Here is a 57181-nt window from a genome sequence, read left to right on the forward strand (position 1 = left end):
TGTTAAGTTCGAACCTATTATGCTAGTGTCTGATGAGAGCAACTTTTCTTACTTCGCGAATACTTTGTGGCTGGGGAGTTCTATTGTGATTAACTTATCGTGGCTTGTCTCTCTAATTTCTCTAATCTGCCCTCTAATTCTTCATGATCTTCTATGGTTGGCGCGTCATCTTCCAGTTTAGCTAATTGCAATCCAATCTTATCTATTCTCTCACCATTTTCAGAAATCATTACTTTTACTTCATCAAAACCCCTGTCCATTTTTTTCTCCGTTGAATCAACTCTATTGTCTATTGAATTTACTCTTTCGTCAATTGAATTTACTTTCTCTAATATTGCTTGGATTATTTTAGTATCTGACACAGCAATATTATTACACTTCTTGATTAAATAATAAAGTGTGTTCAGGTATAAAAAAAGGTAACTTACTTTAATAGCCCTTATTAAGGGTCTAACATAATCCATGGGGTGGCTGAGGAGTTCCAATTAGAACCAGTTATAGCTTCAGTCGGAGAGCTTTATGAGAGGTTTTGTGAGTATAGGTACTTATTTGGTTAGTTAGATATGTAGCCTTAGTACCTGACTTGGAGCTTAAGACAGTCCTTGGTATAATTCTGCAACTTATGGCTATAGAAGTACTTGGCTTTAAAGAATGCGCTGATATTGGATGTCCGCTTATAAATACCTGCGCTGTTGTAAATGGTGAATTTCCTGTGGGTACATCGACTGGGGGGGTAGATGAAATGGATAGCATGGTGAATGTATGGGCAGAAGCTTCTGAACCTGATTGCACAAGTAATCCCAAAGGCAAATTTGATGATGGTTTTAAAAGAGTATCTGTTTGGAGAAAAGGTGGTAGCTACACTTGGAAATAGTATTCAGAAATTTACAGGGACAGGGTCAAACCCTGTAATGATATATGCTTACCCCCAAGAGACACTACAGAGTATCTACATGGATGCCAATTGTCTATTGTAGGTTTTCCAGATAGATTATGTTCCAATATTCGCTAACTACTATGCAGTTCGACAAAGTATTATTGATACTAAAACAGAAGTGCGTTGGATAGCTACAACAAGTCCAGCTGATAATGCATTAAACACTAGTAGTTACCTCCATAGTTTTCTTGATGAATCGGGCGTAACAAGTCTGGGATATCATGATCTTACTGCTCCACTTCGGTTTCATATGGAAATGCTGGAGTATATATAAGATTATTTGACAAATTTAGCAGGGCTGTAATTGATGAGACGTTATGATTGGAATTTATAGGGTTACAGGGTTTAACCCTGTAAATAGCCCTTATTAAAGGTCTAATCCAACTCATGGGTAGCCTACCGAACGATGTCCGCACCTATTATAGCAATCTTCCATTGCAAGAGTTGGTATTTTTCAGGACAGCATTTTCGAGTTTATAGTCTTATTGCGCAGTCGGTATAGACTCTATCCATAATTTTGATTTATCTTGGGGATTTCCATAGTTATAATTCACGCTAATTTCCTCATCTTTTTCAATATTCTTTATCACAAAAAACTCAATTGTACCATCATCTTTTCGCTTTTGATACAAAGCATTAGGCGCGTAGGAATGATTATAAAGTGAACCAAAACCCAAGCAAATTGCCGCCTTGTGATTTTTCTTGTCATCTCCCCACATGAAGTAATAATTATGAAGTTCGGTTTTTCGTAAGTCTGAGACTTCTTTTTCATCAATTAGGATAATTGGACATAGTTCAATTACCTCGTCTTTACTAATGTTTTGACTAGCAAAAACACCTCTTCCTGCGTTCTTAATCTTTGAATTACCAATATATATTTTTGTTGGAGGCTAAATTTTTATGGGTGGCTGAGGGGATTCGAACCCCCGACCCCTGGTACCACAAACCAGTGCTCTAACCAGCTGAGCTACAGCCACCATATATAAACTATTATATTTTCTTGCTAATAAAACCCTCAGCAATAATTCGCTCTATCAATTTTCTATCCTTTTGTCTCTTTACCCAATATTCAATCATTCTAGCTACTCTGATAGTATTATATTGTTGCACAAATGTACACTTTAATGGTAATAAGTTTTTTGTAGCAAAAACTCTTCCCTTATTATGTCTTTCAAGTCTTTTCTCTACATTAACTGTGCTTCCAATATAGTAACTTCCATTTTTCAAACTTTTCAAGATGTATACATAACCAATCTTACAATTTGAACCCGACCCCTCCGGTGTACACCGGAGTGCTCTAACCAGCTGCCTGTCCCGATTTAACATCGGGGAGCTACAGCCACCATATATAAACTATTATACTAAGAGTAACCAGAAAATTACAGGGATAATTGTAACTATAATTGTGGATGTTATTGTTACATTTGGATATTTATAAAATGCTCATCCAAAGGTTAAGCCTTTCACTTTGTAAAGGGCTTAACCTTGATTCGCTTTGTTTTGCCTTGTCTGGGATTATTTGGCTAACTTGTAGTAGGAGGCTTTGGTTTTGCCTTTCTTTTCAAGGATCTGCTTTTCTACTAGTGAGTCAAGGAGGCGAAAGGCTTGTTGGCGGGTCACTTCAAAACGTTTGGAAATGTCTGAGGAACGTACAGTTTTAAGCTCCATCACAATTCGCAAGACGTCTTCCTCTCGTTTGGTAACAAGAGCTCTATTATCTCCTTTGACATGCTCTAATTTAGCCTCTTTATACTCAGTAATTTTTGCCATTGCTGCTTGAAGAGAGTAGACAAGACCATCTGTAAAATACTCCAACCATTCGGTATGATTTCCCTCGTCGGCTGAATGGAGCATGTCAGAGTAAAGTAGGCGATCAATGTCATAGTAGTCGTCAAGAATGAAGTAGCGAGACACTTCGTATCCACTAAGCATTAATAAGTAAGATGTAACTAGACGCGTAACTCTTCCATTGCCATCAAAAAAAGGATGAATATAGACAAACCAGTGATGGAATATACCTGCCTTTAGGATTGCAGGGGTTTCTTTGTCAGTTTCAAACCATAAAATGAGCTCATTAATCAGCTTGTCAATATCACCTTCGGTGTGGGCGGGCGGGTCGTGTTTGACCTTTATAGTAGCAGAGCCATCAACAATCTCTGTGTGACCGACGACAACTTTTGAGTTCCTGTACTCACCGATTCTCATATCCTTTGCGTGTCGCATTGCTAATCCATGTAACTCAAGAATTAGACTAGAGTCTAGTTTATGCTTATCTTGCTTGTAACTATCTAAGTGAACTAATGCTTCGAAATAATCTCTAACCTCTTTTTCGGCTTTTGTTGTGGGAATTCTGTCTCCTAGAATAACATTGGTAACCTCCACAGGTGTCAAAGGATTGCCCTCAATAGAAGTTGAATGGTGAGTCGCCAGGGCAATATTTGAATTTTGGAGACGTAGAGCAACTGATGGAATAAGGTTTTCTGACTCAATTTGTCCGTAAAAACGCTCAATTTGAGTAAGATTGGTAAGCAACTTGGGTGAAATTACGTAATTGGGCTTGAACATGTGTTTATTATATCATAAATCTGTTATTTGTCAACATATTTGTAGCTATTATTGTAACCTTTGTTGCATATATCCTAGGATGGAGTATAATATCCCATAGTAAGATATTTTCGTTCTCTCACTCGCCTTGTTTCGCTTTATACAAAGATATACAATAGATAAATGGCAGTAAGTAAAAATATACCTTTAATTGAAAAAGATAGATTGCTTTTAGCTCTAAGACGTCTAAATATGATCATCCCTAATAGACTACCTATTATTAGCATGTATCTAACCATCAATGGTAGTGGAGGAAAAAATATTGAAGCAATTGAGTTTGTAGACTCAGAATGGGAAAAGTTAAAAACTGAGCTCACAAAATTAAATATTAACCCGGAACCTATGGCTGAGGAAATTGTAAGAGTCAAGGAGTTTATAGAATTTAGCAGTGGAGATGGTGCAAAAGGACTTGCGGTGTATATCTCGGGGTATCGAGATATTTTTTTGACCTACCCTATAGACTACTCATTTACCAACAAAATAAGTATGGACCTGGACTTTGATCGAGCTCCATTAATTCAGTTATTTGCCGAACAACCAAAAGAGATCTTTATAACCCTATATCCCGGACGGTCAAGGTTGTATAGCTACTCAGATAGCAAGTTGGTAGAAATAGAGCCTCCTGTAATCCCCGAGGACCCTAAACAAGACCTGAAGGAGTATATGCGTGTAGTAAAGGACGCATATTGGCCATATTTTAGATCTAGTGATGTGAAATCTGTATTTTTACTTGGTCATACTGAATCAATGCATTTGTTCAAAGGCGTACTTGCAAAAACCGCTGTGCAGAAAGTGAAAGACATGGTTGGTTTACCGCTTCGTGCAACAATGGCAAGAATCAACAAAGAATCTCGCAGATTAATTAGTGAACACAATGTGTTACAACCTCAACAAAAAGTAGAACATGCTAAGAGCTTAGTCCTAAGGCACATGGCTGTATTTGGACCTACAGCAGTATTTAGATCCTTAAGAGAAGGAAGAGCAAGAGAGATTTTGGTTGATCCAAGCTTTCACCCAAAGGGTTATGTATGCGAGCGTTGCAAATTACTTGAAATAAGGAAACTAGATGCTTGCTCTTTGTGTTTTAACAACTTAACACCTATCGCGAAAGTAAAACCATATGTGTTAAAGTTAGCTATGGAATATGAGGCACTTGTAGACAAGGTAGCAAACCAGTACCTCAGAACAGAGGGTAAAGGTATAGCTTCTATATTGAGATTTGCATAAATGATTCAGATTCACCCATTAACTCAAGCCTTAATCTCCTCACTTCAAATCTCTCAAAGTGACAAGAAGGACGACTCTCCTAAGGTTGAAGTTTCCGAAACGGTTACTTTTTTGGGCGCTTTGTATGAAAAAATGCGCAACGCCGTAGAGTATAGAGAGGGACATCTGGTTCGCAAAGCTGCTATTGAAAGAGTAATTCGTCGAAGAATTGTGATAAATCAAGGTGGAGCAGAGTATATTGAGACTTTAGTAAAGGAAATGCTCTGGGGAAGATACTTAGCATCTGGGTCTATAACTGAAAAAACAGTTGAACAAGCTAAAAATGCTGCAACTAGGTACTTTGATCTACGTCGCAAACTTATCTCTCAATTGAATAACCAACAACAGATTAACGAAGTGTCTGATTGGATAATTAGCCAGCTATCTTGCAAACTCGAGTTTATTCTTGCTCCAAATCCTAAGATTGAGGCCATTACTAACTATGTATACCAGTGGTTACGTAACAATATTCATATAGAAAATGAAAGTGAAGCTACTAAAGATATTCTAATTTATCTAGCTATACAAGAGGGATTAAATAAAGTAGATACCCCACTTCTAAGATACCATCTAGTTGAATTATACGGTGAAGAGAAGTTATTTGCAGACTTCTGGGGAACATATAAATTTGTAAATAAACACGTAGAACACCCACTTCGCAATAAACTGGTTAACTATGTTCGTAAGCAAACGGCTCCTTTTTTAATTCTAGAGTCAATTGTGCTTACTAATAGTCCAGATCAAGTGAAAAGAATTTTGACTGATGAGAAAACGCTGGTAGAAAAGATAACCACGATCTGCACTAGTAAATATAAGCAGGTAAGTAAGCGCTTAAGACGCGCAGCAATCAGAAGTGTTATTTATCTGTTTTTAACAAAAGCGATCTTTGCCATATTACTAGAAGTACCATTTGATAGATATCTTGAAGGAGAGATAAAAATAGTTCCATTAATAATTAACACCTCAATGCCTCCCATATTAATGGGGCTTATTGCGTTACTTATCACAACTCCAGGAAAAGACAATACTAAACGAATTATTGATAGAATTAAGGAGATTATTACCACTCAAAAGCCCAATACAGATAAAAAGCAATTTGATGCTAATCCAAGTGTTAATAGGCCTTTATTAGCATTTATCTTTACAACTATTTATAGTTTGACGTTCCTTTTAATTTTTGGCTTTATTATCTGGGGACTAACAAATCTTAATTTTAACTTTGCTAGCCAACTTATCTTTATCTTCTTCTTGACAGTTGTGTCATTTTTCGCCTACAGGATTAGGCTTATACCAAGAGAATATGTATATAAAGAAAAGGGAAATGTTTTTGCTCCTATTATAGATTTCCTTATGGTGCCTATTCTTTCTGTAGGAAAAAGATTATCAAGTGATCTTTCTAAGATAAACGTAATTACATTTATCTTTGATTTCATTCTTGAAGCTCCTTTTAAAGCAATCTTTGAGGTATTTGAAGAATGGTTTGGCTTTATGAAGTCAAAAAGAGAAGAGATAGCTTAGAGATTAAATAAACTGGATGATTGTTCCATCTTTAAGCTGGTGGAAAAGTCCCACTTTTTGACCTGGATATCTAGCTGCTGGTCCCCAAACACGAGCACCTGTTGTTGTCTCTACTAGTTCTGAAGATAGTTTTATAACGGCTTCCCTAACTGTAATAGAAGAGGGGACTACCAAGGGATCTTCCATGTCCACCACGCCCTGGGGATTTCGTAGATAAATACGAATAAGGTCCAGCTTATCCCAGATTGATTGGGTAAGCTTATCTAAGCCCTTTCCCTCAAGCGCACTGATTGCAAACACGTCTGAAGATAGATTAAGTTTTTTGCCTTCCATTTTGTTAATAATCTTAATGGCGGGGACATAGACACGGTTACCAGCAAAAGCATCAATCAGTTGTTCTGGAGTAAGGTCTTCTTTAATAGAGATCTGGGCATTAACAATTCGATAACTTCTGGCGATAGTTTTTATAGTATCTTGGTCCAGCAAGGTCAGGGTTGGTGAGTTTATCTGTATACCACCTCGATCCGTCTTTTTTACTACTAATTTAGGTGGGCTTTGATTAAGTCTTACTCCTGCATTTGCAAGCTCTATCTCCATATTGGGTAGCTCTCCTTTGCGCTTAACATCAACCATAAGGATGATTAGATCTGCGATTCTAGCGACAGAAAGCACTTCTTTACCTCTACCTAATCCTTTGGCAGCCCCTGTGATAAGACCAGGAACATCAAGAATCTGAATTCTAGCTCCATTAATATTAAGCATACCTGGAATTACTTCCAGAGTTGTAAACTCATATTCAGCTACTTTGGAGTTAGCGTCGGTTAGCTGGTTTAAAAGAGTAGATTTTCCTACGGATGGGGGGCCAATTAATACAACTGTTGCATCTCCGTGCTTTGCCACAGCATAACCTCCGCCTCCTCCAGTAGCACTAAGCTTTAGTTGTCTTTCAATAATCTCACTTTTGAGCTGAGCAATACGCGCTCTAAGTTTTCCAATGTGATGTTCTGTCCCTTTGTGATAGGGTGTTTTTCTAATCTCTTCTTGGATTGCTTCAATTCTTGCTTGGTTATCCATAAGCCCAATTATAACTTGCGCATTAGTTCTTGTATAATATAATGGTAGCCTCAGTAGCTCAGTGGATTAGAGCACTGGTCTTCGGAACCAGGGGTCGGGGGTTCGAATCCCTCCTGGGGCACCACGGAGTACCGCGGGTTGCTAGCTCAATGGTAGAGCAACTGGCTCTTAACCAGTAGGTTCAGGGTTCGAGCCCCTGGCAACCCACATAAAGTTTTGGGCTTTTTCTGGCTCTAATAAAAATGGTGGCTGACCCCATTATACACTTGACACCCTCACCCCAGATATGACAGTATGAAGGGGTGAAAAAAGTGCTCATGGTGCTGGGGTTTATACCTCTTACCACAGCTACTATAGCTATAAGCTTTGTGTTACTTATTAAACTGCCTAATATCCGTGAGGTAGATGTTTTGTTACGTCAACAAGCTCATATCTTTAATGATACTTCCCCTAATTACCGAGTAGCAACATTTGTTCCACAGGTTTTAGGAAGCTTTACCGAAGCTATTGTGGCAGGGGATGCTAGACCAGTTATTATTCGTAATTATCTTGAAAGATATAATTCACCATTAGTACCCTATGCTGGTTTGTTTGTGAAAAAAGCTGATGAATATGGATTAGATAACTATTTGTTGCCAGTTGCTATCGCGCAGCAAGAATCAAATCTTGGCAAAGTGACTCCACCTAACTGTCACAACGCATGGGGATGGGGAATCCATAAGAGAGGAACGCTCTGCTTTGAATCTTGGGAAGAGGGAATAGATACATATATTAAGGATTTTAGTTCAAATTATGGTGATATAACGGAAATTGAAGATGAAAATGAGATGCTACAGGTCTTGATGGCAAAATATGCGCCCGTAAGCGTTGAGTCAGCTGGAGGTGCATGGGCAAATGGCGTGAGGCAGTTCTTACAGGATATAAGAGAGTAGTATTAGCACTTGACACCCGCAAGTGCTAGAAGTACAATATCTGGATGTTAAAACAAGTTGTTGTTTTAGTGTCTATTTTAGCTGGGTTGCTTATGAGCCCCCAGAGGGTAAACGCAGCCTACAATCAGTGTGAGCTACAGTGTAAAGTGGCTGGCTCCTCAGCAGTGCTTAATACGAGCCCTGTTTTGATTGAAAAAGCTAATATATATAATGATAGTAGAACAGTTATCTTAAGTAACTATCTAACTCAGTTTGGTTCCCCCTTATCCATGTATTCAGATATCTTTATACAGGTTGCAGATAAACATGAACTTGACTGGAGACTGATTCCAGCCATAGCTGGTGCTGAATCTACTTTTGGTAAGCGTATCGCCTCGGACTCACATAATCCGTTTGGTTATGCTGGTGGATACTTTAGCTTTGAGAGCTGGGAGAAAGCTATTGAGGTAGAAGCAGAGATGCTAGCTGTGAAGTATAGAGATAGCTGGGGATTAGTTACACCAGAGGAGGTTATGCCTATTTATGCACCGCCTTCTAAAACATGGGCAAGAAATGTCCGCTTTTTCATGAACGAAATAACTTTGTTTGAAAACAATGCCAACAAACTAGCCTTAAACCTCTAAGATCTTTCCAAACTAAGCGCATTTAAAGTATAATTTAGCTATTAGCCAGAGTGGCGGAATGGTAGACGCGCACGGTTTAGGACCGTGTGGGGTAACCCGTGGAGGTTCGAGTCCTCTCTCTGGCACATGTACAGATTTATCAAAAATCATAAGCTAACTACGCTAATCCTACTGGGGGTTGTTATTGTACTGAGTTATTACTTCTTTTTCCAGACTAAGACTAAAGGTGAAAGTGTTAAGCTGGGGGAGGTAAGTACCGAGAAACTATCTGAGGCAATAAGCGCTTCAGGAAGTGTTGATGCAGCAATTAAGGCTAAAGTTCGTTTTGCATCCTCTGGAAAACTATCATGGGTGGGGGTACAAGAAGGAGATGTAGTTAAAAAGTGGCAAGCATTAGCATCTCTGGATAAAGAGGAGCTACAAAAGAAATTAGAAAAAGAGCTTATTGATTATAAAAACGAGCGCTGGGATTTTGAACAGGGGAGAGAAGACTATGGTGTTGAGAAAGTACAAGACCAGACCTATCCAAATGTCTTGACCGATGAACTAAGGCGCATTTTGCAGAAAAATCAGTTTGACTTAGATAGTGTTGTGTTGGATGTTGAGATCCAGAATTTAGCTATAAAGTATGCAACAATTATTTCGCCAATTGATGGGTTGGTTGTAGAAATTGAGGAACCATTCGCGGGAGTAAATACTACCCCCGCTGGCGCAGAAATAACAGTTGTAGATCCAAAAAGTACCGAGTTTGTGGCTGAAGTAGATGAGGTTGATGTTAGTAAGATTAATGTAGGCCAAGGCGCTATTATTACGCTTGATGCTTATCCAGATGAAGTGATTAAAGCTACTGTAAAAAGTATAGATTTTGTAAGTACCACAACGAAAGGTGGGGGCACGGCGTATTTGGTCAAGACCACATTACCAGAGAATATTGGAGTGAAGTTTAGAATAGGTATGAACGGAGATATTGAGTTTGTAGTTGAAGACCTCAAAAGCGTATTGGTTGTGCCACAAAAATCTATCATAATTACTGATGATAATAAAACCTCTGTGTGGGTGGTAAAAGACGGTGTGGCCAAGCTAATAGAAGTAGAACTAGGAGCAGAAACAGCCGATTACGCGGAAATTATTTCTGGATTAAAAGAAGGAGAAAAGGTGGCAACAGAAGGGCAGGATGAACTAAAAGAAGGTAAGAATATCGAATGAAACCCCTATTAACGCTAAAAGATGTTTCCCGTACATACGAGCTTGGTGGAGTAGCTGTACATGCATTAAATAAGGTATCTACTGAGCTAAAAGAAGGTGAGTTTGTGGCAATTATGGGTCCGTCTGGTTCCGGTAAGTCCACTCTAATGCATATAATTGGCCTCTTGGATACTCCAAGTAGCGGAGAATTACTTTATAAAGACAAAAGCATAAAAAACTTATCTGAAAATGATCGAGCTAAGCTACGCAATAAAGTTATAGGATTTGTATTTCAGCAGTTTAATCTCATAAAAAAAGTTTCGGCACTAGACAATGTAATACTACCCATAATCTACCGTCATGAACGCATAAAAAATTCTAAAAAAATTGGAGCAAGGTTACTGACAAGGTTAGGATTGGGCAATAGACAAGATCATGCGCCTAATCAGCTATCTGGAGGACAGCAGCAGAGAGTGGCCATTGCTCGAGCATTAATCAATGATCCAGAAATTATTCTAGCAGATGAACCCACGGGTAACTTGGATACCAAAACAGGAGATCAGATTATGCAGATTTTAAAGAATCTAAATAATGAAGGTAAAACAATCGTCATGGTAACTCATGAAAGTGAAATAGCAAAATACGCTGATCGAATTATTAGAATCGTGGATGGGAAAATTATAGAAGATAAATGACATTATTAGACACATTTCAGGTGGCATTTCGCTCCTTGGCAATAAACAAGATGCGCTCAGGCTTAACTATGCTTGGAGTTATTATTGGTGTGGCATCAGTAATTCTTTTGGTATCAGTTGGCTCAGGATTACAGGCATTTGTCACAGATCAGTTTGATGAGCTGGGAACCGACTTATTAACGGTGTTTCCCGGTGAGCTAAAGTTCGGCGATACAGCAGGCAGAGAAGGTGGACCACCGGGATCAGCTAATAATAAGCTGACAAGAGAAATTGCAGAGCTTATAGAACGCAGGGCAGATTTAGTAGAAGGGGTAACTCCAGTTGCTACAACATATTCTGAAACTAAGTACTTAGGCAAAGAGAGGACGACGGGCATATTAGGTACAACCGTTAACTACATAGATATTAGAAAATCTCCAACAGACAAAGGTCGATTCTTTTCTAGACAAGAAGAGTCGGGTACTAAGCGAGTAGCAGTTCTCGGAGCAACCACAGTAAAAGAATTGTTTGGGAATAGAGATCCTATTGGAGAAGACCTTAAGATATCTGGGAAATCTTTCACTGTAATAGGTGTATTTGAGTCCAAAGGAGCAGCGTTTGGCAATGACCAAGACGATCTTGTTGCAATACCATTGACAACTTTTGAGCGTGTATTTGACCTAGATAAGGTTAGCTATATTTATACCAAAGTTGGAGACGTAGAAAGGGTAGATCAAGCAAAAAGACAGATTGAGCGAATACTACTTACCCAGATGAACAATGAAGATGTATCTGTAATTGGGACGCAAGATTTGCTAGACACGGTTACTTCAATCCTTGGAGTTATTACAGCAGGACTAGGTGGTATTGCTGCTATCTCTCTTGTAGTGGGAGGTATTGGAATTGCTAATATTATGCTAGTGTCGGTTACAGAGAGAATCCGGGAGATAGGAATCAGGAAAGCAGTGGGGGCTACCTCACGCGATATATTGCTTCAATTTCTAACTGAGGCCGCAACATTAAGTGTAATTGGAGGTGTGGTGGGGATATTAATTGGCGTAGGTGGCTCTTTAATCTTGAATAACTTTGTCCAGACTGTAGTTCCAACCTGGTCTATTATTTTAGGATTTACAATTTCAGCCTTGACTGGTATTGTTTCTGGGGTTGGTCCAGCAATAAAAGCTGCCCGCATGGATCCAATTGCTGCGCTTAGATTTGAATAGTAGATTATGATATAATTCTCTATTATGCAGACAGAGATAACTCGTCAAAAAGATGGTGCAATAGATATTTTGCTTACAATACTTTGGAAAGACGTTAAGATAAAGTATGATTCTGTAGTTGAGCAAGCAGTTAAGCACGTTGTTGTAAAAGGATTTCGAAAAGGTAAAGCACCTAAGAACTTGGCCGAACAGCAACTAGATTTAGAGCGCATGTGGCAACAAACGCTTGAAGAGTTACTACCTGTGTACTACGCTAAAATTGTCCAACAAGAAAAATTACAGCCAGTAATACAGCCACGCATTCAGCTCCAAAAAGCAGCTCCAGATAATGATTTAGTGGTAAAAATTACTACGGCTGAGAAACCGGTGCTTAAATTAGGTAAGTATAAAAAGGCAGTGACAATACTCAAAAAAGCAAGTAAGGATAAGAAAGTTAGTTTAGATGAAATACTAGGAATAATTCTTAAGGAAGTTGAGTTAACTCTCCCTGTATTTATGATTGAAGAACAGACTAATAAAGAGTTATCTTCACTGATTGATCAGGCAAAGCAGGTTGGTATGACTATTGAAAAGTATGCTCAATCAAAAGGATTATCCATTGAGCAACTTAAAGTGCAGAAAAAGCAAGAGGCAGAAAATACACTCAAACTAGAGTTTATACTTGAATCCATTGCTGACGAAGATAAAATTACAGTAGAAGATAAAGAAGTTGAGGACTTCTTTAAGGCTAGTAAAGAAAGCCTTTCAACTGAAGATCAAAACAGACAAAGATACTTCGTAACATCGCTCATTCGGCGCCGAAAGACACTCCAGCATCTTCTTGATTAAGCGTTAAGATTGTGTTAAAATTCAGTTATTGAAGCCATAGCCTATAGTATGTAGATTTATTCTATGATTAGTAGTAACACGATTTTTGATAACAGTAAGAAAAAAAAGAACAACGCAGCAGCCGAGAGACTGCAAGCTCTTCGTGTTCGCATGGCTCAACAAAATAATCCAGAGTATATAGATAGTGATAGTGCATCTAGTCGCTTGCCAAGGCCAGAGAGTGCAGAAAGCACGAAAGTTACCCAGATTCAAACTAGAACTGAGTTTACAGTGTTTAGCAAATCTGAACACCAAGATAAAATCATAATTCAGCAGGAGATTATCTCTGTTCGTCAAGAGTTGACCCTTGCTATAGCAGAAATGAAAAAGCTGGGGCAGAGAACAACTGAATATGAAAAAGCAGTTCATGAGAATATAGCTGAACCAGATGTTTATCATTTAAACTTTTTTTCAAGATTAAGTAGTATGCTGATGGTGCTCCGTCAGAATATTCAAGAGAGTAACTCTTGGATGGATATGACGTTTGCTAAGAAAAGAGCAAAGGGTTACTGGAATAAGGCAAAAAAAGGTGGAACTACTTTCACCCTCTCCCACGAGCGCAAAATGGCCACCCAAGCAGGATAATTATACATTCTGTTTGTAATATTCTTCTAGATCTAGCTTAGTTATATATGAGAGAGGCGTGGGTAGATTACCTAGGCTAAACCAGCCTATTTCATCACACTTATGTGGTTCCATAATCTTAGGCACTTGTGTCTTTTTTATCTTACCAGTATATGTAGTAGGAATCCAGTGCTGTTTTTCATCTACGAGAATCTCGTCAACAGTATGAAGAATACTATCTATTATAATATCTATATTAAACTCCTCTTTAATTTCTCTTAAAATAGCCTGTGCTCTGGTTTCACCAAACTCTATCATACCTCCCGGTACTTCCCAGTGACCCTTAGCGTTTCTGGCTAGTTGTGAGCGCTCATTAAGAAACAGTTCTCCTTTATGGTTGAATATAAGAGCACCAACTGATACTCCTATATGATCTACTCCAGGTTTCACAGGTATATTATACAGGTTTATCTCATAACTATCTAAAACCTCTGTTTAATAATATGTTATGATAAGTATCATAGGTACTATGAGAGGAAAATCGGATACTAGAATTAAATCTGAGAGATTAAGAAAAGAGCATGGACTGTCTTATAAGGAAATATCTGAAAAGACAGGTGTAAGCAAAGGGACATTGTCTAATTGGTTGAAAGGGATTGAGCTGAATATAAATCAGCAAGATCGACTAAATCAAATGCTAGTTGCTAATCGATCATCATTTGCAGCTAGAGCTTGGCCAATTAATAAAGAGAGGCATAGACTAGCAAGGGAGAATGCGTATCGGGAAGGAGTAAAAATAAACCAATCGCTTCCGAGTAATAAGTCTGTTGACGAGCTTGCATTAGCTATGCTGTATTTAGGTGAGGGCGCTAAATCATATAACAGAGTACAGCTGGCTAGTACAGACTATGGAATACTTAGATACTTTATTAGATCTCTGATTAACTTGTATGATATTGATAGAGACCGGCTTGTTCTAAATTTAAACATTGTTATAACCGCCAAAAAATATGAAGAAAAGTATATTGATTGGTGGCAAGATAAATTAGGATACTCTGACATTAGATTTGGAAAAACACAATTTGATAAGCGTTCAAAAAGAGAACATATTACACATAACTATCACGGTGTATGCACTGCTAATTATTGCGATACCTACTTGCAGCAAAGGATATTAGGTTTAGCCTATACTTACATTAAATGACGTTGCTTTTTCTGTATCATATTTGTGCTAAAATTAGCCTCAGGACCGGTTAGCTCATTTGGTTAGAGCGCTACTTTGACATAGTAGAGGTGAAAGGTTCGAATCCTTTACCGGTCACCAAAAAAGAAATCTGTGTTATTTGGTAGTGTAAATGGTGGCTGACCCTATTTCCCTAAAAGTTCGTAATGAAATATGAGTAATAAACGTCTTTTGAAATTTCTACTTGCAATATCATTGCTATGTTTGATAGCAATTGTTGTTATCAACCTCTGCACGAGCTTGAGCCAATCACTAAAAGATGGGATAACCGCCGAAATAGTTGGAGGCGGAATTGTTGGAGGGATCGTTGCAGCTGTTTTCTTTTACCTTCAGGAATCTGACGAATATCAAGCAAGCAAAATGAAAGCAAACTCATTTTTTGAGCAAAAACTTCTGTTGGATATTCAAGAGGCTATGGATCGAGGTCCAAGTCTATGGAATCTCAGTGGTGCAAACAAGTTTTATTTTGACGGATCATTGGTCAACCCACTTTATGATATTTACCAGTCAAACTTTGATCAAATAAACAACCATCATGCTTACTTTTCTAAGAATGAGTTGATAAATAAGTTTGATGAGTTTTATAAGACCACCCGAAAAGGATATGTACTTGGCGAGAAAATGGAGAATCTTGTCTATCAAAATGTCAGAAGCGACCACCACAAAAGAGGACTTATTTCAGCTAATGATCCCGCTACCAGCTCATACATCAGAGGGAAGCTCTTTGCTGACATGTCAGATGAAGAACTATGCAAGTATCTTGAATGGCAAAGCGTCCCAGAAAGAGCCATAGAATTATATAAAACATTTGAAAAAAGCAAGGACGTCATAAATCTTATTTCAGAAATAAAGGAAATCAGGGAGACTTTGATTACCCAGATAGAAGAAATCAAAGAGTTGCGAAAGAATAGTTTTAAGGCATGACATTCCAAGTCTGAAATGTCTTGCTAACTCGCTCAAAATAGCTTGTGAAGTTGTTCCTGAGGTGTTCAGAGATTTCCCTAAGAGTACTTCGGGATCTTCGACAGTCCTCCACCGGTCACACACGTAAATGGTGGCTGACCCTATTTTCTCTATTTCCTTTTTCCCATTTGCGTTTGGATCCCCTTAAATGCTACAGTTGATACATGGTTGGGACAGTGGTGGGGTCAAATTTTAGTGTGAAGAAAACATTGGCAGCAAATTTTATTGCTGGTATTGGGTGGGGAGTGGGGGCAACTATCGGACTAGCTTTTTTCTTGAGTCTTGTTACCTGGATATTTGCACAGCTTGGAGGTATTCCAGTTATAGGTCGATGGTTTGTTGAAGGAATCAATGTAACAAATAATGCGAGAGAACTAAAAGATGCTAATTCCAGGCTTGACAGATAGCAGTATAATTTTGTCATGAATTCACAAAAAAAAGGTACATTATGGGCGATGCGGCATACTGGTGAACATCTTCTGCACCAGTCGGTAAAAGAGCTATTCCCAGAGATCAAGCTGGCGATGGGGCCGGCAACCCCAGAGGGCTTCTATTTTGATTTTGATCCTGGTAAGGTAAAAATTACCCCAGAAGACTTTCCAAAGATAGAGAGTAGAATGGAAGAGCTTAAGAAACTAGATCTGCCTATGATTAGAGAAGAAATTTCCGTAAAAGAGGCACGAGAACTGTTTAAGGGCAATCCATATAAACAAGAATGGATTGATGGAATTGAGGAAAGACAAGAAAAAGTGACCACCTACCGGACTGGGAAAGAAGGAGATAAAAATTCCATGGTGGATTTGTGCGCTGGTCCTCACGCAAAGACTACTGGAGAGGTTGGACCTTTTAAACTTCTATCAATAGCCGGAGCCTATTGGAGAGGTGATGAGAAAAACAAGATGTTAACCCGAATCTATGGCACGGCTTTTCCAACACAAAAAGAGCTGGATAAATATATCTGGCGAGAGGAGGAAGCTAAAAAAAGAGATCACAGAAAAATAGGTAGGGAAATGGAGCTTTTTACAATAAGAGATGAAGTTGGGCCTGGTTTAGCCATCTGGCTTCCTAAGGGAAATATCATACGGGAAGAGCTTGAGGCCTGGGCCAAAAAAACAGAAAAAGCATGGGGATATAAGAGTGTGGCAACTCCGCATATTACAAAAGCCAACCTTTATTACACATCTGGTCATTTACCATATTATAAAGACGATATGTTTCCTCCGATGGTATTGGACGAAAGCAAAGAAGAGTACTACCTTAAGCCTATGAACTGTCCTCATCATCACATGGTGTATAGCGACAGACCAAAGAGCTATAGAGACTTACCGCTTCGAATAGCAGAGTTTGGCTATTGTTACCGCTATGAGGCTTCTGGTGAACTGTTTGGACTAATGAGAGTTAGAGGTTTTGAGCAAAATGATGCTCATATATATTGTACAAAAGACCAGGCTGTTGAGGAATTTGTAAAAGTAATGAAACTACATGAATATTATTATAAGGCTCTAGGGATAAAGGACTACTATTTGGAATTGGCGCTTCGCGACCCAGCTAATAAGACTAAGTATCATGGTAATGAAGCGATGTGGAAAGAAGCAGAAAGCCTAATGCGAGAAGCTGTAGCTCAAGTAGATATTCCTATGGTAGAGGAAGATGGGAGTGCGGCCTTTTATGGTCCAAAAATAGATTTTGTTGTTAAGTCATCTATTGGACGTGAATTTGCAACCTCAACAAACCAGATTGATCTATTTATGGGAGATAGGTTTAAATTAAAATATACTGATGATAAAGGCATTGAACAGACACCGGTTATTATTCATCGGGCTCCACTGGGCTCCCATGAGCGATTTATAGGCTTTTTAATTGAGCATTTTGCTGGAGCTTTCCCTGTCTGGCTACATCCAGTCCAGGTCATGATCATACCAATTAGTGCTAAACAACTAGATTATGCTAAGGGTGTTGAAGAGAAATTAATCTCGCTTATACCAGAACTAAGAGTGGAGCTAGATAACAGCGATGAAACCTTAGGCAACAAGATTAGAAAAGCGCAAACTCAAAAAGCACCCTACATGCTCATTGTGGGAGACAAAGAGGTCGAAAATAACAGCGTAAGTCTAAGGCTCAGAGACGGAAAAGATGGGGGAGTAATAAAAGTAGAAGAATTTGCAGATAAAGTGAGCAAGATCATATTAAATAAGGATCTTGAATTAGGATTTAATTAAGTGTGTTGCAATTGGCCTCACATCTTACTATAATTACTAGATAGCTTTAAGCTTAAATTTGAAATTGGCAAGAAATAGACAAAATTTTGTTGAGGGTAAGTATTACCAAACAAACGAAGAAATACGTGCACCACAGCTTAGGGTTGTACATCCTAGTGAAGGACAACTTGGTATTTTAAGTCTGGAAGATGCGTTGGCAAAAGCCAAAGAGCTAGAGCTTGATTTAGTTGAGGTTGCTCCAGGTGCTAACCCACCTGTAGCAAAACTTATAGACTTTGCTAAGTTTAAGTACGAGGAGTCGAAAAAGAAGAAAAATAGTAAGGCTTCGACGCCAACTACTAAGCAATTGAGAATGCGTCCTTTTATGGAGCAGCATGATTTTGATGTAAAATTAAAAAAGATTAGTAAGTTTTTGAGTTCAGGAGATAGAGTAAGAATACAGGTTCGTTTTTTTGGTAGAGAGATAACCAAAAAACAGTTTGGGTTTAATTTAATTAGTAGGGTAATGGAAGAATTGGGAGATAAAGCTAAATTAAATAGTGAACCAAAGATTAAGGGTAAAGTATTAGAGGCATTAATTTTGCCAAAATAAAATGAAAAAACAGAAAACTAAACAAAAGACAAAAAAAGCAGCAGTAAAACGTTTTAAGTTAACCAAAACTGGTAAGTTGCTGCGCCGCAGACAAAATGCTGGTCATCTGAAGACCGGCAAATCAAAGAGCCAAAAAAGAAGAGCTAAAACCTCTACTACTTTAATGGGTAGATTTAAAAGTAAGATTATAAGATTAATAACCGCCTAATATGGTAAGAATAAAAAGAGGAGTCGTATCCAAACGTAAACATAATAAGGTCTTAAAGGCTGTTAAAGGCTTTCGATTAAGTCGCTCAAAACTCATAAAACGTGCACGTGAGGCATTGGTTCGTAGTTTTGAACATGCTTTTCAGGGTCGCAAGGAAAGAAAAAGAGATTTTAGACAGCTCTGGATTACAAGAATTTCAGAAGCAGCAAAAAGAGAAGGAATAAGTTATAGTAAGCTTATAAACCTACTTAAACAGAACAAGATTGAGCTTGATCGTAAAGTACTAGCAGATTTAGTAGTTAACGATCCAGACACCTTTAAACAGATAGTAGCTAAGGTAGCTTTAGTAGGTTCCTAGTTAAATGGATATACTTGAAATAAAGCAGCAAGCAGAACTAGAGCTTGCAAAGATAACCTCTGGTTCACAACTAGAATTATTTCGTGTTAAATACCTTGGAAAACAAGGACTTGTTACTAATCTTCTAAGAAAAATTCCCAAACTAGATATTTTAGAGAGAGGCAAATTTGGAGTGGCGGTTAACGAGTTAAAACAAACTGTTGAAGATGCTGTCAGTAAACATATAAAAATACTAGCTACTATTAAATCTAGTCCAGTAGATTTAAGTGTCAAGACAGAGCAACCCAGGGGAACACTCCATCCAGTTACACAAGCAATTGAGCAGATTACAGATATTTTTTCCCGGATTGGATTCAACAGGGTGGCTTATCCAGAGGTCGACTGGGATTGGTATGCATTTGAGAGCCTTAATATGCCAAAAGGTCACCCAGCGCGAGATGAATGGGAGACATTTTTTGTAGACCATCCGCAGCACTCTAAACTGGGAAAACTCGTGCTTACTCCCCATACCTCAAACGGTCAGGTAAGAGAAATGCAGAGGTTAAAAAAACCACCAATGAGGATGATTAATATTGCTCGCTGCTATCGTAGACAACAAGACTTAACCCATACATTTATGTTTCACCAGTTTGAGGGATTGGTAATAGATACAGACATTAACTTGAGTCATCTTAAGGGGACTTTTGAGTACTTTGCAAAAGAATTCTACGGACCAGATACCAAAATTCGTTTTAGGCCTTTCCATTTTCAGTTTACGGAGCCATCGATGGAGGTCGATTTTAGCTGCGTACATTGTAAGGGTAAAGGCTGTAAATTCTGTAAATCTGGTTGGCATGAAGTGGGAGGGTCTGGGATGATACATCCTAATGTTTTACGAGCTGGAGGAATAGATCCAGACAAATATACTGGTTATGCATTTGGGTGGGGAGTTGAGCGGACCTTATCATTAAGACCAGATGTGCAGATTGACGATATTCGCAAATATTATAACAATGATATTCGCTTTTTAAAGCAATTTTAACAATATGAATGTATTAATCTCAGATAGCTGGTTAAGGGAATATGTAGAAACTAAGGCAACAGCCAATCAGATTGCTGATGCTTTATCCTTGCATGGCGCTAGTGTTGAAAGCATTACCAAGAAGGGTAATGACTACGTCTATGACATCGAGATAACTACCAACAGAATTGACATGGTCTCCATAATTGGTATGGCAAGAGAAGTAGCTGCTTGCCTAAAGCGTGAGGGTTTTAAGGCAACATTTAGACCACTTAATATTAAAAAGCTAGATAAAGTATCCAAAGAATTAGAGGTTGAAATACAAAATGATTCTAAATTATGTAAAAGAGTGCTAGCTGTAGCTTTAGATAATGTTTCCACACATGAGTCACCTAAGTTTATTAAGGATAGATTGGAAGCGTCAGGTGTAAGATCTCTCAACTTACTTATAGATATTACTAATTACATCATGCTTGAAATAGGGCATCCAACTCACGTCTTTGATCTAGACAGAATCAAGGAAGGCAAGATGATAATTCGTGAATCTAGAAAAGGCGAGCAGATTACATCGCTTGAGCATAAAACATATGGGCTGACTGGGGGAGATATAATTATTGAAAATGGAAAAGGAACAATCATTGATCTTCCAGGAATTATAGGCACTAGTAATAGCGTTGTTATAGATGACACCAAGAGAATTCTACTGTTCCTGGAGAATAATGACCAGTTTAAGATGCGCAAATCTTCCATGGAGCTAGATATACATACCATGGCATCGAGCATTAATGAGAAAGGGCCAGACCCTGAATTAGGGTATGTAGCGCTTTTGAGAGGAATTGAGCTATACATAAAATATGCTGGAGCAACACAGATAAGCAAAATTTATGATAATTACCTGCAACCCGCTAAAGCCAAACAGCTAATGCTAAAACATAGCGATCTAGAAAGAATAGCTGGAATAGAACTAAAATGTCCGGAGGTAGTGGAGATATTACAGGATCTAGGTTTTAAAACAGCTGAGAAAACAGGAGAATATAGTGTAATAGTTCCTACCTGGAGACTACAGGATGTAACCATAAAGGAGGACTTAATTGAGGAAATTGTGCGGATGTATGGATATCACAACATTCCATCAATAATTCCGCCGCTTAGAGAACCATCTGACCAACCAGATCTAGATAGATTTTACTGGGAAAGAAAGATTAAGCAGGTACTTTCGCAAAACGGTATGCATGAAGTATATACATACTCCTTAGTACCAGAAACACTTGTTGTAGACTCTTCTCGTGCCTTAAAGATCATCAATCCATTAACAGAGGCCACAGCATTTCTACGCACCAGTCTTATTCCTTCTCTAATTAATGTTGTCAGAGACAATACAAAATACCAAGACAAACTATCTGTGTTTGAGATTGCTAATACCTATATAACCAAAGATAAAGATATCCCCACACAAGAACCGCAACTAGGAATTGTATCCAACGCTCATAACATTACTCAGCTTAAAGAGATGGTCGAGAAGCTGTTTCAGGAACTAGGAATTGAGTATGAGCTAGAGCAAAAGAGCAAAAAGGATCTAAAGGTAGTGTTTACTGTGGGAGGAATAAAAGTTGGAACTGTATATGAGTTTGAAGAGCTTGTGGCAGCTGAGATCGAGCTAAGTTTGTTAAAAGGACACGAAAGGAGATATAAATCGTATGTGCCAATTTCTACATATCCAGTTTTGATAGAAGATATGACCTTCACCTTTCCAGAGAAAACATTGCTTGGTCCTGTGATAAAAGAGATATATCAACAGAGTAAACTAGTAAGTACCGTAGAATTAGTTGGAACTTATGAACAAAATGCAACTTTTAAGATTAGTTATTTGGATAGAGAAAAATCATTAACTTCAGTTGATATTGAGCCAATCAGAAAAAAAATTGACATGGTATTGTCCTCAAACTACTCAGCCAAATTAGTTGCTAAATTAAACACACACTATAAACACACACTAAGTGTGTGTTTAAGGTGTTCAAATAAGGTGCTTAATTTTACTCAATTCTCTCTGATGTTCTGCTCTGTCTAGTGTGAAATCTATCAATTCGCTCTGGGTACTAAAGTTTGACAGTAATCGCTCTTTTGTGATAAATCTGCGTTTAGATAAATTAATATAGTCGCTGAACGAGCACCAGGGGTAATTACGTAGTTCATTTGGTTTTTTAACTAAATAAGAAGTTAGTGGGTTGATATGAATATACCTTGCTACGTGAATAAATTGCTCGTTAGTTTCTATAATAGTTCCTTTAAATGGATTTTGATAAAGTGAACCAGTTCTTTTGCTTTTTATATTAAGGTATTTTGCGTGGCTATTTTGCAGATGCCTAATGAAACTACTTATGCCATTGTTGATATTTTGCCTTACTAATAAATGATAATGATTAGGCATAAGGCAAAATGCATACATGCTAATTCTAGTTCTATTTGAGTCATATAGTGAATCAAGCTCTTTTGTTCTAGATTTATCGGTTAGTCGTAAATAATTGGATAATCTATGTGGAGCGTTATCAAACATATAATACTCCATCGTATCTATGAATAGATTATGTTCGTGATTATTCCTAAAGATGATCTGATTTGCTACACTTCGATTGTAGACATGGTAATACTGCCCTGTAATTAGTGGAGTCTTTCGAAAAGTCATCTATAGACATAATAAACAGTTTCTTTGCTGTAATGCAATACGCAGCATACTAAACACACACTAAGTGTGTGTTTAGTATGTTTATTATTATTTGCTAGGAGACGAGATATTTGTTATAAATTGTTGTATGAAATACAAAGGTTTTACGCTTATTGAGCTCCTGGTTGTGATCTCAATTATTGGATTATTGGCCGCAGCAGGTCTTGCAACCTATACCAGCACAATGAATAGAGCAAGATATGCAAAAGCGAAATCTGAGCTTGATGAGCTAAGAAAAGCGATGATAATGTATAGGCTGGATGTTGGAGAGCTACCTCCGCCTGGTGATAATTGTTCCGCTTGCTCTAATCCACCAAATTCAACCTGGACACTGGCAATTACTTCTTTAATTAATGCTGGTTATCTCTCAGAGAGAATAGATCGGGATCCATGGGAAAATTACTATGGATACGATGATAATGACTGTAATAGTAATCCAGGTGTAAGTTATATATTTACGGCTGGCGCAGATAAAGTAAGCTGGACGGCTGATGATTATCGGATAGATGTTACCAATGGATGTGCATATTAATCACACCTTTATGATGTGATGTGTTAAAGAGTGGGGATGGGGGATTGGGAAGGAGTTGGAGTACTTGTTGGATTACTATCCCAGGGAACTTGTACTCCGATTTTTCGCTCGGATTCGGCTGAATTTCCTTTATCGTTTTCCGCGCGGACCTTTATAGTATAAGCTCCCTGTGATAGGTCTAATTCAATGTCTACTTTATCTGAATTTGCAGTATGTTTACTGGTTCCATCAATAAATACCTCGATCTTTTTAATGGAAGAGCCGGAGACAGCCTGGGCCCGAATATGGATTTTTGTCTCGTCATATTGTTTGTGATCCTCCGGATCTTTAAAGCTGATCACAACAGAGGATTCGTCAGTTGAAGTCGTTTCGGTGGGTGGGTGGTATTTGGAATCTTCTACAGATTCTAGCCACTTATTAATACCAGCTTGCCATCTGTTTATTGTATCTGTGCCAAAAGGGTCCTTTTCCTGTAAAACAATAAAGTCTTTTTCATCGTATTCTCCTTTGGCAATTTCAATACTATTAGCCAGTTTATTTGAGTCTGAACGAGAGACTTTTAGTTTTTGGTAGATCGGCGACACATCACTTGGTTCTGTTCCTTTGACAAAATATTCAAGTCTGGTTGGTTGCCCACCAACTGGTTTTCCACCCGCAAATTTATCTATCTGTATCTGGACTATATTATCCGGAAGATCACCAAAACCACTTGAGCGCGTTGCTAAAGCTGAGCGCATAATACGACTCCAGATTGGGGCGGCCCCTGTAACACCAGAAGCAACAGATTTCATGGGGGAATTATTATTATTGCCAACCCAGACGCCGACTACAATATCTTTAGTGTAGCCAATGGTCCAGTTATCACGAAAATCATTGGTGGTACCAGTTTTAACGGCTACTTTGTGACCAGGAATATTTAGGTAACTATTGGGACCAAAAACTAGTGACCTGGCCTCGTTATCTGAAAGAATATCTGAGATTATATAGGCAACTCCTGGCTCTAACACTTCTTTGCCGCGACTTTGTTTGTGCTCAAAAATTGTTTTACCGTTAGAATTCTCGATCTTAAGAATAGATATAGGCTCGTGACGAACTCCAGAAGCTCCAAACACTCCAAAGGCCGATGTCATATCTATTAAGCGCACTTCGCCCCCTCCAAGAGTTATAGATAGCCCAAATCGGTTAATATTGCTGCGTGTTGGCTCTAATGTTGTAAAGCCCATCTTAAACGCAATTTCCATCATATCCTCAACGCCCACTAGAGCTAAGGTTTTAACTGCCATGGTGTTTATAGAATTGGCTAATCCGTAGCGTAACTGTAGTGGCCCACGATACTTACCATCATAGTTTTCAGGTATATATTCAGGATTTTCTTCGCCACCGGGAAACTCAGTTAATGCGTCAACAAGAACAGTGTCAGCTGCATAGCCCTTAGATAGGGCTGTAGCATAGGTAAATGGTTTAATTGCTGAACCGGGCTGCCTTAAGCCCTGCACAGCAACATTGAACTTGCCCTCAAATGCTTCCTCTTCATCTCCAGTTTCACTATAGTCCTTAGATCCCACCATAGCTAATACTTCTCCTGTTTGAGGATCAATTGCCACTACTGCACCATTTGTTACATTAAAGTTGGTAACTTTAGCTATCTCCTCCAGTACTATTTTTTCTACATCTTCCTGAAGATCTAGATCTAAAGTGGTGGTTACTCTCAAGCCACCTTGCTCAACCTCTGATTCGCCGTATTGATCTACTAACAGCTGTTTTACATACATTACGAAATGAGCCGCTGTTATCTGGGCACTATTTCCGGAGAAGATTACTTTATCTAGTTGAGATAGAGCAACCTTTTCTTCATCTTTAGATATGTACTTATCTTCGCGCATGCGCCGGAGAACATTTTGAGTTCGACTAATGTATGCGGTAGGATTAGGCCCATAAGGAGAATAACGGGTAGGGGATTGTGGTAGGCCGGCAAGTATGGCAGATTCTACCAAGTTAAGCTCTGATACGTCTTTATCAAAGTATGTCTCAGCCGCAGTTTTAGTTCCCCAGGCTGTGCCTCCATAAGGAATGTTGTTTAGATACATCTCAAGAATCTCATCTTTGGTATATTTCCGCTCAATCTGGATTGAAAGAATGAGCTCTTTAACTTTACGAGGTAAAGATTTTTCTGTAGTTAGCAGGGCATTTTTTACTAATTGCTGGGTTAGCGTAGACCCACCTTGAACCTTACCTAGGAATATACTATGAAAAGCTCCTCGCATCATACCTGAAATTGAAAAACCTGAGTGTTTGTAAAAATCTTGATCCTCAATTGCGATAGTTGCTTGTTTGAGATATTCAGGGACTTCATCTAGCTTTAAGGGGACAAGATTTTGTTCAGCGTATATATCATACAGGGGCTCGCCGTCACGTGAGTAGATGATGGTAGAAAGGCCATCAAACTGGCGCACTTTGTCTGGTCTTGGTAAGTCTTTTGAGTACCAGGCAAATAACCCAACGACTACAAGAAACCCTAAGACTATGAGTACAACTAATGCTACAGATAAATTGGCAACCAACTTATCTTTTCTGAATCTAATAGCGCCAAAATTTAGACGAGATCTGCGACGCGACCTTCTTTTCTGACTATAGTCGTAAGCTTTTCTCATTATATACACTTTTTAGTTTATCATAGATGTGTAATTAGCTTATGGAATAATTTTGTGGCTTCAAATCCTAAATAACGCTCTAATAAGAGCTGGGAGGGGAGAGCTGGGTCATCTTTTCTGATTGAAGCATACTGAAAAGTAATGCTAAGAGTTAATTTTTTATTCTGGATTGATTCAGAAGAAAGGCCAGCATAAGAGTCTAAAAACTGTGCGTAGCGCTGATTTAGCTCTTCGAGCTTGAATACTTTCCAAAGAATACTACGCACTTCTACTGCTGTCTGAAAAGTGCTTTTAATATCTAGGATAGATATTAAAATTTCACCCGGAAGACTATATTTTTTGCTAAATTTCTGAATGATTGGGCTTGGATTGTATGGGGTAATATATACGCTATTTTGAAGCATCGCTGCGTTATGTTTTAGAAGAAGTCTCTGGAACATTACACGCTTAGAGTTGGCTTTGGTAGGAATATCGTAGTTAATAAGATAAAGTTTACCTTTCCATGGTTTAGGTTCTACTTCAAGCTGTAGCTTAGTCCGGGCTTTTGTTTTTCCAAGTTTGGTAATAGTAATAGTCCTGTCAGCTGAATTATCTACAAGGCCTTGTTGGATAAGAGAATAGAGAGCGCGGCGTATTTGGGTTTTAGCAAATTTGGTAAGAAGATAGTCTGCTTGGTTAAAATCACACATTCCAGGAATGTGCATCACATTCCTGGAATGTACAAGCTTGTTAATATACAAAAAGTACAGAAGAACATTGGATACTCCGTCTGTAGTACCAAATGTAAGCTCGCGAATTTTGTCTTTTTGCTTAGAGTTGGTTGGCATGGTTCTATTATTACATAGATCTGTTTCATGTGAAACTGGTTTATATAATTATTATTTCTGATATACTATCAAGATATGGACAAAATAGATGAGCTTTTAACTAGAGGAGTAGACACCATCTACCCATCTAAGGAGGAGCTTGAGAAAGTCTTAAGATCTGGTAAAAAAATACGAATATATCAGGGTTTTGATCCAACTGGTACACAGCTACACATTGGGCATGCTGTGGCACTAATGAAGTTGAGAAATTTCCAGGAATTGGGCCACAAAGTAATATTTTTAATTGGTGATTTTACTGCGATGATTGGTGACCCATCTGGAAAAATAAAAGGTGCACGTAAAATGATAAGCCGGGAGGAAGTGTTAAAAAATGCTGAAACATACGAGACACAGGCATCTAGAATATTAAGATTTAGCGGTAAAAACAAGGTTAAGGTTAAATTTAATAGTCAGTGGCTTGGAAAGATGTCAGCAATAGAATTTCTAAGAATGTCAGATTATCTTACTTTTGCGCAAATTATTAAGCGTGATTTATTTAGAAAAAGAGAGCAAGAAGGTCAAGATATATATGCAAATGAATTTATGTATCCAATATTACAAGGGTATGACTCGGTAGCAATGGATGTTGATGCAGAAATTGGAGGTACAGATCAGATGTTTAACATGCTTGTTGGTCGTGATTTACTAAAGAGAATGAAGAAAAAAGAAAAGTTTGTAATTACGGTTCCGTTACTCACTGATACCCAAGGCAATAAGATCGGCAAATCGGAGGGAAATGTGATCGGAATTACAGATACACCCGAGGATCTGTATGGCAAGATAATGAGCCTGCCAGACTCTGCAATTATTCCCTGTTTTGAATTAATAACTAATCTCACAATGACTGAAGTTGAGAAGATAAAAAATGAACTCAAGACTGATTCTGCCAATCCAATGGAATATAAAAAGCGCCTAGCTCGTCAGATAGTAGAGCAATATAACAATGCTGACGCAGCTACAGCTGCCCAGAGATTTTTTGAAGCTAAATATCAGGAGGGAAACAAAAACGAAGCAGCAGAGGAAATTTCAATTAAAAAACCTATGGGATTGGTTGCTCTAATTAGTAAGCTAGATGATAATCGCTCGAGTAGTGACATTAAAAGATTGATAAAGCAAGGTGGTATAAAAATTAATGGAAAAAAGAATGTCGATATGGCATATAGCTATGAACCCAAAGATGATGATATAATAGAGATAGGTAAGCATAGGGTATTTAGGGTAAAGAGCAAATAGCATGGACTATATTCGTAAACATCGTCGCGTTTTTCAGGTGGTGTTTGTGATAGCAACCCTAGCATTACTTATAACATCATTTGCCCCATTGTTTATCTTAGGATTTTAAAATGGCAGTACCAAAACAACGCACATCAACCCAAAGAAAGGGTAAAAGAAGAGCAGGTCAACCAGGTGTTAAAGCAACACAGTTGGTGAAGTGTAAGAACTGTGATGAGCTAAAAACACCGCATACAATTTGTAAGAGCTGTGGAACCTATCGCGGACGAGAGTATAAGTAACGGTGAAAACAGAAAAAGACCCCAGACATATTCAGAGGAGAAGAATTGTGCAGGACCTGTTTGCTTATAGTTTTAAGAAACAGAGATTGCTAGATACAAAGTCTAAAGATATAATTGCGCAGCTATCTGAAATAGATATAAATATATCCAAAGCAGCACCAGCATGGCCAATCAATAAGATTTCTAAAATAGATCTAGCTATACTTAGACTAGCAGTCTATGAACTATTACTGGAAAAGTCCGCGCCATCAAAGGTTATAATTGACGAAGCTATTGAACTGGCTAAGGAATTTGGCGGTGACTCGTCACCAGCTTTCGTGAACGGAGTTTTAGGTAAGATAATAACTATAAATGAAAACACTAATAACTAAGCTTGGGGTAGATTTTCAGAATGAAGAGCTTTTGGATAAGGCGTTAACGCATCGTTCCTACCTAAATGAGTCTGACGCACTAGAATCTAATGAGCGAATGGAGTTTTTAGGAGATGCGGTTTTAGAGCTAGTTGTCTCTGAATACCTCTTTATTAACTATCCTGCTGAACATGAAGGTATACTGACCAACTACCGCTCCGCATTAGTGAAAACCGAGAGCTTAGCTGAGACTGCTCGCAAATTAGATCTGGGCGATAAACTAAAGATGAGCAAAGGTGAAGAACAAAATGGCGGTAGAGATAACACGTCGCTTTTAGCAAATACTTTTGAAGCTGTTATTGGAGCAATTTACCTTGATCAAGGAGTACCTGCTGTGAAAAAGGTACTGCATATATATCTATTACCTGAACTAGACGAGATTATCCGCTCAAAAGCATATATAGACTTTAAGAGCAAACTACAGGCAATAGTCCAAGAACGACTGAAAGTTACACCTACTTATAAGGTAACAAAAGAGAAAGGCCCTGATCATGAAAAACACTTTTACGTTACCTGCAATGCAGGTAAACGAGTATTGGGCAAAGGAGAGGGGAAGAGTAAGCAGGGTGCTGAGCAAGCCTCCGCAGAGGCAGCGCTAAATTTATGGTAGAATATCCATTATGGCAGTTAAGATAAGATTAGCGCGATTTGGTAAAAAAAATAACCCCCATTATAGGGTGGCGGTGGCTGATTCCAGAAATAAACGGGATGGCAAAGTGATTGAGTATATTGGCACTTATGATCCATCTAATAAGAAAGATGGCTTTAAGGTTAACATAGAGAAATTTGAGTACTGGGTTTTACAAGGAGCACAAGCCTCAGATACGGTGTCTAATCTTGTAAAGAAAGCAAAATGAAACAATTAACTCAGTACATCTTAGAAAATATAACTAGACATCCAGACGATGTTTCGATACAGGAAGAAAAGGAAGATCAGAAGATTAATCTTTCTGTAAGCTTAAATGAAGAAGATGTTCCAAAGGTGATAGGTAAAGAAGGAAAAGTTATTCGTTCTATAAGAAACATTGTTAAAACTTCAGCACGCAAAAAAGACCTCTGGGTTAATCTTACAATCGACGCTTAATCTACCAATAGACGCTTAAAGGGAAAAGGGGTTTTCTCGAGCAGTAAATTCCGGAGCAGTATCTTGTGGCTTGGTCCATTGTATTAATTGAATTTCTGCCAATAACTCCTTTTGAGCAACAGATAATTGAGGTAGTTTATCTATAATTGTGCCGATTGATTCAGGAAAAGGTTCAGACACATTAATTAAACTTATACTCTCTGTAAGTACTGCTGAAAGTGATGATTCCTTACTTGTGAAGTCTAAATTTAGCGAATCAATAGAAAGTACTCTTCCAGAATCTATTAGATTCTTATTAAAATTAAATAGTTCTTCTCTAGTTCCTTTAATATCAAGATCAAGAGGTAGCTCGCCTGAGCCACCAAGCTCGCTCTGAGCAACTTGAAAATCACCAAGAGACACATTGGTCTCTTGGGCGCGGGCACTAAAATATCCCATAATCTCGAATACCTCATTTTCAGCTGGTAGGAACTGTTGAGACCTCTCGATAGCATCGCGTAGATCATTTTGATCAAGAGTAGTTAAAATAGCCAGCTTATTCTCCAGAATGCTGACCTGTTCTTCATTTTGGGAAATTTTGCTCCAGCTATCCTTAATGGCTATGGCATTTGGGTAAACAAATATGGCAAAAATCGCCAATATAACTATAATAACTGTGACAAGTAGCATCACAATGCCATATGCCTTGAGATCATCTAAACTAAATTCCTGCTTATTTTTTTGTTCCATTTGTATAACTCACAGTTAATTTAAGAATATGATTACCATTGTCATCAATGTCTGTGCTATCCGCGATGATCTTGGAATCTACCTCGAGGTTTGCTACAACCTTGTTTAAAGCCTGTAAAACAAGCTTAACATCTTTTGCGCGTCCAGTATTAATGCCAAATTGAAATTGGCCTTCCGAAATACTTAAGTCTGTTACCTCACCATAAGGTGAAAGAGCAGTGTGTAATATTTCAGGTAACTGCGTAATAAAACCTTGCTTCTGTCGATACTTAAGAATTGTTTCAAGTCTGGATGTGAGAGTTAGGTATAGTCCCTCTGTCTGTTTTAGGACTTCAATCTCTGTGCTTAGCTCAACAATTTTAGCTTCCTGTTTTTCTACAGAAACTACTATGGTCTTTTTAAGAACAAGCATGGTGCCAAGCGTTACAATCAAAAGAGCAGTAAGCACGATGAGCACCATAAATATGCGCCTCTGGAGACCGTCCAGCTGGGGCTTATTCTTTTTCTTTTTTTGTAAATTTACTGTCTGAGATGGCATTTTTTTTATTAAATCATGGCTAGACCTACTGCTGCTGTAAATGCAGATGCCGATGCTGATGGAGCATCTACGCCTTTGGTGAAGCTTAACCCGGCAAAAGGATCTCCTCGCTGTACTTCAACGCCAAATTGCTCAGCTATTAGCTTTACAATTCCAGGCATCAATGCTCCTTCACCAGTTAAAAAGACAAGTTTGACTTGATGATTTGGATACTGATCGTGGAAATATATAAAGCCGTTATTTAACTCGCGCACAAACTGATCTATAAGTGGTTTTATGGCATTGTACACTTTTCCATCTAGCTGGCTAGGATCTACTCCATATGTAACCTTATACCTATCAGCTTGCTGGGGATTTAGATTAAATTCCTGACTTATTGCACGAGTAATCGCGCGCCCTCCAGTACTAATGGAGTTGGTAAAAAGAATATTAGAATTAGTAAAGAAGGCAAAGTCTGAAGAATACTCACCAAGCTCAATAACCGCAGATACATAGTCATCTGGTGTATTTCTAGATAAAGCACGAATTGAACTTAAAATTCGAGTTTCAACGTGTTGAGGATTTAATCCCGCTGCTTTTATTAATTCGTTATACTTGTCTATCAAGTTCAGAGGCGCAGCTGAAATTAAAACCCGCATTGAGTTATTAGCCGAGTCTTTATTGAGAATATTATAGCCAAAACTAACATCCTCTAAAGGCAAGGGGACGTACTGCTCAGCTTGCCATTTCATAGCTGAATCCATCTCTTTTTGAGATAAAAGTGGCGTCGTTATTACCTGAGTAAAGGCCTGCGACTCGGGTAGGGCAGTGTTAATGTTTTTACTACTCACTCGAACTTCTTTAAGAAGCTGTTTAATACGACTTGCAGTTTCTTTAATATCATCCTTAGAATCTATTACTGGTTGGGAAATAGGGGAGGAAATCGCTCCATATGTAATAACCTTCCAGCTTTTTTTTACTGATTCCAGTTCCACAACTCGGATATATTTAGCGTCTATGTCTATACCTATTGATCTTCCCATGGCTATTTTGTGAGTGCCTCTTCTGAATAGATTACAGTGTCAAAAATTTCTGGTGGCGCTGGAAATGAAATGAACTGAATTAGTTTAGTCTGCTGACCACCATCAGTAGTCCCCAGTGATATATGCTCCTCGCCCTGAAGCGGAAGACTATCATCAACGGGAGCTATTCCTAGTCTGGTAGTTCCACTATTTTCAACAATTGGTCTTAGTTTAAGCATTAATGGAACATAAGTTCCTGAAGTATTATATTGTGTAAGAGGATTTGACTTCATTGTAGTTAAATTTACAGTTGTTCTGTGAGTAAATGAGTCTGAGCCACAAGCCACAACTCCTGAAGCAAGCTGAGGAATATTTATGGCTCCTTCAACAAGCGTGCTGCCCGAGGGATTATATACTTCACGAGCCAAGTAATATGTTCCGGCGTTGTTTTTGTAGTAAAACGTTACTTCAAAAGCTGACAGCTCGCCGCCATCTTCTCCCCAGCATAATTCAATAGTACTACCAAAATACTTATCTGTAGCGCTTTGAGTTCTATAGTCATTGAGCCAAACGGTAATTGGCTGATTACTATACAGTTCTCCTGGAAATATATAAGAAGATGTGGTTCCACCTACCTCAACTATATCTACATTGTACTTAGCATCTCTACCACCTGATCCAACTGTGCCAGTGGGTAATGGGCCAAAGATTCCCAACTGCTGCGCGGCAGCTTCTAATCCTGCTTCTGCCGCTGAAAAAGCACGTGAGCTTTCCTCAATTTCAGTAGCTATATTACTATCGTCTGTGGTACGGGAAGCAAGAGATAGTCCTAGAGTTAGCCCAATAGCAGACACCAATAACACCACAATAAGTACTTGGCCTTTTTCTTTAATTGCAGGGCAGTGCTTCATGTCTATAAGTATAATGAAAAATAAGGTGAACTGTCAACTAGAATTAATGTAACCATTCACGATTTGACAAAGGGTTCAAAGCCAAGCTCTATACTTTATCTGTCATCCCCAACCCGCTTCGACCGCGAAGCGAGGCGAGCTTGATTGGGGGATCCATCTTTCTGGATTCCCGCCTGCGCGGGAATGACAAGAAAAAGTCAGGGATGACAAGAGGTAAATCCAGGAATGTCAACGTAGTACATTCCAGGAATGGGTTTTATGTTAAATTGGGATTTTAGCTTTCATGCTATCATCTACTTATGAAAACAAAGCAAATCTATTATACAGAGCCGTACAGGAAAACATTAACTTGTAATGTTATTGACGTTAAGATGGGAGACAATCTCACAGATGTAGTTCTTGATCAAACTATTTTTTATCCAGAGGGAGGAGGACAGCCATCAGACAAAGGCTTATTAGGTGAGGCAAAAGTAGTATATGTACGTCTTATAGACGGAGAGATAGTACATCAAATAAAAGGTCGTATAGAAAAAGATCAGAAGGTTCAAGCTAATATAAATTGGGACAGAAGATATAAATATATGAAACGCCACACAGCCGGACATGTGCTTCACGATGTACTAATGACAATGACCAATAAAATAATCCCAATACGCGGAGGGCATGGAAATAAGGCATTTTTAGAATATCAAGGAGTGGTTAACTCAGATATTAAGTCCGAATTAGAAGCAGAAATAAATAGAGTTATACAACAAGACTTATCAGTAATAACAAGCGAAACAACACAGGAAGAGCTAATAAGAGATTGTAAATTTGTTCTTCTGAATTTGCCAAAAAGTAAAAAATTGCGAATGATCAAAATAGGGGAATTTCCTCCAATGCCAGACGGTGGGATACACGTCAAGTCTACCAAAGAGATTGGACAGATCTGGATTTCTAGTATTTCAGCACAAGAAAACAAGACAACTATTCGTTACGGTGTTACATCTAACCCGGAGAAATAAAAAAAATCCCGAGGTGTCAACCTAACCCACTCCAGGAGTGGGTTACTAGGATTAATAATTGCGAAGGGTGACAGTTGAAGAAAAGTCTAGTGTTGAACTTGTTTGTATATCCTGCAGAGAGTAGTTGACAACTACTCTTGGAGGAGATCCTGGGGTCTGATTGCAGGTAAAACTGCAGCTTATCATGCTTATGTTACCCGCTACTATAGTACTTTCAACCCCATCAACGCTCACTTTAATAGTTGAACTGTCACAGGAGATAGTCACTGGAACTGTAGCTCCAGATGAAGCGGGAACACTGGGGTCGCGACTACTAAAACTAATGCTGGTTGCTGTAATGGGAGGATTACAATTGGATGGGTCGGTTATCTTTCGGGCGTTTCTTAATCTTTTGGAGATATTCAGCATTGCATTGTCTCCAGATTGTCTTAATTCGATTAATGATTGAGTAGTTTGCGCACCCTTAAGATTTGCAAAAAAGATACGTGAGATAGCTACAGATAGCCCACCAAGAATGGCAACTACAACTACAAGTTCGATGAGTGTAAATGCTTTATTTCTCATAAATTAACGATAAATGGCCTCTCCTGGCTGACTTAATGCCATCTCTAATATTACACTATCCGACTTTCCACCAAACGCCCAGTTGACTGTTACCTCAATATTGGCCACAGTACCGTTTATAGCACAGACTGCGTCACTGCTATATGGATTTTCATCATTAACCATTGCCGCCCAGGTGCGAGCCTGACTACTACATCCTGTTGTAAAATCTGTCCAGTTTAATTGATCTCGCTTAGAACGGATATTTTCTAACCCTTGCTGGGCAATGGTAGTTGCACGTGTACGTAGGCGAGATTTTTGAACTGTAGCTAAACTCGCAACTGAAAGAGAAACCAGGGTTACTAGGATTAGAGCGAGCATGCCTGTAACGAGGACAAGTTCAATAAGAGCCTGACCGTTTTGTCTAGTATGGTTCTTCATTAATAAGGACAAGCTGCAGCTGTCAACTCTATACCTCCACCAGTTGTGACAGATACTATTGCATTTTTTATGCTGCTATCTTGTGCATGAGCAATACAAATTGTGTAATTGTTATTACTATTACCATATGGAGAGAGAAAGGTAAGATCAAAATTAGTTGAGAGCTCTATGCGACTATCAAATTCATAGCTTTTTTGTAGCGTTTCAACTCCATCTGAGCATATTGCGGATACCGTATAAGTATTAGTTGATGCAACCCCATTAACACGATAGCCAACTAGAGAGTCACTAGCACCACAGGTCGCGGATGGTTTGTAACCAGTATTAGCGTCGCTTTGGGCTTTTCTGAGTATGGAAACAAAATCTTTGCCCTGTTCTTGAACAACCTGCTTTTTAATAAAAGCGCCGTAGTTAGCTAACCCCTGCCATGTCAGAATGGACATAATTCCTATTACAATTATTAGCTCAATAAGAGTGAAACCTGTGAGCTTCATGGGTTTTGTACTCCGTAACAAACATCGTCTGTGGTAAAGTCAGGGTCACACTCATCTGCTTCCCAGTTTGGTAGATTTTGACATTCACTACCACCATTAGAAGATGCATCTTCCATGATTGCTGTGAGAATATATCCTTGTCCGCTAGAGTTTGAGCGGTAATTATATCTGTATTTTGTCGGTTCTATGCAGGGTTCAATTTCTGATCCTGAATTTCGAGAATCAACTGGTATCTGGCTTGCAAAGTCTGGGACAAGATCAAGCGCGGCTACCCAGTCCGCAACCACTCCCGAACCTTCCCAGCTGCTTACTGGATATGTCCCATTATCGGATCTATAAAGCTCCAGAGCTTGTCTTATCACCTCAAGATCAACCATGCGACGGGAGTCCCTGGCTTTTTTGCCATAACTGGTGTAAGTGGCAAGACCAACACTAGACAATATAGCTATTATAGAAATAACCACCATTAATTCTATTAATGTAAATCCCTTTTTCATAGCTACTTATTACTGGCGATTATTACGCACGTAGTCGGTTGCTGATCCCTCAAGATCTGCTGATACAGTAAATGAGTCAGTTGCAAGAGTTATTGTGTAAACGTATGTACCAGAATTTGTTGGGTCTACTGGAATTCCTCCAGCAAACATTGCTGTACAAAGAGCAGTTGGATACGCAAATTTAGTACTACTACAAGTAGTATTGTCATATGCTAACTCAAGAGCGTCAGCGATTGCAATTATATCTGCTTGGCGTTTGGCGTCTCTAGCTCGCTTTTGTGATTGAGTATAAGTTGCCAGACCAGCTGCTGCTAATAATCCAATAATTGAGATTACGACCAATAATTCTATTAATGTAAATCCTTTTTGTCTTTTCATAATCTCACCCCCTTACCCACACACCCGGTGTGTGGATGATTTTAGAAAAATATATTCCAGATATAGTCTGAGTAATAAAGACTAATAACTGTTCCTAAGATAAGAAACGGGCCAAATGGAATAATCTGGCCAAACTTTTTTTTCTTACTTAATAATAGTATGACGCTTATAAAAGCCCCTGTCAAGAAAGCAATATAAAGAGCGACTATAGTTCCCGGGTGTCCTAAGAGAATCCCCAGAAATAATCCATACATGACATCACCCCAGCCCATACCTTTCCCGCGACTAATTACAATAAGCATAACAAAAAATACCGCTGCCAATACTGCTGAGATTATATGAGTTATAAGCTGAGATGGTTCATATACTAATAGAGCAATAGCCGACACGCCTAAGAGGGGATACATTAGTTTATCTGGTAAAAGATAATATTTAAGATCTGTCATAAATAGAGCTATTAGAAGAGAAAAAAGAATTATTGTGAAAGAAACTGAGTAGATAGGGAAGTAGTAACTAAGCACAAAGACAAGTCCTGTGATTGCTTCAATTACTGGGTATTGAATAGATATGGGAGCTTTGCAGTATCTGCATTTTGCTCCCAGAAGTACCCAAGAGAGAATAGGTATAAGGTCATACCAGGAAAGCGTATGCTTACAGCGATCACAGTGGGATCTGTCAATGAATAGAGGTAAACCCGCAGGAATACGGTCTATAAGGACATTTAAAAAACTGCCAATTGCAGTTCCTAGTAAAAATAAGATTATTAACATAATTTTATTGTAGCATTATTGCGAACGAAGTTTATAGATCTCAAAAGCTATCTCACCACTTTTCAATCTTATGTTATCTACTAATTTCCACTTTTTCCAGTCTATATTAGCTCGCGACCTTTCGGAAATAGAGACGAATACTAAGCTGTTTTCCATATCTATCTGTGATCCATCGTGCAATTTTAGTTTTTCCTTTTTTGGAATACCTGATATTTCGAGAAAGTAAAACTTATCAAAACGCTCAATGGTCAACCAACCAATTTGGTCTTTATCCTTGTATGCAAATAAGTCTTTGTTATTCTGGTATTTTTCTGGATCCCATCCCAGATAAAATAAAATAAACTCGTGTGGTGAGCCATACTCAGTGGAAATAATAAATTTATCATAACTATCATAATTTTGTTTTACATAATCTGCTACCTGTTTATATGGGTACTGCCAGTTTTGAGAGCAACATTTTGGATAGATCATAAAATACGTATACATATAACTTGCGGAAAGACTGGTTGTTATTGCTAAATATAAGAACCCTACTAAATAACCCGTTTTAAAATTACTTGTAAGACCGTGTAGGTTAATAATATTTACGAGCTTACTGCTGTTTCTAGATAGGTAAACGACTGTCGCTAATAAAAAGGCGGTTATAAATAACATCTGTCGTGGAGTAACTACATGGCTTGCAACCATAGCGATAACAAATAGGAAGTAGTAAATAGTATATTTTATTATGCCCGTTGATACTTTTTTTTGTGAACTAGAGATTTTTATTAGATTAAGTTGATGTGAGACCTCCACAACTCCATATGCCACTGTCATCAATAGAATAGGCAGCATGGTTGTAGCTCTCATCATATGGGGAGAATCATTCGTTAGGCTTGATGGAATAACCGCTAATATAATCCAGCCAATTATTAACCACGAATACTGCTTACTCTTATAATGCATAAAAAGGTAGAATAATCCGAAATATAAAAAAATATAATCAAGGTAGTAGATTAGCCCGTATACTGGGAAAACTAGATGATTTTGAGCAACTATACCAGTTAATAAAAACCCCACTGAAAAATGCTGGAACATTTTTTTGATAACTGCTCCGCCAATATACGCATATTGTAAAAATCCATAATCTCCAATTGATTCCACTGATTCAGCGCCCAGATGACCTTGTTGCTTTAATCGAACAAACATCTCGCCTGAGTTAATCTCTGGGATAAGAGGGAGGAAAAAAATTAGACCAACTAATATTGTACAAGTAACGGATATTTTGTTTTCTATTGCCTTCTTTAATACCTTTTTTCGGTATATATAAAAGAATAGAATTAGAAATAATGGGATAAATCCTCTTTCGGAGTTATATGTCCAGATAGACAATCCAAAAAACATAGCAGAAATAATCCAGTTATTAGTTACCTTAAGTCCGCGCAGTAAAAAGTAAGCCCCAGCTGTGTGAAAAAAAAGCGCAAGATTTGCCTCAAAGGCTGCTCTGGATATAAACATCGTCCAGGGCTCTAGAACTACTAGTCCTGCGCTTAGTAAGGATATATAGTTTCTAAACCGAGACCCTATAAATATCTCTTTTGCAAGTAAATACGTAAATAACACCAATAGAATACCCGCAATAATAGAAGGCAACCTCACCGCTAGGCTGGTTAATCCTAAGGTATGAATAAATGGCAGTAGTAGATAAATATATCCGGGAAGCTTATTTTCACCAAAAGCCTTAAAAAGTAATGGAAGTTTTTGACCCCACTCATCATTCCCGGTTTGTAAAATTGAGTAAGCGTTGTATCCATGTGACACCTCGTCCCAGTTTAACGATGGGGGATTACTTGAAACATGATAAGTTCTGGATACTAAAACTAGAGCTGTGATAATAATGAAGCTTATATTTTTCTTTGTGAACATAAGAGCATCTCAAGAATCACGGGATTCTCGAGATTTAATGAAATAACTACACTAGTTTACCTCATTTAATTACTCTGGTACACATACGTGTGTAGATCCTGATGCTCCACTGGCAGTCTTAGATGCTTGTGATTGGAATGTCTCTGATTCAGGTACGAAACAGATGTGCACCAAATCATCAGTATCTTTGCTTATAGCAAGCGCGTTTGTTCCAGAAGACATAACAATGCCCCTGCTAAAGAACTCTGGTTTGAGCTCTTTACTTGTGGTGGTTAGTGCAGTTTTTAGATCTGCATCTGTCATTGTAGTTGGTACTGTACCTGTTCCACATGTCTTTGTAGCAACTACATAATCCCAGGGATAACATAGGAAAGTTGCTTGAAATCTCTCAATAGCATTGAGCATTTCTGATGCTGCTGTTTTACGTGAAGTATCATTAGCTTTTCTTGTTTGCTCAACTGGATTAATTGCTGAAATTAATGCTACTGCCAAAACACCGATAAGAGCAATAACTATAAGCAATTCGATTAATGTAAAACCTTTTTTAATTATATTCATAAATATTCACCTCCTTTATTTCAGATTACTTAAGGCAAGACCTTCCATTTCATGAAAGGTCTTGCCTTGTTTATTTGATAGCATCGGTAAGATTATAGATAGGCATAATGATTGCCAACACAAGAAATCCTACGCCTACGCCTAATACAATCATGATAAGGGGTTCTATGGCAGTTGTCAATGCGCGAACAGACTCATTAGACTTGGTTTCAAAAAAATTAGCTAGTCTTTGCAAGGTTTCATCGAGTTTGCCTGTTTCCTCACCAATTGTAATCATTTCCGCAAATATCGGAGGAAAGTTTCTGTTACTTGCAATTGTGATTCCCAGTGGATATCCCTTTTCTACTGCTGAACGAGCTTGGTCAAGACCTTTTTTGTAAATAACGTTATCTACTGCCTCGGCTACTATCTCTAGTGCTTTATTGATTGCTAGTCCTGCGCCAGCCAGTATGCCAAGGGTTCTGGCGGTTTCAATTAAGATAATTTCTTGTTGGAGAGGTCCAATAAGTGGAATTCTTATTTTCAGAGTGTCCCATATTTTTCGCCCAGATGTGGTCTTTTTCCATTGCGTGAAACCAAAATATAATCCACTAACGCCCAAAAGGATTAAGTACCAATAATTTGCAAAAACGTCTGACACCTTAATCAAAATTTTAGTTGCTATTGGCAAGTCTACTTCAAATTCTGTATATAAGTTGGTGAGCTTTGGAACAACAAAAGACATCATAATAAAACCAACTATTGCCATACCAATGATCACGATAGTAGGATAAATCATCGCCCCCTTAACCTTGTTTTGAAATTCTCGATTTTTTTCAAGATTATCTGCTAGTCGATTTAACACATTGTCTAGAGTACCAGATGCCTCGCCAGACTGGATTAGGGCTATATATGTTCGCGTGAAGTGACTGGCGTTTTTTTCAAGTGCATCTGCGAGGGGAGTACCGCCTTGTACATCAGAAAGAATATTGTTTAACAAGTGATTCATCTGCTCACTTTTACTTTGAGTAGCCAAAATTTCTAGCGATTTTGTTAGTGGTAAACCTGCGTCGATCATTGTAGCTAATTGGCGGGTAAAATCGGTAACGTCCGAACTTGAAACACGACCAATTAATCTAGCTATGGGTATTTCACGTCTGATTTTTTCATCTATAGAAAGTACAAAGTATTTTTTTGAACGTAAGGTTTGTGAAGCAGTTTGAGCTGATGTGGCCTCTACTAAACCCGTGACCTTGTTGGAATCTTTGTCTATAGCCTTGTACTTATATTGTGGCATTATTTACGTTTTAACTGACGCATGAGCTCATCCGGTCTGTACGCCCAGTCTTTGGCCACTTCGAGAGAAATGGTTCCGTTGTTCACAAGGTTTGCCAGCGAGATTTCCAACAGATGCATACCAACTTCAGCTGATGTCTGAATTATGTTATCTATCTGATGCGTTTTACCATCTCGAATAGCGGTTCGCACAGCTGTAGTTGCAAGTAGTATTTCCGTAGCTGGGACACGGCCACCTTGAGTAGCAAGTACAAGACGCTGAGAGACAATTCCTTCTAAGATATCTGCTAATTGAGCTCGAGCCTGGTTCTGCTGGCTCGGAGGAAACACGTCAACCACGCGCTCAATTGATTGTGCGGCAGTATTGGTATGTAAGGTAGCAAAAACAAGATGTCCAGTTTCGGCAAGAGTAATCGTGGCTTGTATGGTTTCAAGATCTCTCATTTCTCCTACAAGTACTACATCAGGATCTTCACGAAGGGCTGCCCTAAGAGCAAAGCGCCATGAGCTGGTGTCTGTATGAAGCTCTCGTTGAGAGACGATAGATTTACCTTTGGGAAAAACGTACTCAATAGGGTCTTCAATGGTGATAATATGCTGAGATTTTTCCATATTGATGGAGTTTATCAGGGCTGCTTGAGTTGTTGTTTTGCCGTGTCCAGTTGGCCCAGTCATAAGGACAAGGCCTTGGCGCAGTTTCGTAAACTCGTGGAGCAATTTGGGTAAACCTAGCTCATCAATTGTGCGAATCTGTTGGGGAATAAGCCTGAATGCAGCCGATGGGGTGGAGCGTTGGTAATACAAATTTACGCGGTAAAAAGCACTATCTGATGCAATGGATAAATCTAGTTCTTTATTGGCATAAAAAAACTTTAACTGGATTTGGGTTGTAACTGAAGCAATGAGTTGATCTATGTCTTCTTTAATCAGATTATTGTAATTAGGAATAGCTATAAGTTCGCCGTTAACACGAACCATAGGTGGGTAACTCACTATCAAATGTAGATCTGATGCTCCGCGTTTTTCAGTAATGGTGAGTAGTTCTTTGATAGTCATATTTATTTTGTATTCTCGTTTAAAGGCTAAGCCTTTCATTACATGAAGGGCTTAGCCTTGACTCGCTTAGTCTTGGGCAACTCGCAGTACTTCTTCGATACTGGTTATGCCTTCAACAGCTTTAAGATAACCGTCTTGTTTCATGGTTATCATTCCTTCTTCAACTGCTTGAGCTTCAATTTTTTGGGAAGTCTGATGCTCAACAACCATATTGGCTATTTTGTCAGATACTGGCAAGACCTCATAAATTCCAACTCTACCTAGATAGCCGCTTTGATCACACTGTTTACAGCCCTTCCCTCGTTTTAATTTAACACTATTGCTATCTGGAAGTAAAGAACCCAGAGCTTCTTTAATATCCCGTAAGACCTCCTCAGGGGGGTTGTATCCTTCTGCACAGGTTGAACAGAGTCGACGCACAATTCGTTGCCCCACAATACAGTTTACTGATGAGGATAGTAAAAAACTCTCTGCTCCCATATCTAAAGCTCGGGGAATCGCCCCAGCAGCTGTATTGGTATGAATTGTGGAAAAGACCAAATGACCAGTGAGGGCCGCTTGCACTGCAAGTTGAACAGTTTCGCTATCACGAATCTCTCCAACAAGGATAATATTTGGATCTTGCCTTAAAAAAGAGCGCAAACCAGAGGCAAAGGTCAAACCCGCTTGAGGGTTAATCTGAACCTGATTAATACCAGATATCTGGTATTCAACTGGGTCTTCTAGTGTCATAATATTAACCTTGGATGTATTAAGTTTGCTCAACACTGAATACAACGTGGTTGTTTTACCAGAACCGGTGGGACCTGTAACTAGGATAATTCCGTATGGGCGTAAGATATTTGCCTCCAAATTCTTAAGAGCACTACCACGCAGTCCAAGTTCAGTTAATGCAGGTACTCCACCGCTTTTTTTAAGCAAACGCATAACGACTTTCTCGCCATTAACTGTGGGAAGTGTGGAGACACGAAGGTCGACCTCTTTATCACCAGTTTTAAAGTTAAAACGTCCATCCTGAGGAATACGCCGTTCATCTATCTTCATAGCAGACAGGATTTTTATACGGGACACTAGAGCTGAGTGAACACTTTTTGGAAGAATAAGTCTCTCGTGCAAAATTCCGTCAATACGATAGCGAATGCGTGTACGGTCTTCTAGTGGTTCCACATGGACATCTGAAGCCCGAGCTTGCACTGCATACTCAAGTAAAGTAGTAACAATTTTTGAAATAGGAGCCTGCCTGATCATTTCCTGAGCTGTGTCTTTTGTGGTTTTACCTTCTTCTTCGGGTAAAGCAGATTCCTTAACCGCGGCTATAATTTCAGAGGAGATGCCTTGGGTGTAGTATTGGTCTATTGCTGTTTTAATATCTGTGCTAGTAGAGAAAAAAGGGGCGATAGACATTCCTGTTTTTTTCTCTATAAAATCTATAACCTGAATATTGAATGGGTCCTGCATAGATACAGATAGTAAGTTTCTGTCTTTATCTAGTCTTAGTGGAAAAACGTTATAACGTCTGGCGACCACTTCAGGAACATATTGGATAACTTCAGGCGAGATGGAGGCACGGTCTAACTTAATAAATGGTATACTGGATAGTTCGGCCCTGGCTTGAGTAATAGTATCCTCATTAACTATTTTTTTATCCAGCAAGAGCTGTTGAATGGGAATGCCTGTGTTTAAATATTCCAGCTTTATCTTCTCAGATAGATCTGGAGGTATCTTGTGCGCAGCTGTTAAATTTTCCAGTAACGCGGTGCCAGTATCCATTTGGGCATACATGATATTATTGTACCATTAATCATGCAAAGTATACTATTTATAGGTTCGGATGTTGGAGCTAGAAATTATAAACTTGACGCATGGGTAGCAGAGAAGGGGATTCGGGTAAGCGACGTCTATAGGATAGCTAATAATGATAGTGTAAAGATAAGCCAAATCCGTTCCTTAACAAGCTATTTATATAAAAAACCTCTCAGTAGCACTCATCGGGTAGCAGTTGTGTATGAAGCAGAAAAATTAACAATACCCGCTCAGAACGCATTTCTAAAACTATTGGAAGAGCCACCAAAAACAGCATATATCCTCTTAGGAGCAAGAAATAAGCTAGCACTATTGCCGACTATTGTCTCCAGATGCTTAGTAATAAATACACCCATCACTAAGCATGTATTAAAGTGTAAGGATGAGATAGAGAAATTGCTGGAAAATATGGAAATAAAGGCCATCTTTGAAAATGCAGAAAGCTTTGGAAAGAATAAGGAAACAGCAGAGGAGTATCTACATGAACTACTATTTTATCTACAAGATAGTTTTCTAACTGGTAGAGGTGTGGAACTAGAAAAACATGCTAATCTGGCAAAACAGGTAAACTTAAGCCTTCGCATGCTTTCAGTAAACGTCAACCCCCGCCAAATCTTAGAAAACCTATTTCTATAGTTAGTGTCAAACGCTGGACGTTTGACACTTTACAACCTCGGGGGTTACAAATGCCTTATTAACAGCCTAAACCAAGAAGATTATTTATTTATGATAAAAAGAATTTCTGACTCATGATAGATAAATCTCCCAGAAATATTTTTTTTGCTTGAGTGTGAAATTGAATAGTATTGAATAGTATAATTAGTAGTAAATGAATAAACTAACACCAGAGGAAGGGAGAGTAATAATAGATAAAAGGACAGAGGCTCCGTTTATTGGCGAGTATGTTAATAATAAGACCACGGGTGTTTATGTTTGCAGACAGTGTGAAACACCACTATATGATTCTAAAGATAAGTTTGAATCTGATTGCGGGTGGCCAAGTTTTGATAATGAGCTAAAAAGTGCGGTTAGCAAGAATTTGGATGCAGATGGACGACGGACTGAAATAACGTGTGCCAATTGTGGTGGTCACCTTGGACATCTATTTATAGGTGAGCACTTAACAGATAAAAACAGTAGACATTGTGTCAACTCAATTTCAATGAAATTCATTCCGAGAAAGTAGTATCAATATCGAGAAGCGGGTTCTCGATATTAAAAGCTAGTTCTAGTCTTTTTTCCAGAGGTGTGAACGTGGCACATCCGATGGGTGTGTAATTATTGATTATTTAAAGCCCAAATTTGTTTTGCTCTATCAGGCACACTTCCTGGAGAAGCTGTGCTGTAGCAACCAGTATCAGTAGGCCAGACTGCTTTAGAATTCCAGAGTTTTAATTCACACCGCTCTGGATCAGAAGTATTTTCTAAATTTGTTAACAAATCATATTGTTGACCATCTGCAGATACTCCATATGTATATGTTAGCGCAAACCACCAAGGTGTATCATCATTCCCAAGCTTGTTGGATGGATCTTTTGGTACTTCACTAATAAATTCCAGAAAATTATTGTCTGTTGTCAACCAGTTTGCCTCTGAGCAGTAACTAGTTGCCCAGACATTACGATATCCACCACATGAGCTAGATGCTCTTATGGGGGGGGTATGTACCGTAACTGTCGTAATAAAGCTGAAGAGCTGTGCTTATCTGTTTAATATCTGTTCTGCGACGAGCATCTCTCGCCCTTACCATTGCAGACGTGAAAGAAGTTAGACCAGTCGCTGCTAGAAGACCAATGATGGAAATTACAACCAATAGTTCAATAAGAGTAAATCCCTTTTTATGAACATTATATTTTGGTTGATTTTTACTGCGTAAAAAGCTTTTCATCTATTTTTTGTGGTAAAAGCACTTTCTCTGATGAACTTGTTCCATGAAATAGCTCGTCTTCCAGTGGTGATAATTGGGCTTTTTTCTTTCCACCCCAAGCAAGAGATGTTATTATGATAATCATCACTGCTATAAATCCAACTAATGCGTAGCTTATCCATTGTTTGCTCATATTGTGATATATAACACTAATTGGGTAACCATTCACGAGTTTACAAAGGATTCAAAACCGAGCTTTACATGAAATGGATAGCTTGGCTTTAGAATCGGATATAATCGCTCGCTTAAGGCAAGGCCATTCATTTCATGAAAGGCCTTGCCTTGTTTCGCTCAGTTTGTTAAATCCTGAATGGTTACCTAATTGGTAGTTGCTATTTGTAGGTAGTCTAGATATACTGTTTGTTGGTTATAAGCATGGGTAATTTTAGATACGAAAATAAATCAAGGGATAATAGGGATGATCGAGGTCCAAGAAGAACTGAGCTACACGACGCTGTGTGTGATGATTGTGGTAAGAACTGTAAAGTACCTTTTAGACCAACTTCTGGTAAACCAATATTTTGTAGTGATTGCTTTGATAAAAAAGGTGGAGGAAACAATGACCGTCCAGATCGAAGAGATTCACGCGGTGGTGATAGGAGAAATGATAGACCACGGCCACCCCACTCTAGTCCTAGTGACCCAAACATCTCACGATTAGTAGAAAAAATAGATATCCTAAACAGCAAGCTAGATCAGATCATTGACTTAGCAAATTCTATTATTACCACCAAAGAAAGGCCAAAAAAAGTTGCTCCTGTTAAAGAAGTTATCCCAGTTGTAGAAAAGACAGCTTAGTTACTGATTTTCCTTGCTAGGTGAAAATCTTACTGCTATAATGCCCTCATGCCTAAAGCTTCGAATGACTACATGGGGGAACAGATCATCGTCCTGGAGGGCCTCGAACCAGTAAGAAAACGTCCTGCCATGTATATTGGCTCGACTGGTCCCGATGGGATCCAGCACATTGCCAAGGAGATTGTAGACAACTCAATTGACGAAGCACTAGCTGGACATGCTAAAAATGTCTGGATAATTAAACGCAAAGATAACTCGGTAACAGTGGTTGACGATGGCAGAGGTATTCCAGTTGACAATATTCCAAAATATAACAGACCAGCTTTGGAGATTGTGATGACGAAACTCCATGCTGGAGGTAAGTTTGAGGGGGATTCATATAAGATTTCCGGAGGGCTTCATGGGGTAGGATCCTCAGTGGTAAATGCTTTATCCGATTGGATGGAAGTATGCGTGCGCCGAGATGATAAGTTCTATGTGCAAAAATACAAACGGGGAGTTCCACAAACTGATGTTAAGGTCGTACCTAAGTACGAGGTTGCAACTGGTCATCCTCGGTTTGATAAAGAAATAGCCCAGGTGGAAACGGGGACTTATTCTAGCTTTATGCCTGACAAGCAGATTTTTAAAGTAACAATTGAGCTAGACTGGGATTTATTCCTCAGTGACATTAAAGAACGCGCCTTTTTAATCTCCAAGCTGTATTTCCATATGTACGATGAGTCAACAGGTCGAGAGATGCATTATTACTTTGATGGAGGAATTGTGTCCTTAGTAAAGGATCTAAATAGGAATAAAGAAACAGTTCATGATCCTATTCTTATGACTGGCGAGCAAGATGATATTTTTGTAGAGATTGCCATTCAGTATAATAATTCAGTCAATGAAAATATTGAGAGCTATGTCAATGTAATAAACACCGCAGAAGGTGGCACGCACGTTACTGGCTTTAAGAGCGCTTTGACTAGGTCTATTAATGATTATCTACGTGCCAATGGTGGTGATCCTGAGGGAGTAACTGGTATTGATACTAGAGAAGGGTTGGCCGCAATTGTTGTGGTAAAGATGTCTTCAAAAGATCTGCAGTTTGAAGGACAAACTAAGGGTAAGTTAGGTAATACTGAGGTTGCTCCAATTGTACAGACGATCATGAAGGAAAAGCTTGATATTTTCTTTGAAGAAAATCCTCAAGATGCCAGACGCATCATGGATAAGATCATCATCGCCAAACGAGCACGTGAGGCAGCAAAAGCAGCAAAAGAAGCCATTATTAGAAAAGGCGCCCTTGAAGGATCCACTCTACCGGGGAAACTTGCAGATTGTCAATCAAAAGATCCAGCATTATCTGAAATTTTTATCGTGGAGGGAGATTCAGCAGGAGGCTCAGCAAAGCAGGGGAGAGATAGGAAGTTTCAGGCAATATTGCCACTTCGTGGGAAATTACTTAATACTGAAGAAACTAGACTAGACCGGATTATTAAGTTTAGTGAGCTTAAAGATTTAATAATTGCCATGGGCACAGGAATTGGAGACACGTTTGATGGCTCTAAACTTAGATATCACCGTATTATTATTATGACTGATGCGGATGTTGATGGAGAGCATATTGCTACACTTCTTTTGACCTTTTTCTTTAGACATCTACCGCATATAATTGAAGAGAGGTACCTATACATTGCTCAGCCACCATTGTATAGATTGGGAACTGGTAAAAACACCCAGTATGTATATACAGATGAAGAACTAAAAGAGCTGACAAAAGATAAGGGAGAAGATAAAATAGATCTACAGCGCTACAAGGGCTTGGGAGAAATGAACCCAGAACAGCTGTGGGAGACAACGATGGATCCTAAAACTAGGATACTAAAGCGAGTTTCTATTGAGGACGGAGTTAAAGCTGACCAGGTTTTTACAATGTTAATGGGAAGTAACGTTGCACCGCGTAAGCGTTTTATTCAGTCTCACGCGGAGAGTGCAACATTAGATTTATAACTATATGAAAGGAAGTGATTTCACAATATGAAAAATATACCAGCGGGTAAAAACCCGCCAAAATTAATAAACGTATATATTGAGATTCCTGCTGAAGGGGATATTAAGTATGAAATCGACGAAGATTCAGGAGCACTTTTTGTGGATCGTTTTGCATTTACAGCTTTTGTGTATCCGTTTAATTACGGATTCATACCAAATACAAAAGGGGAAGATGGAGATGCATTAGATGTGTTAGTATTGTCTAGTAAAAAGGTTGCCCCAGGAGTAGTAATACCGTCCCGACCAGTTGGGATGCTAGAGATGGAAGACGAAGAGGGAATAGATACTAAAATATTAGCAGTACCTGTAGAAAAAGTTGATCCATTCATGGCACATGTGCAAGATATAAGCGATGTTACTGATCCAGTGAAGAATCAGATACGCCACTTTTTTGAGCACTATAAAGAATTAGAGCCAAATAAATGGGTTAAACTGAAAGACTGGAAGGATAAGGCGTCTGCAATGGAGCAAATCCAGAAGTCATTGAAGTAATAGTTTTATGGAAACAGAAGAAAATAAAGAACAAGCCACTGGCTTGAGAGACACTAAATTCGGTAAAATTCGTGAAGTAAATCTCACGAGTGAGGTGCAGAAGTCGTATTTAGATTATGCAATGTCTGTTATTGTGGCTCGAGCTCTTCCTGATGTTAGGGATGGGTTAAAGCCTGTGCATAGGCGGATTCTTTTCTCTATGCACAAGATGGGACAGCACCACAGCGCTAAGTACACTAAGTCAGCCAAGATCGTTGGAGAAACCATGGGAAAGTACCATCCACATGGAGATGGTCCAATTTATGGGTCTCTTGTCCGCATGGCGCAAACATTTGCAATGCGTTATCCATTAGTTGATGGACAAGGTAACTTTGGCTCTATGGATGGAGATCCACCCGCTGCAATGCGTTACACAGAAGCTAAACTTACTAAGATTGCTGATGAGTTGTTGCTGGATATAGATAAAGACACGGTAGATTTCGAAGACAACTTTGATGGATCACTTCAAGAACCCAATTACCTTCCGGCCCGCCTTCCTAATATGCTTCTGGCGGGAGCAGAAGGTATTGCGGTGGGAATGGCAACGAAAATTCCACCACATAATCTATCAGAAGTTGTAGATTCTTTTGTGCATTATCTAGATAATACTAACGCTAAATATGAAGTATTAACCGAAGAAAATAAAAAAGAAGTAGCTCTAGCGTCAGTTAATGAACCATTTGTTGAAACTAAGTTTCTGGAAATCCTAAAACAGGACGTGGTGATGACTAATGATCTGACAGTCGATGATCTGTTAAAACATATTAAGGGTCCAGACTTTCCAACCGCCGGTATTATATATGGTAAAGAAGAGCTGCATCATGCTTATGCAACTGGGAAAGGGAAAATTACGGTGCGTGCAAAAGCAGAAATTAAAGATATTGGCAATGGTAAATCAGCCATTATTGTGACAGAACTACCATATCAGGTAAACAAAGCAAATCTTATTGCGAAGATTGCAAACTTAGTTCGTGATAAAAAACTTGAAGGGATCGTTGACCTACGAGATGAATCTGATCAAAGAGGCGTACAGGTATATATTGAACTTAAACGCGACTCAGTACCTAAAAAGACCTTAAACCAGTTGTTTAAACTTACTGAGCTACAAACTGTATATCCAATCAACATGGTGGGCTTAGTAGGAAAGCAGCCCCAGACACTAACTTTAATGCGGATTACCGAAGAGTTTGTTAAACATCGCCATAAGGTAATTAAGCGCAGATCTATATACCAGCTACGAGAAGCAAAACGTCGAGCTCATATCTTAGAAGGATTGAAGATTGCTGTAGATAATATCGATGAGATTATTGCCTTAATTAGAAAAGCACCAAATGTTGATGAGGCTAGAATCCGGCTCATGGAGAAATTTAAATTATCTGAACTGCAGGCTCAAGCAATTTTAGATATGCAGCTAAAGAAGCTTTCCGCATTGGAGAGGAAAAAAATTGACGATGAATACAAGGAGCTTGAAAAAATTATTAATGGACTCGAGAAACTACTATTGCACCCAGGTCAAATACTAGATGATATTAAGACTGAGCTACTGGAATTAAAAGAGAAGTATGGTGATAAGAGAAGAACTAAGATTATTGCTGCTCAAGCTGGAACATTTTCCGACGAGGACTTAATCCCTAATGAAGAAATAATCGTAACTATAACCCGCGATGGATATATAAAAAGAGTTCCTGTAAGTACTTACAAGGCGCAAAGAAGGGGAGGTAAGGGTGTCTCTGGTATGACTACAAAAGAAGAAGATAGTATTGAAAAAATCATGTTCGCCAAAACCCATGACAATATCTTATTCTTTACAAACAAAGGACGAGTGTTTCAGGATCGAGTATGGGAATTACCAGATAGCTCTAGAAAGTCCAAAGGTAAGGCAGTTGTAAATATTATTGAAGCACAGCGTGATGAAGAAGTGGCTACAATTCTAACTTATGCACCATTGAAGGATGAGCAAAAAATAGATAAGTATATATTGTTGGTGACTAAAAAAGGCACTGTCAAAAAGACAAAATTAGTAGATTTTAAGAATATTCGCACAAGCGGAATTATTGCAATGAACCTTATAGAAGGCGATCAGCTACGCTGGGCAGCCATGACTAAGGGTAACGATGATATTCTCTTAGCAACTAAATCTGGTATGTCTATTAGGTTTACTGAGAAAGATATCAAACCTTACTCAAGAGCAGCTCAAGGAGTAAGAGGTATTACGCTAAAGAACAAAGACGAAGTAGTAGGTATGGAGGTTTTTAGTAAAGAGATAATAAAACCAGATGATAAACGCAAAGCTGCATTTCGAGATATGTTAACTATCTCAGAGAAGGGGATCGGAAAAAGAACACCTATTGAGAAGTTTAATATCCAAAAAAGAGGAGGTATTGGAATTAAGCTTATGAAAACCAATGATAAAACCGGGCTAGTGGTTGCATCTCGCATGGTAGACAATGAAACAGATGCCGTCGTTATAACCTCATATGATGGACAGGTTATAAAACTACCTATTAAAAATGTTCCTCAACTTGGAAGAAATACCCAAGGAGTTATTATGATGCGGTTTACTAAAAAAACAGATAAAGCTGTGTCCGCAGCGCTTCTAACAAAGTAATTGATCATGCTAATTAGCGGCACATCACTTACAGCCAAATTAGACCTTCAACTTAGAGCTAAAATAGATAAACTTAGCCTAAAACCCAGACTAGCAATTGTACAAATAGGTGATAATCCTGAATCAGATAGCTATGTAGGAGCTAAGAAAAGAGGTGCTGAAAAACTTGGTATTAAAGTACACCACGTCCAGATAAAGAAGCACATATCTACATTAGAGCTAATTTCCAAAGTCCAAGAATTAGGAAAAGATAAAAATATTCATGGAATTATTGTCCAACTACCCTTGCCTACAATCCTAGACACCAAAAGGATTATTACAGCTGTTCCGGCCAACAAAGACGTAGATGGGTTTAATCACGAATCTCCCTTCACTCCACCTGTTGCTTTAGGAGTACTTGAGATAATAAAGGCTACAGAAAAAAACTTACATAGTAAGAATATTGTTGTCTTGGGTAGAGGGATTACAGGTGGAGATACAGTTATTCGTACATTAGATAAGCTAAATATTCCTCATGTAGTTATTCATTCAAAAACCCACAATCCCGATGAAATACTAAAAAAGGCGGACATAATAATTTCAGCAGTTGGTAAGCCAGAAATTATTAAAGCAAAAGTTTTAAAACCGGGTGTTAAATTAATAAGTATAGGGATAACTAAAACTAAAAATGGATTGGTAGGGGACTACAACGAGGAAGAAATTAAAGATATAGCTAGTTTTTACACCCCCACTCCTGGAGGCATCGGCCCCCTCACCGTCCACTTCCTAATGGAAAACGTCTACGAAGCAGCTAAGAATTAATCAATTAAAGGCTGGACCTTTTATAGGGTTGAATTAACGCCCTATGTCCAACATAAGACTTGATATATTCTCTGCTTCGCTGTCATCGTTTGAAGAGATTATAAAATTGTAGATAGACTTACTATCTTTGAATTTCCCTGAAAAAAAATCTGTTGTAACTATTTTGTCATTCTTGTTAGAAATGTAAATAGGCAAGGAAGACCACTGATAATCCGGCAATTTATTTTTACTAATTAAACCTGCTTCAGATGGATTTAAGTGAATATAGCGAAATACTTGTAACAGTTGTGGCTCTGAGCTTATTGTAACCGCTTTATAATTTCCTTCATAAACTGATCCGGTAAAATTCTTCTGAAGGTTAAAGTACATTGAATATGCTGTAGCTATTTTTTGCATGAACTTGGGTATTCCTCTATCTTGAACTTGTCTTAGTAATAGATGAAAGTGATTGGGCATTTCAACATAAGCGTGTATTTGAACTAATGGATGAATTAGCTTACTCTTTGAGAGAATTTCATTTAGCTGCTCAATTGAACTTCCATTCTTGATAGTTTGATTTAGCCTGAATAGGTAGTGACCATATGAATAATCGTAATTATTACACCAATATAATAATTGCTCCCATCTTTGATAGTCTCTATTGTTAATATAGATATCTGACTTGCGTACACCACGATTAAAGATGTGGTAGAAATTGTCGTTATAAAATTGTAATTTACGAACCACCACAAATAATAATATCACTATATATTAAGAAAGGTCCAGCCTTTAAAAGATTTATGTGAAGAATGAGTATGGGGCTTGAAATCAGTCCTATTAAAAGTCCAGCCTTTAATACTCACCTTTTGTTGCCTCGGTGAAATTGTTCGTGGATTTTTTTAAGTTGAGGGTTTGTTACGTGAGTATATATCTGGGTTGTCGCAATATTCTTGTGTCCTAGCATTTCTTGGACTGAGCGGATATCTGCTCCTGATGTTAAAAGATCGGTAGCGAAGGTGTGTCTGAGCGTATGGGGTGTTGGTTTTATAGGTAGCTTGGCTCGTTTTGCATACTTTGTAACAGCCCTTTGAATACTACGAGGAGTTAGCCTGTATTTATTACCTTTAGTAGAGTGGGTGATTAGTTTTTTGGTTGTGGGTTGTTTGCCAAGGTGGCGAATAAATAATGGCTGATAATCGTCTGTACGCTCAGATATATAACGCTCAAGCCAATGCACAGATCGATCAGAGAGAAATACGATGCGGGGTCTTCGGCCTTTACCAATAACACCAAACTCTTTCCGTTCAAGATTGACCTGGTCCCGATCTAAGCGCGATAATTCGGCCACCCGCAGTCCTGTTGAAAACAACATCTCAAGGATAGCTTTATCACGTAATTCATTGAGCTTACCAGGATTAGGTTGAGCAAGTAAGCGCTCAAGCTGATCTAGATCTAATACCTCCACTTGTCTAGCTTCCGGCTTGGGAATGTCTATTTTATCTGGCTCTAATGTAGGTATATCATTCTTGATTAAATACCTTAAGAAAGATCTAAGACCTATGACGTGGTAACCTTGAGTTTTTGAGGAAATAGGTTCGCCTTTGTTGTTTTTAAATGTGGTTAAGTGTAATCTGTATTTACGAACTATATCTACAGTTAGCTCCTGGGCCGAAAGGGGAGAGGAGTGGCTTTTTAAGTAGCTTAAAAAACGAGTAAGATAATGACGGTAGTTGCGGATAGTTAAATCCGAAACATTTCTTTCAACCTTTAAATGAGCTAGATATTGTTCAACAAGATCGGGGAGGAGTATCATATCCACAGTGTAACACACATTGTGCGACACTGTCAACCTATTGTACAATAGTAACTATGATTAAGTTGGGAATTAAGGTTGGAGCAAATGAGGATGATATTGCGAGATTGGAAAAAACTAATCCAAATAGCATGGAGGTTAGATTTATCCTGGAGCAAGCCAAATTATTTAAGCCAGTACTAAATTACGCCAAAAAGCATAATATTCAAGCTAATTTTCACCACTGGGCGGCGTTTGATGGAGTCTTAGCTAATACAGCTGCACCTGGAAAATTTGGCAAGGAGTCGGTTCAAACAGTAGTAGATACTATAGATACAGCAGCTGAAAATAAGGGTGGATACGTCGTTTATCATACCGGTACAACCTGGCAAAACAAGGTTGATCATAAAGTTGGCAGACTCACTCCACTTGCGCAAATAGCAACCGAAGATGAGGCAATTGGGCTATTTACTACGCGCGCCTTAAAGCTCCATAGATATGCTAATAGCAAAGGAATTCAGCTCATACTTGAGACTACCCCGATGTTTGACGCAGCCCAATGGATGTCACAGATTGGTCGCTTAAAGCGTATAAGCATCGGTAAGCTACCAATTTCGATAATAGACACCCTGGCAGATCAAGGCATTAATATAGCCAATGACTTTGAACACACCGCCTGTAATTATCCTGATCATGACCATGCCGAAACATTTGACTACCTATACACTAAAACCCAGCAATTACTTAGTCAGACAAAACTGTTACATTTGGGATATTTAATTCCACCATATAACGGAACAGATTATCATGGTGACTTATCTAATCCAGAATTTTCTACAGATGTTGCATTGCCAAATAAAAATGAAATGTTAAAACTCTTGGAGCTTTTTAAAAACCATGAAAAGCTCTGGATTATTTCAGAACCAAAGACAGACCATGTGGGATCCTATGAAAAAGCGAGTGATCTCCTACAATCTGCAGGCATTAGATTCGAATAGCTATCAAACTTAAGACCCTATTATCAAAGACGCCTTACAGGGCCTCTGGGAGCCTCTTACCCTCAAAATCTGTGTCAATTTGAGCTCAAACAGTATAGTTGGAAAATTAATTTAGAATAAGACGGGTAGGAGAGTAAGTGATATTGGAAAATAGAAAAGTGTTGGGATTTTTTGAAATTTTAGATTTGATGCGCTTAAAAGCGTCTTGTTCACTTAAGAGCGAGCAAGACGTCGTAAAAGGTATATTGTGCGACATACTATAAAGCTGATTAAAACTTCATACATATGGCTAATAATAGAGTGGCGTATCATAAGCTCTACTAGCTTAAGCATAGAGACAACACGCGTTAAGTACCACTACTGTTCGTTACTACCCAATCTTATCAAGAGGTCTTGATAGGTATTTTCGCTTTTGTTTGTTGCTAGAGTTAGTTTTAGTTTGGACCTTTAATTGGCGCTAATCTGTATTTTTTGAGCTCACACATATTCTTTTATTAGCATACTATATCTTATCAGTGCTAAAGTTATACACAAAATACTATGGGATTACTATAGGCCTTCGCCTCCCCTCTCCCCTTTTAGTTTGTCCAGGAAGTTGTAAACAAGGCTAGTAAAAAAACTAGTAAGGCTACAAGTGAAAATTCACGGAGAGTGCGAGGAAATAGTCGCTCAATTAGCTCCTGTTGGGTAACCCCAACTCCAAAATAAAACAGAGTAGTCAGTAGCAATGCCTGCATTGTAGATTTTATTGGCCAAAAGCTTAAGGCAAGGCTTACCTCCGCTAATGACAAAGCTAATAGGAGCGAGAGAAAAAGCAGTCGCCTACTATACTCATTTGTCAGTTTCATATACCATAAGCTATGAAGGGTTAATGGGAAGCTAATACACAATACAATTCCTGCATTATAAAAGGGATTAAGATGTAGCGATAAAACTGTTTCAAATAATAGGAAAAGAGCAAGTAGAGTGATGAGCAAGGCAATCGAACGGGCTACTCTTAAAAGTTGAATTGTCTTGTCTGTACCAATATTAAAGATATTTTCAGTTAAAAGAATTGCGTAATACCCCACCCCATAAAGCATTGCCATGGGTAAACGCGTTAACCAACGCACTGGTAGCAAAAAATAGAAAAATGAGACTGCTGCTGTGAAAAATGCAAGAAGTATAACTGCTGTAATACGCCTCATGCCCACAAAATCTGTACTAAATACAATGTAGGCTGCAGCTCCAGAAAATAGTGACAAAGCTATCGCAATGGGAAAATAATAATCAACGTTAGTAACCAACTGAGTAGCTATTAGACCCAGTGTTACAATTATTGTTAAAGCTGTAAAACGCTGACGTTTATTTAGCTTCCGCAGTGTAATCTGCATTCGTGTAAATAGTCGCAACATCTTCATTTTCTTCAAGTTCTTTTATTAATCTATCTAATTTATTAATCTCACCCTCATCAGTAAGGGGCATGGGAATTTTGGTTATATATTCTTGCTTAACATATTGTACCTCAACTCCTCGCTCTTCAAGTTTCTTTCGAACATTCCCTAGTTCTTTAGCATTGGATATAACATCCGCAGTCTCACCTTCTAATTTTACGTCATCAGCACCAACTGTTATAGCTAATTCTATCAGCTCCTCTTCTCCCCTACCAGCACTTGTAATTAAGATTTTTCCAATAACTTTAAAATATGGCTCCACTGATTCTGGACTTACCATTCTTCCTCCACTCTTCCCCAATACGTGACGAATACTGGCTGTTGTACGATTCTTATTATCCGTCTCCGCCTCGATTATTAACGCCACATTATTTAGCACTGTTCCACCAAACTTAGCTTTAGATATATTTCCCTCTTTACCAATTCCCGTACCACGCATAATAGCTTTTTTAATCTTGTCTTTGGTGAGATTAGCAGCTTGTGCTCTTTCAACTGCAAGTCGTAGACGTGGATTAGAATTTGGATCTGTGTTGCCAGATCCCTCCCTA

The 57181-nt window shown here is 38.6% G+C and carries 66 protein-coding genes and 5 tRNA genes (1 of these 71 cut by a window edge); 39 read left to right on the top strand and 32 right to left on the bottom strand.

Translation table 11 applies throughout. The annotated features are described in order from the left end of the window. Positions 1-89 precede the first annotated feature (89 nt). Entirely contained in the window at positions 90-362 is a 273-nt protein-coding gene (locus CO050_05540; GenBank protein ID PJC30552.1) for a hypothetical protein, read from the bottom strand. Positions 363-622: 260 nt separating this feature from the next. Between CO050_05540 and CO050_05545 the strand changes: the two genes are divergently transcribed. Next, on the top strand, positions 623-874 hold the full coding sequence (locus CO050_05545; GenBank protein PJC30553.1) for a hypothetical protein: 252 nt from the start codon (positions 623-625) through the stop codon (positions 872-874). A gap of 545 nt (positions 875-1419) precedes the next feature. Here CO050_05545 and CO050_05550 read toward each other — a convergent pair. From CO050_05550 to CO050_05565, 4 genes are all read right to left on the bottom strand, one after another. Further along, positions 1420-1809, bottom strand: coding sequence for an SET domain-containing protein-lysine N-methyltransferase (locus tag CO050_05550; protein ID PJC30554.1), 390 nt, complete (start codon positions 1807-1809; stop codon positions 1420-1422). A gap of 29 nt (positions 1810-1838) precedes the next feature. Beyond that, positions 1839-1914, bottom strand: a tRNA-His gene (locus CO050_05555). A gap of 13 nt (positions 1915-1927) precedes the next feature. Beyond that, complete coding sequence (locus CO050_05560; GenBank protein PJC30633.1) at positions 1928-2191, bottom strand: excinuclease ABC subunit C; 264 nt, start codon at positions 2189-2191, stop codon at positions 1928-1930. A gap of 261 nt (positions 2192-2452) precedes the next feature. Next, on the bottom strand, positions 2453-3502 hold the full coding sequence (locus CO050_05565) for a hypothetical protein (GenBank protein ID PJC30555.1): 1050 nt from the start codon (positions 3500-3502) through the stop codon (positions 2453-2455). A gap of 162 nt (positions 3503-3664) precedes the next feature. Here CO050_05565 and CO050_05570 point away from each other — a divergent pair, with 162 nt between their 5' ends. Further along, positions 3665-4768, top strand: coding sequence for a hypothetical protein (locus CO050_05570; protein ID PJC30556.1), 1104 nt, complete (start codon positions 3665-3667; stop codon positions 4766-4768). Continuing rightward, positions 4769-6325, top strand: a complete 1557-nt coding sequence (locus CO050_05575; protein ID PJC30557.1) for a hypothetical protein — start codon at positions 4769-4771, stop codon at positions 6323-6325. A 3-nt stretch (positions 6326-6328) separates the two neighbouring features. Here the strand turns inward: CO050_05575 and CO050_05580 are convergent, their stop codons facing one another. Then, the gene (locus tag CO050_05580) at positions 6329-7399 is read right to left on the bottom strand and encodes a GTP-binding protein (GenBank protein ID PJC30558.1); all 1071 of its coding nucleotides are present in this window, start codon (positions 7397-7399) and stop codon (positions 6329-6331) included. A 47-nt stretch (positions 7400-7446) separates the two neighbouring features. On the opposite strand from CO050_05580, the gene CO050_05585 reads away from it, so the two are divergent. From CO050_05585 to CO050_05630, 10 genes are all read left to right on the top strand, one after another. Continuing rightward, a tRNA-Arg gene (locus tag CO050_05585) sits at positions 7447-7523 on the top strand. An 11-nt stretch (positions 7524-7534) separates the two neighbouring features. Continuing rightward, positions 7535-7606: transfer RNA gene (locus tag CO050_05590), tRNA-Lys, on the top strand. Positions 7607-7716: 110 nt separating this feature from the next. Then, positions 7717-8331, top strand: coding sequence for a hypothetical protein (locus CO050_05595; GenBank protein ID PJC30559.1), 615 nt, complete (start codon positions 7717-7719; stop codon positions 8329-8331). Positions 8332-8375: 44 nt separating this feature from the next. Then, positions 8376-8954: a hypothetical protein gene (locus CO050_05600; GenBank protein ID PJC30560.1), complete on the top strand. Its 579-nt coding sequence runs from the start codon at positions 8376-8378 to the stop codon at positions 8952-8954. A gap of 44 nt (positions 8955-8998) precedes the next feature. Beyond that, positions 8999-9079 (top strand) — tRNA-Leu (locus CO050_05605). Between the two features lies 1 nt (position 9080). Beyond that, positions 9081-10160, top strand: coding sequence for a hypothetical protein (locus tag CO050_05610; GenBank protein PJC30561.1), 1080 nt, complete (start codon positions 9081-9083; stop codon positions 10158-10160). Further along, on the top strand, positions 10157-10834 hold the full coding sequence (locus CO050_05615) for a macrolide ABC transporter ATP-binding protein (protein ID PJC30562.1): 678 nt from the start codon (positions 10157-10159) through the stop codon (positions 10832-10834). The genes CO050_05610 and CO050_05615 overlap by 4 nt, the downstream gene beginning before the upstream one ends. Further along, positions 10831-12036: a hypothetical protein gene (locus CO050_05620; GenBank protein ID PJC30563.1), complete on the top strand. Its 1206-nt coding sequence runs from the start codon at positions 10831-10833 to the stop codon at positions 12034-12036. Before CO050_05615 ends, CO050_05620 begins: the two co-directional genes overlap by 4 nt. A gap of 24 nt (positions 12037-12060) precedes the next feature. Next, positions 12061-12864 carry a hypothetical protein gene (locus CO050_05625; protein ID PJC30564.1) on the top strand — a complete coding sequence of 268 codons (804 nt, stop codon included), beginning with the start codon at positions 12061-12063 and terminating at the stop codon, positions 12862-12864. Between the two features lie 63 nt (positions 12865-12927). Continuing rightward, complete coding sequence (locus CO050_05630) at positions 12928-13488, top strand: hypothetical protein (GenBank protein PJC30565.1); 561 nt, start codon at positions 12928-12930, stop codon at positions 13486-13488. Here the strand turns inward: CO050_05630 and CO050_05635 are convergent, their stop codons facing one another. After that, positions 13489-13938, bottom strand: a complete 450-nt coding sequence (locus CO050_05635) for a DNA mismatch repair protein MutT (protein ID PJC30566.1) — start codon at positions 13936-13938, stop codon at positions 13489-13491. A gap of 37 nt (positions 13939-13975) precedes the next feature. On the opposite strand from CO050_05635, the gene CO050_05640 reads away from it, so the two are divergent. From CO050_05640 to CO050_05685, 10 genes are all read left to right on the top strand, one after another. Beyond that, entirely contained in the window at positions 13976-14671 is a 696-nt protein-coding gene (locus tag CO050_05640) for a hypothetical protein (protein PJC30567.1), read from the top strand. A 43-nt stretch (positions 14672-14714) separates the two neighbouring features. Beyond that, positions 14715-14791 (top strand) — tRNA-Val (locus tag CO050_05645). Positions 14792-14863: 72 nt separating this feature from the next. After that, positions 14864-15634, top strand: coding sequence for a hypothetical protein (locus CO050_05650; protein PJC30568.1), 771 nt, complete (start codon positions 14864-14866; stop codon positions 15632-15634). 203 nt (positions 15635-15837) lie between these two features. Beyond that, entirely contained in the window at positions 15838-16080 is a 243-nt protein-coding gene (locus tag CO050_05655) for a hypothetical protein (protein ID PJC30569.1), read from the top strand. A gap of 15 nt (positions 16081-16095) precedes the next feature. Then, positions 16096-17892: a threonine--tRNA ligase gene (locus CO050_05660; GenBank protein ID PJC30570.1), complete on the top strand. Its 1797-nt coding sequence runs from the start codon at positions 16096-16098 to the stop codon at positions 17890-17892. Positions 17893-17932: 40 nt separating this feature from the next. Then, on the top strand, positions 17933-18484 hold the full coding sequence (locus CO050_05665) for a translation initiation factor IF-3 (protein PJC30571.1): 552 nt from the start codon (positions 17933-17935) through the stop codon (positions 18482-18484). Between the two features lies 1 nt (position 18485). Then, positions 18486-18692, top strand: coding sequence for a 50S ribosomal protein L35 (locus CO050_05670; protein ID PJC30572.1), 207 nt, complete (start codon positions 18486-18488; stop codon positions 18690-18692). A gap of 1 nt (position 18693) precedes the next feature. After that, a complete protein-coding gene (locus CO050_05675) occupies positions 18694-19050 on the top strand; it encodes a 50S ribosomal protein L20 (protein ID PJC30573.1) in 357 nt (118 codons plus the stop codon). Between the two features lie 4 nt (positions 19051-19054). Further along, a complete protein-coding gene (locus CO050_05680) occupies positions 19055-20071 on the top strand; it encodes a phenylalanine--tRNA ligase subunit alpha (protein ID PJC30574.1) in 1017 nt (338 codons plus the stop codon). A 4-nt stretch (positions 20072-20075) separates the two neighbouring features. Then, positions 20076-22118, top strand: coding sequence for a hypothetical protein (locus CO050_05685; protein ID PJC30575.1), 2043 nt, complete (start codon positions 20076-20078; stop codon positions 22116-22118). On the opposite strand, the gene CO050_05690 is transcribed toward CO050_05685, so the two are convergent. Continuing rightward, positions 22065-22733, bottom strand: coding sequence for a hypothetical protein (locus CO050_05690; protein ID PJC30576.1), 669 nt, complete (start codon positions 22731-22733; stop codon positions 22065-22067). The genes CO050_05685 and CO050_05690 overlap by 54 nt on opposite strands. Before the next feature lie 127 nt (positions 22734-22860). Between CO050_05690 and CO050_05695 the strand changes: the two genes are divergently transcribed. Continuing rightward, positions 22861-23304, top strand: coding sequence for a hypothetical protein (locus CO050_05695; GenBank protein ID PJC30634.1), 444 nt, complete (start codon positions 22861-22863; stop codon positions 23302-23304). Positions 23305-23327: 23 nt separating this feature from the next. On the opposite strand, the gene CO050_05700 is transcribed toward CO050_05695, so the two are convergent. Both CO050_05700 and cas2 read right to left on the bottom strand, forming a co-directional pair. Then, a complete protein-coding gene (locus CO050_05700; GenBank protein ID PJC30577.1) occupies positions 23328-25955 on the bottom strand; it encodes a penicillin-binding protein in 2628 nt (875 codons plus the stop codon). A gap of 20 nt (positions 25956-25975) precedes the next feature. Beyond that, positions 25976-26782 (bottom strand): CRISPR-associated endonuclease Cas2, encoded by an 807-nt coding sequence (gene cas2 / locus CO050_05705; protein PJC30578.1) that lies wholly within the window; start codon positions 26780-26782, stop codon positions 25976-25978. Positions 26783-26857: 75 nt separating this feature from the next. On the opposite strand from cas2, the gene CO050_05710 reads away from it, so the two are divergent. From CO050_05710 to CO050_05735, 6 genes are all read left to right on the top strand, one after another. Further along, positions 26858-28054, top strand: coding sequence for a tyrosine--tRNA ligase (locus CO050_05710; protein PJC30579.1), 1197 nt, complete (start codon positions 26858-26860; stop codon positions 28052-28054). 110 nt (positions 28055-28164) lie between these two features. Then, positions 28165-28335 (top strand): 50S ribosomal protein L32, encoded by a 171-nt coding sequence (locus CO050_05715; GenBank protein PJC30580.1) that lies wholly within the window; start codon positions 28165-28167, stop codon positions 28333-28335. A 2-nt stretch (positions 28336-28337) separates the two neighbouring features. Beyond that, positions 28338-28706: a transcription antitermination factor NusB gene (nusB, locus tag CO050_05720; GenBank protein ID PJC30581.1), complete on the top strand. Its 369-nt coding sequence runs from the start codon at positions 28338-28340 to the stop codon at positions 28704-28706. Next, positions 28687-29355, top strand: a complete 669-nt coding sequence (rnc, locus tag CO050_05725; GenBank protein PJC30582.1) for a ribonuclease III — start codon at positions 28687-28689, stop codon at positions 29353-29355. Before nusB ends, rnc begins: the two co-directional genes overlap by 20 nt. A gap of 10 nt (positions 29356-29365) precedes the next feature. Further along, complete coding sequence (locus CO050_05730; GenBank protein PJC30583.1) at positions 29366-29602, top strand: 30S ribosomal protein S16; 237 nt, start codon at positions 29366-29368, stop codon at positions 29600-29602. Beyond that, entirely contained in the window at positions 29599-29829 is a 231-nt protein-coding gene (locus tag CO050_05735; protein PJC30584.1) for an RNA-binding protein, read from the top strand. Before CO050_05730 ends, CO050_05735 begins: the two co-directional genes overlap by 4 nt. Positions 29830-29844: 15 nt before the next feature. On the opposite strand, the gene CO050_05740 is transcribed toward CO050_05735, so the two are convergent. Genes CO050_05740 through CO050_05755 form a run of 4 tightly spaced genes read right to left on the bottom strand, consistent with a single transcriptional unit; the run spans position 29845 to position 33008 of the window. Continuing rightward, positions 29845-30558, bottom strand: coding sequence for a hypothetical protein (locus CO050_05740; protein ID PJC30585.1), 714 nt, complete (start codon positions 30556-30558; stop codon positions 29845-29847). Next, complete coding sequence (locus CO050_05745) at positions 30542-31096, bottom strand: hypothetical protein (GenBank protein ID PJC30586.1); 555 nt, start codon at positions 31094-31096, stop codon at positions 30542-30544. The genes CO050_05740 and CO050_05745 overlap by 17 nt, the downstream gene beginning before the upstream one ends. An 8-nt stretch (positions 31097-31104) precedes the next feature. Further along, complete coding sequence (locus CO050_05750; protein PJC30587.1) at positions 31105-32118, bottom strand: hypothetical protein; 1014 nt, start codon at positions 32116-32118, stop codon at positions 31105-31107. A 2-nt stretch (positions 32119-32120) separates the two neighbouring features. Next, positions 32121-33008: a hypothetical protein gene (locus CO050_05755; protein PJC30588.1), complete on the bottom strand. Its 888-nt coding sequence runs from the start codon at positions 33006-33008 to the stop codon at positions 32121-32123. A 299-nt stretch (positions 33009-33307) separates the two neighbouring features. Here CO050_05755 and CO050_05760 point away from each other — a divergent pair, with 299 nt between their 5' ends. Beyond that, the gene (locus CO050_05760; protein ID PJC30589.1) at positions 33308-34012 is read left to right on the top strand and encodes a hypothetical protein; all 705 of its coding nucleotides are present in this window, start codon (positions 33308-33310) and stop codon (positions 34010-34012) included. Positions 34013-34063: 51 nt separating this feature from the next. Here CO050_05760 and CO050_05765 read toward each other — a convergent pair whose 3' ends face one another. From CO050_05765 to CO050_05815, 11 genes are all read right to left on the bottom strand, one after another. Then, positions 34064-34576, bottom strand: a complete 513-nt coding sequence (locus CO050_05765) for a hypothetical protein (GenBank protein PJC30590.1) — start codon at positions 34574-34576, stop codon at positions 34064-34066. Between the two features lie 3 nt (positions 34577-34579). Continuing rightward, positions 34580-34996: a hypothetical protein gene (locus CO050_05770; protein PJC30591.1), complete on the bottom strand. Its 417-nt coding sequence runs from the start codon at positions 34994-34996 to the stop codon at positions 34580-34582. Further along, positions 34996-35490, bottom strand: coding sequence for a hypothetical protein (locus tag CO050_05775; protein ID PJC30592.1), 495 nt, complete (start codon positions 35488-35490; stop codon positions 34996-34998). The genes CO050_05770 and CO050_05775 overlap by 1 nt, the downstream gene beginning before the upstream one ends. Continuing rightward, positions 35487-35987 carry a hypothetical protein gene (locus tag CO050_05780; protein ID PJC30593.1) on the bottom strand — a complete coding sequence of 167 codons (501 nt, stop codon included), beginning with the start codon at positions 35985-35987 and terminating at the stop codon, positions 35487-35489. Before CO050_05780 ends, CO050_05775 begins: the two co-directional genes overlap by 4 nt. A 9-nt stretch (positions 35988-35996) precedes the next feature. Beyond that, the gene (locus tag CO050_05785) at positions 35997-36365 is read right to left on the bottom strand and encodes a hypothetical protein (GenBank protein ID PJC30594.1); all 369 of its coding nucleotides are present in this window, start codon (positions 36363-36365) and stop codon (positions 35997-35999) included. A 41-nt stretch (positions 36366-36406) separates the two neighbouring features. Then, positions 36407-37135, bottom strand: a complete 729-nt coding sequence (locus CO050_05790; protein PJC30595.1) for a prepilin peptidase — start codon at positions 37133-37135, stop codon at positions 36407-36409. A gap of 15 nt (positions 37136-37150) precedes the next feature. Further along, positions 37151-39040 (bottom strand): hypothetical protein, encoded by a 1890-nt coding sequence (locus CO050_05795; GenBank protein PJC30596.1) that lies wholly within the window; start codon positions 39038-39040, stop codon positions 37151-37153. A 69-nt stretch (positions 39041-39109) separates the two neighbouring features. Next, positions 39110-39598, bottom strand: coding sequence for a hypothetical protein (locus tag CO050_05800; GenBank protein PJC30597.1), 489 nt, complete (start codon positions 39596-39598; stop codon positions 39110-39112). 70 nt (positions 39599-39668) lie between these two features. Continuing rightward, positions 39669-40874, bottom strand: a complete 1206-nt coding sequence (locus CO050_05805; protein ID PJC30598.1) for a hypothetical protein — start codon at positions 40872-40874, stop codon at positions 39669-39671. Then, positions 40874-41929: a type IV pili twitching motility protein PilT gene (locus tag CO050_05810; GenBank protein ID PJC30635.1), complete on the bottom strand. Its 1056-nt coding sequence runs from the start codon at positions 41927-41929 to the stop codon at positions 40874-40876. Before CO050_05810 ends, CO050_05805 begins: the two co-directional genes overlap by 1 nt. Positions 41930-41995: 66 nt before the next feature. Beyond that, positions 41996-43711, bottom strand: coding sequence for a type II secretion system protein E (locus CO050_05815; protein PJC30599.1), 1716 nt, complete (start codon positions 43709-43711; stop codon positions 41996-41998). Positions 43712-43732: 21 nt separating this feature from the next. Here CO050_05815 and CO050_05820 point away from each other — a divergent pair, with 21 nt between their 5' ends. After that, entirely contained in the window at positions 43733-44368 is a 636-nt protein-coding gene (locus tag CO050_05820) for a hypothetical protein (protein ID PJC30600.1), read from the top strand. 193 nt (positions 44369-44561) lie between these two features. After that, positions 44562-44918, top strand: coding sequence for a peptide-methionine (R)-S-oxide reductase (msrB, locus tag CO050_05825; protein PJC30601.1), 357 nt, complete (start codon positions 44562-44564; stop codon positions 44916-44918). A gap of 92 nt (positions 44919-45010) precedes the next feature. On the opposite strand, the gene CO050_05830 is transcribed toward msrB, so the two are convergent. Genes CO050_05830 through CO050_05840 form a run of 3 tightly spaced genes read right to left on the bottom strand, consistent with a single transcriptional unit; the run spans position 45011 to position 45828 of the window. Continuing rightward, positions 45011-45313: a hypothetical protein gene (locus CO050_05830; protein PJC30602.1), complete on the bottom strand. Its 303-nt coding sequence runs from the start codon at positions 45311-45313 to the stop codon at positions 45011-45013. 58 nt (positions 45314-45371) lie between these two features. After that, positions 45372-45620, bottom strand: a complete 249-nt coding sequence (locus tag CO050_05835) for a hypothetical protein (GenBank protein ID PJC30603.1) — start codon at positions 45618-45620, stop codon at positions 45372-45374. Next, positions 45598-45828 (bottom strand): hypothetical protein, encoded by a 231-nt coding sequence (locus tag CO050_05840; GenBank protein PJC30604.1) that lies wholly within the window; start codon positions 45826-45828, stop codon positions 45598-45600. Before CO050_05840 ends, CO050_05835 begins: the two co-directional genes overlap by 23 nt. Positions 45829-46034: 206 nt before the next feature. Between CO050_05840 and CO050_05845 the strand changes: the two genes are divergently transcribed. From CO050_05845 to CO050_05865, 5 genes are read left to right on the top strand one after another with little or no spacing between them, the layout of a single operon-like run. Next, a complete protein-coding gene (locus CO050_05845; GenBank protein ID PJC30605.1) occupies positions 46035-46457 on the top strand; it encodes a hypothetical protein in 423 nt (140 codons plus the stop codon). A gap of 48 nt (positions 46458-46505) precedes the next feature. Further along, positions 46506-48449 carry a DNA topoisomerase IV subunit B gene (locus CO050_05850; GenBank protein PJC30606.1) on the top strand — a complete coding sequence of 648 codons (1944 nt, stop codon included), beginning with the start codon at positions 46506-46508 and terminating at the stop codon, positions 48447-48449. A 27-nt stretch (positions 48450-48476) separates the two neighbouring features. Beyond that, complete coding sequence (locus CO050_05855; protein PJC30607.1) at positions 48477-48983, top strand: inorganic diphosphatase; 507 nt, start codon at positions 48477-48479, stop codon at positions 48981-48983. A 7-nt stretch (positions 48984-48990) separates the two neighbouring features. After that, a complete protein-coding gene (locus CO050_05860; protein ID PJC30608.1) occupies positions 48991-51630 on the top strand; it encodes a DNA gyrase subunit A in 2640 nt (879 codons plus the stop codon). Between the two features lie 6 nt (positions 51631-51636). After that, positions 51637-52431, top strand: coding sequence for a hypothetical protein (locus CO050_05865; GenBank protein ID PJC30609.1), 795 nt, complete (start codon positions 51637-51639; stop codon positions 52429-52431). Between the two features lie 33 nt (positions 52432-52464). Here the strand turns inward: CO050_05865 and CO050_05870 are convergent, their stop codons facing one another. Together CO050_05870 and CO050_05875 are read right to left on the bottom strand one after the other, a co-directional pair. Beyond that, the gene (locus CO050_05870; protein ID PJC30610.1) at positions 52465-53178 is read right to left on the bottom strand and encodes a hypothetical protein; all 714 of its coding nucleotides are present in this window, start codon (positions 53176-53178) and stop codon (positions 52465-52467) included. A gap of 91 nt (positions 53179-53269) precedes the next feature. After that, positions 53270-54223: a hypothetical protein gene (locus CO050_05875; protein ID PJC30611.1), complete on the bottom strand. Its 954-nt coding sequence runs from the start codon at positions 54221-54223 to the stop codon at positions 53270-53272. A gap of 56 nt (positions 54224-54279) precedes the next feature. Here CO050_05875 and CO050_05880 point away from each other — a divergent pair, with 56 nt between their 5' ends. After that, positions 54280-55200, top strand: coding sequence for a hypothetical protein (locus CO050_05880; GenBank protein PJC30612.1), 921 nt, complete (start codon positions 54280-54282; stop codon positions 55198-55200). Between the two features lie 578 nt (positions 55201-55778). Here the strand turns inward: CO050_05880 and CO050_05885 are convergent. Both CO050_05885 and CO050_05890 read right to left on the bottom strand, forming a co-directional pair. After that, positions 55779-56573 carry a hypothetical protein gene (locus tag CO050_05885; protein PJC30613.1) on the bottom strand — a complete coding sequence of 265 codons (795 nt, stop codon included), beginning with the start codon at positions 56571-56573 and terminating at the stop codon, positions 55779-55781. After that, positions 56545-57181, bottom strand: the 3' portion of a protein-coding gene (locus CO050_05890) for a YebC/PmpR family DNA-binding transcriptional regulator (GenBank protein ID PJC30614.1). 134 nt of this gene lie beyond the right edge of the window; the window shows 637 of its 771 coding nt (coding positions 135-771); the start codon falls outside the window, past its right edge — the gene reads right to left on this strand; it ends in the stop codon at positions 56545-56547. Before CO050_05890 ends, CO050_05885 begins: the two co-directional genes overlap by 29 nt.

The sequence above is a fragment of the Candidatus Roizmanbacteria bacterium CG_4_9_14_0_2_um_filter_38_17 genome (assembly GCA_002788855.1).
Lineage (GTDB): Bacteria > Patescibacteriota > Microgenomatia.

Excerpts from the sequence above, each read along its gene's own strand:
- CO050_05650 (PJC30568.1), top strand. The coding sequence starts at position 14,864 with ATGAGTAATAAACGTCTTTTGAAATTTCTACTTGCAATATCATTGCTA.
- cas2 (PJC30578.1), bottom strand. The coding sequence starts at position 26,782 with ATGCCAACCAACTCTAAGCAAAAAGACAAAATTCGCGAGCTTACATTT.
- CO050_05600 (PJC30560.1), top strand. The coding sequence starts at position 8,376 with ATGTTAAAACAAGTTGTTGTTTTAGTGTCTATTTTAGCTGGGTTGCTT.
- CO050_05715 (PJC30580.1), top strand. The coding sequence starts at position 28,165 with ATGGCAGTACCAAAACAACGCACATCAACCCAAAGAAAGGGTAAAAGA.
- CO050_05690 (PJC30576.1), bottom strand. The coding sequence starts at position 22,733 with ATGACTTTTCGAAAGACTCCACTAATTACAGGGCAGTATTACCATGTC.
- CO050_05815 (PJC30599.1), bottom strand. The coding sequence starts at position 43,711 with ATGTATGCCCAAATGGATACTGGCACCGCGTTACTGGAAAATTTAACA.
- CO050_05805 (PJC30598.1), bottom strand. The coding sequence starts at position 40,874 with ATGCCACAATATAAGTACAAGGCTATAGACAAAGATTCCAACAAGGTC.
- CO050_05860 (PJC30608.1), top strand. The coding sequence starts at position 48,991 with ATGGAAACAGAAGAAAATAAAGAACAAGCCACTGGCTTGAGAGACACT.
- CO050_05710 (PJC30579.1), top strand. The coding sequence starts at position 26,858 with ATGGACAAAATAGATGAGCTTTTAACTAGAGGAGTAGACACCATCTAC.
- CO050_05760 (PJC30589.1), top strand. The coding sequence starts at position 33,308 with ATGAAAACAAAGCAAATCTATTATACAGAGCCGTACAGGAAAACATTA.
- CO050_05800 (PJC30597.1), bottom strand. The coding sequence starts at position 39,598 with ATGAATATAATTAAAAAAGGTTTTACATTAATCGAATTGCTTATAGTT.
- CO050_05880 (PJC30612.1), top strand. The coding sequence starts at position 54,280 with ATGATTAAGTTGGGAATTAAGGTTGGAGCAAATGAGGATGATATTGCG.
- CO050_05875 (PJC30611.1), bottom strand. The coding sequence starts at position 54,223 with ATGATACTCCTCCCCGATCTTGTTGAACAATATCTAGCTCATTTAAAG.
- CO050_05865 (PJC30609.1), top strand. The coding sequence starts at position 51,637 with ATGCTAATTAGCGGCACATCACTTACAGCCAAATTAGACCTTCAACTT.
- CO050_05765 (PJC30590.1), bottom strand. The coding sequence starts at position 34,576 with ATGAGAAATAAAGCATTTACACTCATCGAACTTGTAGTTGTAGTTGCC.
- CO050_05795 (PJC30596.1), bottom strand. The coding sequence starts at position 39,040 with ATGTTCACAAAGAAAAATATAAGCTTCATTATTATCACAGCTCTAGTT.
- CO050_05660 (PJC30570.1), top strand. The coding sequence starts at position 16,096 with ATGAATTCACAAAAAAAAGGTACATTATGGGCGATGCGGCATACTGGT.
- CO050_05780 (PJC30593.1), bottom strand. The coding sequence starts at position 35,987 with ATGAAAAAGGGATTTACATTAATAGAATTAATGGTGGTTATTTCTATA.
- CO050_05545 (PJC30553.1), top strand. The coding sequence starts at position 623 with ATGGCTATAGAAGTACTTGGCTTTAAAGAATGCGCTGATATTGGATGT.
- CO050_05810 (PJC30635.1), bottom strand. The coding sequence starts at position 41,929 with ATGACTATCAAAGAACTACTCACCATTACTGAAAAACGCGGAGCATCA.
- CO050_05620 (PJC30563.1), top strand. The coding sequence starts at position 10,831 with ATGACATTATTAGACACATTTCAGGTGGCATTTCGCTCCTTGGCAATA.
- rnc (PJC30582.1), top strand. The coding sequence starts at position 28,687 with ATGAAAACACTAATAACTAAGCTTGGGGTAGATTTTCAGAATGAAGAG.
- msrB (PJC30601.1), top strand. The coding sequence starts at position 44,562 with ATGAATAAACTAACACCAGAGGAAGGGAGAGTAATAATAGATAAAAGG.
- CO050_05730 (PJC30583.1), top strand. The coding sequence starts at position 29,366 with ATGGCAGTTAAGATAAGATTAGCGCGATTTGGTAAAAAAAATAACCCC.
- CO050_05835 (PJC30603.1), bottom strand. The coding sequence starts at position 45,620 with ATGAAAAGCTTTTTACGCAGTAAAAATCAACCAAAATATAATGTTCAT.
- CO050_05640 (PJC30567.1), top strand. The coding sequence starts at position 13,976 with ATGATAAGTATCATAGGTACTATGAGAGGAAAATCGGATACTAGAATT.
- CO050_05625 (PJC30564.1), top strand. The coding sequence starts at position 12,061 with ATGCAGACAGAGATAACTCGTCAAAAAGATGGTGCAATAGATATTTTG.
- CO050_05610 (PJC30561.1), top strand. The coding sequence starts at position 9,081 with ATGTACAGATTTATCAAAAATCATAAGCTAACTACGCTAATCCTACTG.
- CO050_05595 (PJC30559.1), top strand. The coding sequence starts at position 7,717 with ATGGTGCTGGGGTTTATACCTCTTACCACAGCTACTATAGCTATAAGC.
- CO050_05735 (PJC30584.1), top strand. The coding sequence starts at position 29,599 with ATGAAACAATTAACTCAGTACATCTTAGAAAATATAACTAGACATCCA.
- CO050_05580 (PJC30558.1), bottom strand. The coding sequence starts at position 7,399 with ATGGATAACCAAGCAAGAATTGAAGCAATCCAAGAAGAGATTAGAAAA.
- CO050_05615 (PJC30562.1), top strand. The coding sequence starts at position 10,157 with ATGAAACCCCTATTAACGCTAAAAGATGTTTCCCGTACATACGAGCTT.
- CO050_05885 (PJC30613.1), bottom strand. The coding sequence starts at position 56,573 with ATGCAGATTACACTGCGGAAGCTAAATAAACGTCAGCGTTTTACAGCT.
- CO050_05850 (PJC30606.1), top strand. The coding sequence starts at position 46,506 with ATGCCTAAAGCTTCGAATGACTACATGGGGGAACAGATCATCGTCCTG.
- CO050_05785 (PJC30594.1), bottom strand. The coding sequence starts at position 36,365 with ATGAAAAGACAAAAAGGATTTACATTAATAGAATTATTGGTCGTAATC.
- CO050_05855 (PJC30607.1), top strand. The coding sequence starts at position 48,477 with ATGAAAAATATACCAGCGGGTAAAAACCCGCCAAAATTAATAAACGTA.
- CO050_05750 (PJC30587.1), bottom strand. The coding sequence starts at position 32,118 with ATGGGAAGATCAATAGGTATAGACATAGACGCTAAATATATCCGAGTT.
- CO050_05655 (PJC30569.1), top strand. The coding sequence starts at position 15,838 with ATGGTTGGGACAGTGGTGGGGTCAAATTTTAGTGTGAAGAAAACATTG.
- CO050_05675 (PJC30573.1), top strand. The coding sequence starts at position 18,694 with ATGGTAAGAATAAAAAGAGGAGTCGTATCCAAACGTAAACATAATAAG.
- CO050_05575 (PJC30557.1), top strand. The coding sequence starts at position 4,769 with ATGATTCAGATTCACCCATTAACTCAAGCCTTAATCTCCTCACTTCAA.
- CO050_05755 (PJC30588.1), bottom strand. The coding sequence starts at position 33,008 with ATGAAGCACTGCCCTGCAATTAAAGAAAAAGGCCAAGTACTTATTGTG.
- CO050_05790 (PJC30595.1), bottom strand. The coding sequence starts at position 37,135 with ATGTTAATAATCTTATTTTTACTAGGAACTGCAATTGGCAGTTTTTTA.
- CO050_05685 (PJC30575.1), top strand. The coding sequence starts at position 20,076 with ATGAATGTATTAATCTCAGATAGCTGGTTAAGGGAATATGTAGAAACT.
- CO050_05570 (PJC30556.1), top strand. The coding sequence starts at position 3,665 with ATGGCAGTAAGTAAAAATATACCTTTAATTGAAAAAGATAGATTGCTT.
- CO050_05700 (PJC30577.1), bottom strand. The coding sequence starts at position 25,955 with ATGAGAAAAGCTTACGACTATAGTCAGAAAAGAAGGTCGCGTCGCAGA.
- CO050_05770 (PJC30591.1), bottom strand. The coding sequence starts at position 34,996 with ATGAAGAACCATACTAGACAAAACGGTCAGGCTCTTATTGAACTTGTC.
- CO050_05745 (PJC30586.1), bottom strand. The coding sequence starts at position 31,096 with ATGCCATCTCAGACAGTAAATTTACAAAAAAAGAAAAAGAATAAGCCC.
- CO050_05565 (PJC30555.1), bottom strand. The coding sequence starts at position 3,502 with ATGTTCAAGCCCAATTACGTAATTTCACCCAAGTTGCTTACCAATCTT.
- CO050_05820 (PJC30600.1), top strand. The coding sequence starts at position 43,733 with ATGCAAAGTATACTATTTATAGGTTCGGATGTTGGAGCTAGAAATTAT.
- CO050_05740 (PJC30585.1), bottom strand. The coding sequence starts at position 30,558 with ATGGAACAAAAAAATAAGCAGGAATTTAGTTTAGATGATCTCAAGGCA.
- CO050_05775 (PJC30592.1), bottom strand. The coding sequence starts at position 35,490 with ATGAAGCTCACAGGTTTCACTCTTATTGAGCTAATAATTGTAATAGGA.
- CO050_05680 (PJC30574.1), top strand. The coding sequence starts at position 19,055 with ATGGATATACTTGAAATAAAGCAGCAAGCAGAACTAGAGCTTGCAAAG.
- CO050_05670 (PJC30572.1), top strand. The coding sequence starts at position 18,486 with ATGAAAAAACAGAAAACTAAACAAAAGACAAAAAAAGCAGCAGTAAAA.
- CO050_05695 (PJC30634.1), top strand. The coding sequence starts at position 22,861 with ATGAAATACAAAGGTTTTACGCTTATTGAGCTCCTGGTTGTGATCTCA.
- CO050_05845 (PJC30605.1), top strand. The coding sequence starts at position 46,035 with ATGGGTAATTTTAGATACGAAAATAAATCAAGGGATAATAGGGATGAT.
- CO050_05630 (PJC30565.1), top strand. The coding sequence starts at position 12,928 with ATGATTAGTAGTAACACGATTTTTGATAACAGTAAGAAAAAAAAGAAC.